Raw genomic sequence first — 57,671 nt, 5'->3', positions numbered from 1 at the left:
GGTGTTGAAAGTTTCTTTAATTCTTCTAAAGCCTTTTCTGCCTTTGCCTCCTGAGTGACACCAATAACCGCATTTAACACAACGACGAGCAAAATGATAACCGTGTCTGCTATCTCACCTACAAAAGCCGAAATGAAAGCGGCAATGATTAAAATATAAATGAGCATACTGTTCATCTGACGCCATAATAACGTCAGAATGGATTCTTTCTCTTGTTCATCAAATCGGTTTGGACCATTTTTTATGAACCGTCTCTTCGCTTCTTCAGTTGACAATCCAGTTTCTAAATGGTTCCATTCATTCGTTTCCACGAGAACATCCACCTACTTTTTATCGTAAATTCATGACATCTTCCTACTTCTATTTTAACAGGAATCCCCATATATTGACAAAACGAACCCATTCGTTAAGATGAAAGAAATACCATTTGAGGTGATCCTGATGAATATCTTAGTTGATGCAGATGCTTGTCCAGTCGTTGACACCATTGTAGAGACTGCCAAAACATGTGATACGCCTGTTATTCTCGTAAAAAGCCATGACCATTATTCAAAGGACATTTTCCCTTCTCATGTGAAAACCATTTATGTTGACCCTGGTTTTGATGCGAGTGATTATAAAATCATTAAATTAGCAGATGCCAATGATATTGTCGTCACCCAAGACTATGGTTTAGCAGCGCTTCTACTGACCAAAAAATGCCATGTCATCCATCATAATGGTTTTTTGTTTACTGAAGATAATATCGACCGTTTTTTATTAACGCGTCATCTTAGTGCACAAATGAGAAGAGCGGGACAACGGACAAAAGGCCCTAAGCCGTATACGAATGAAAATCGTAACAAATTCAAAGCCTTGTTATTTAAAATCATCTGTTCGCAAAAATAATAAGGCTGGGACAAAACCTAGCTAAATAGGAAAAGACGTTCAGATAGTGATGAAATTGGAATTTATTGAAATATTCATTTAAAACGATGTGTCCTTTCACTAAAGAAAGTTGCTATTCCCAGACACAGCTTCAACCTCTGTAGTTTCTCTGTCTAGTCGCTACAAGAGTTTCTACATGTGATTTGTTTTCACAGGAATGAATTGTCTTTTATTTTCTAATCGAATCCATTTATTCATCATTTACAGCTGTTATGTCCCAACCACTTTTTAATTTAGCTTCTTTTTAACAACACGGAAATGATTTTGTAAGACGGGCCAATTTTGAGGAAATGGTTGACCAAGAACCCAATAACTAATGCCACGCAACTTATAATCCTTAACTACCCTGTATTTCGCTTGCACGCTCCGCGCATCTTCAAACCACACCTCATGCCTTTGACCTGTATCATCAACATAACGAAAAAATGGAGCCTCATATGTTTCATTGTATTGGATATTCACTTTATGTTCTTCTGCCAATTGCAATGCCCCTTGTGGACTGATTGTTCGAGCAAAAGTCCCTTCTTGCCAAGGGATTTTCCAATCCCTCCCATATAATGGTGTTCCTAAAAGGATTTTCTCAGGTGGAATATCTGTTACGGCGTAATCTAATACATCTTTCACCTTATTAATTGGTGCAATCGCCCATGGTGGTCCTCCTGCCCACCCCCATTCATAAGTCATCAAGACAACAAAATCAACTATATCACCATGTGCTTTATAATCATGTGCTTCATAAAGGAGGCCTGGCTGATCAGCCCTTTCTTTAGGGGCTAAAGCAGTTGAAACTAAATAATTCTCCGGATGGAGGCGAGCGACAACTCTTCTCAGAAATGCATTATAATTTTCCCTATCCTGTGGGTACACATATTCGAAATCAATATTCACTCCTTGATAACCTTTTTCACGCATCGTTTGTAAAATATTCGTAATCAATGTTTCTTGTAATGTTGGATTTCTAAGAATGCTTGCCGCTAAATCGGAATCGAAGCGGGAATTTCTAAAGTTTGTAATGACTAATAAGGGGAGTGTATTTGTTTCTTCTGCTGCTTCTAATAATAAAGTGTCTTGCATAGTATCTAGTGTACCGTTTGCTTGAACAGCGTACATAAATGGAGATAAATATGTGAAATGTCTCCCTAATACGAGCACCTCCTCTTTTCCTCCGTCTGTTGTATCAGTACTATAGGCATTTACCTCAGTTGTTGGTCGATCATCAAGTGGAATGGTTAAGATTTCTCCGACTGCTACTTTTGAAGGATTATCCATTTGATTTGCTGCAACAATCTGTTCTACCGATACACCATAACGCTTTGCAATAGCCCAAACTGTCTCACCACTTCTTACCGTATGACGGACTTGTGGAATAACGAGTAAATCACCTACAAAAATAAGATCTGAATTCGTGATATTGTTCGCCTCACGTAATTGTTGTACCGTTATGCCATATTTTGTCGCAATAATAGATAAACTGTCTCCAGGCTTCACAACGTATTCCCTATTCATCTGAGGTATAACGAGTGTTTGCCCAACAACTAAAACATCCGGATCATCAATGTCATTGACAAGAACAATATCGTCTAGACTAACACCATATCGTTGTGCAAGTGCCGATAATGTATCACCACGGTTTACGACGTGAATTTGCATCATTCATTCCTCCAAATTTATTCTCTCCCACCTATGATATTCACCTATTGTTCGTCCACGTGACAATCATTTTAAGTCTGTCATCTACTGTTCATACTGCGTTCATATTCCATTCATTTTGTATTCATAATGTCATTTTAATATGTACATAACGATTGAATGTAGGAGATGGTGTTATCCATAAAACATTAGATGATATTTCTAATGAAATAAAGGCGATGGATTTTAAAAACATCCAATTTGAAATAACAGGACCTGCAGGCATATCAGCGGATACGATTACACTATTTAAAAATGGTGATTTCGTATTAATGATTGCCACGGTGATTCTTATTTTCTTTATTCTTATTCTCATCTACCGTTCACCGCTTCTTGCGATTACACCACTCATTATAGCGGGAATCGTTTATATCGTTGTGGATGGGATACTAGGACTATCAGGTCAGTACGAACTCTTTGTCATAGATGGACAAGCTACTTCGATTATGCTCGTTCTACTGTTCGCGGTAGTAACTGATTATAGCTTATTTATTTTCTCTAGATATCGCGAAGAATTACAAAAGCACACATCAAAATATACAGCAATGTCCGAAGCGATGTATCACGTTTCAGAACCAATCTTCTTTAGCGGTGGTACGATTCTATTAGCGATGTTAGCTTTGTTTGCAACTATTTTTGAGCCATATCATCATTTTGCGCCTGTATTTTCAATTGCTGTTTTCATCATAGCTATTGCTGGATTAACGTTAATCCCAAGTATCTTTGCTATTATGGGACGCCGTGCATTTTGGCCATTTATACCAGCAATAAACAAACAAAAAAAGAAGAAAAAAACATTTTGGCATACTGTCGGACAGTTTGTTAAGAAACACCCGGCAACAATCGCCGTTTCATTACTTGTCGTATTATTTATCGGTGCAAGTCAAGTACCAACAATAAATTATTCATACAATTTATTAAAGACATTTCCTGAAGATATGTCATCACGTAAAGGATTTGAACTATTAGAAGAGAGATATCCAGCTGGACTTCTAGCACCTGTGACAATGATATTAGAATCTGAAACAGAAATTGAAAAAGATGAATTGTTTCTACAACATATTCAGACATTGACAGAGCAATTAAGCTCTTATGACAATGTAAGTGATGTAACAAACATCACTGATGAAATGGTAACTGTGAAAGAACCACTTCCTACAAATATGTTTTCTGAGACAGATCAGGCGATAAAATTAACACTTACATTAGAAAGTAATCCTTATGATATGGAATCATTAAATGTCATACAAACATTACGAGAAGACTCGGATAAACTATTATCTAAAAGCGGTCTATCTAGTAGCCACTATGCATTACATTTTAGTGGACAAACAGCTGAACAACTTGATATAAAGCAGATGAATCAACGTGATATGATGGTATTATTTCCACTTGTTATTGTGTTGATTACGATTGTACTTGCATTCCAAACACGTAAACTCTCATTATCCATTCTAATGGTTGGTACCATCCTATTATCATATGTTGCTTCTTTAGGTTTTGGTTGGACGATCTTCCATTATTTATTAGATTATGATGCGATTGGATATCGTTTGCCAGTCTACACGTTCGTCTTTATGGTTGCACTTGGCATAGACTACAATATTATGCTTGTATCAAGAGTAAGAGAATTAGCTAAAGAAAAACCGTGGCAAGAAGCAGTTGCATCTGGTGTCGCTATGACAGGTGGCGTCATCTCGTCAGCGGGATTAATCTTGGCGGCAACTTTTGCAGTCTTAATGACTCAACCTTTGGAAGAACTCTTCTTATTCGGCTTTACGATGGCATTTGGTATTTTGCTAGACACCTTTGTTATTCGTGGATTTCTCTTACCGGCTATTTTAATTTGGACCCGTAGAAACAAAACTCAACAACATAAACACGCTTAACATTTGATAAAGGTGCACTTTTATATTAAAGTGTACCTTTTCTTTAAACATGACTTTTATCATCTTTCTAGTAAAATATAATAGACGATAACTTATATAAATGAGGGAAAAAGATGGATAAGCGAAATCTTAGTTTAAAACCTTTCTTTTCATTAATTCTATCTACAAATATTCCAAAAGCGATGCTAATTGGCGGATTAATCGGGAGTATGATCACAACATTAACCGGCCTTATTATCCCCTTATTAACGAAAAACTTAATTGACAATTTCTCAATGGAGATGCTCAGTGTTCATATCATTATCGCGATTAGTGCCGTCTTTATTATTCAAGCATTGATTAATGGTATATCCATGTACTTATTAGCTGCTGTCGGACAGAAAATTGTCGCTCGCCTTAGGGAAAAAATGTGGAATAAGTTGATTCGACTCCCTGTTAAATACTTTGATACGACATCAAGTGGAAAGACAGTGAGCCGTGTCGTCAATGACACAGGTGTCGTTAAAGATTTAATCTCTGATCAATTCCCTCAGTTTATTTCAGGGATTATTTCAATTATTGGGGCCATTATTATTTTGTTTATCTTAGATTGGAAAATGACACTCATCATGTTTATTTCTGTCCCATTAATGATTGTGTTAATGATGCCGCTTGGACGTCGTATGGGGAAAATTTCACGCAAAATGCAAGATGAAACAGCAGCTTTTACTGGTGATATCCAACAAACACTTGGAGAAATTCGTTTAATGAAAGCATCAAACGCTGAACAGACCGAAAAGAAAAAAGGACGTCAAGGCATTGAACGATTATTAAAACTTGGATTAAGAGAGGCGAAGGTTTATGCTTTAATTGGTCCACTGATGTATTTAATTATGATGGTTGTTATCGTGACCATTATTTCTTATGGTGGCATGCGGGTTGCTAGCCAAACAATGACAACTGGAGAGCTCATTGCCTTTTTATTATATTTATTTCAAATCATTATGCCGATGACATCTTTTGCCATGTTCTTTACTCATCTACAAAAGGCTAAAGGAGCAACAGAACGCATTATTGAAATCTTAGACTTTCCTCTTGAGAATGGTCAACACGGACTTGATGTTGATTTAGGTCATAAGACGCTTTACGTTAAAAATGTATCGTTTGCATATAAAAAGGAAGAACCCGTATTACAGGACATATCTTTTAAAGCTCAGCCAGGAGAGATGATTGCTTTTGCTGGTCCAAGTGGCAGTGGAAAAACGACGATGTTCGCACTACTCGAACGCTTCTATGAGCCAGATTCGGGTGATATTTTTATCGGGGACATATCAATTAAAGACATTTCTTTATTATCGTGGCGTAGTCAAATTGGTTATGTGTCTCAAGATAGCCCCATGATGGCAGGAACTATTCGAGAAAACTTATGCTATGGTTTAGAAGATCAATCTATTTCTGATGAAATACTATGGAAAGTGACGAAAATGGCCTATGCCGATGAATTTATTCAATCATTTCCAGATGGCTTAGACACAGAAGTTGGTGAACGTGGTGTTAAGCTATCAGGTGGACAAAGACAACGCATCGCCATAGCTCGTGCTTTCTTAAGAGATCCAAAAATTTTAATGATGGATGAAGCGACAGCTAGTCTTGATAGTCAATCAGAAGGCATTGTCCAACAAGCTTTGTCACGCTTAATGGAAGGTCGTACAACATTTGTGATCGCTCACCGTTTATCAACCATTGTCGATGCGGATCAAATTATCTTTATTGACCAAGGTAAAATCACTGGTATTGGAACACACCATGAACTTTTGGAAACCCATCCATTATATCGAGAGTTTGCTGAACAGCAGTTAACATAATCTTTAGGACTCCCCAGAATTTCCATAAACCAAACTAAATAGAGAGACAAGTACTTGTTTCTCTGCTTAGTTGATTTATTAAAGGATGCAAGAATCATTTTGGTGTTTATTAATTGCAAGTGTGGAGTGAGAATTCAAGTTATAGCACATTGAAGATTCAATGTGAGACCAGTATTGGGAAAATGACTGAGTTACTAAACATTGAATGTCCTTTGAGAGAAATACAAGTAAGTGGAACGCAAAAAAGAGCGCCTATATGACGCCCAAACGGTGAATTATTTAAGTATTTTCGTTATTTACCAATCCTTCCATCATTTTGAGAACCTTTTTAGCACGCTGTTATGACCATAAATGTGGCCATAGATGCCATGGATACACATTTGGTGGTGTCGATGTAAATTTGCGCGTATCTTTTTTTGTTGGATGTTGGAAGGCTATCGCCGAAGACCATAAAGCAATTTGTTCCCCTGGTTGATTGACATGCTGACCATATTTCTGATCGCCGTATAATGGACAACCAATATTTGCAAATTGCACACGAATTTGATGTGACCGTCCCGTATGAAGCTGAATTTGAACGAGACTTAAGTCATTTTTTGTACCTATTACACGGTAATCCAATACCGCTTTCTTCGCCTCTTTATGATTTGATTGCGTGACATAGACGATATTTTTCTGGCGATTTTTTACTAAATAGTCAGTTAATCTACCTTCTGCTTTAGCAGGTCTTCCACGAACAATCGCCAAATAGCTTTTTTCAAATACGCGTCTTCGTACCATATCTGATAGACGTGATGCAGCTTTAGATGTTTTGGCAAAGACCATGACCCCACCGACTGGTCGGTCCAAACGGTGCACTAGTCCTAGATAAACATTCCCTGGCTTTTGATAACGAATCTTGATATCTTGTTTTAATAAAGATAGCAAATCTTTATCTTGAGACCGGTCTTCTTGAACAGGTATATTAACTGGTTTCTCAACGACTAATAAATGATTATCTTCATATATGATTGGTATATCCATAAAACTAAAACTCCTTATTCATGATATACACATCATAACATACCTTGTCAACTTGATTTTCTTTTGGCATAAATATCCTTGACGAAAGCCTCTTTATGATTGGTATATTGAGTGATACCTGTTGAAGATTGCGCCGTATAGTCGCATTTTAATTTTTCATAAGCTGCTTTTACATGAGGATGTTGATTCAAATAATCTCTAAAGAAAATCAGGTCTTCCCATAATTCTCCTTTATAATTGGTCAAATGAATAAAATGTGTCTTCACTTCGTACGTATCATCTGTGAACTTAGCTAAAACGATTTCCTCTGGGCGTTCTACACGTAATCGCAAAAAGCCAATGTTCCGAAAAGCAGTGAACAATTCTTCTGTCACTCGTCTAAAATCATCTACCCCGACAACGATATCAATAATTGGTTTAGCTTTTATACCAACGATTGATGTACTGCCAATATGTTCGATTCGATTGGCACCCAAACCCGTTTCAGACAAAATTTCTTCTTTTACTCTTGCGAATTCCGCCCGCCACTCTGGAAGATACTGAACAAGTCGTACTTCATCACGTTTTAAACCAAGCTTCATCTCATCAGCTCCCCTTAATCGATGTACAGACTATCATAGCACCGTCCAAAATAAAGAAACAGTCTATTATTTATGTGAATATTGTGATATAATAGATATAAGAAAAAGGCGGATATTCGCCTTATTTTTATGATTTTATATAAACAGGAACCCATTTTCTTACGCTATTAATGAGCCACATACGACTACAACGCTCAAGATCTTCTTTATGAATGACTTTTTCTTTAATTTCCTTTTCCTTTAATAATGAAGAGCGAAATGTGCCTGGTAATAATCCACATTCAACAGGCGGCGTATATCGTACACCACCCCATTCTACGACCAGATTTCCATTCGTAAATTCCGTTAGTTCACCCGCTTCATTCCAAAGTAATGTATCATACACTCCACTTACTTGATGTTCTTCATAAACTGCTCGATTCGTCGTTTTATGATATAGGAAAATATTATCTTTATGAATCGGTGAAGACGCAACAGCAATTTGCTTGCTTTCTTCTATATCTTTAATCTGCTGTCCTTCAACATGAATATCACCCGTTTGTGAAACGAGTAATCGAACTTTTTGAATGCCCATCGGATGCTTTTTCGCATATGTAGACAAGGCTTTTTTAACATCATCTATCTCAAATTTAAAGTGGAAATATGCACTCGATTGTTGAATCCTTTCAAGATGCTCTCTTAAAAGAAAATACGTACCATTTTCTAAACGGAGGCTCTCTAACAGTTGGAATGTAGTTTGACTCCGAGTTAAAACAGCTGCTTTCGTTACAATTTCATCATATTCGTCATCAGCTGTAGAATTAATCGTAATGCCACCACCTACACCGTATTTTGCGATTCCGGTATCTTTATCTATAACAACCGTTCGAATCGGCACATTAAAGATGGCTTCACCGTCTGGTGTCATATAACCAATCGCACCACTATATACACCACGCGGACTATCTTCTATTTCAGAAATAATCGCCATCGTTCTCTCTTTCGGATCCCCTGTCATTGAAGCAGGAGGAAATAATGCTTTAAATACATCAGTCATTGATTTATCTGCTCGTAATTTAGCCGTTACGGTTGATGTCATTTGAAAAACAGTCGGATATTTCTCTATATCATATAAACTAGTTATCTCAACTGTGCCAGGATTACTGATAGATTTTAAATCTTTACAGAGAAGGTCAACAATCATTTTATTCTCTAGTTTGTTTTTATCGGATTGCTTTAAAGCTTCCAGCTGATATCGATCTTCCTCTCGTGACTTTCCTCTCCTTGCTGTTCCCGCCATCGGTCGAGTCATAATGGTGCCATTTTTAACACGGAAAAACATTTCAGGTGAAGCAGATAATATCTGTTGCTCTTCTGTTTCGATAAAACAAGTATAATGAGCTGATTGTGCCTTCGTTAATTCACGATAAAAAGCAAGAGCATTCCCTTGAAACGGCGCACGCATGCGCACCGTATAATTCACCTGATTTGTTTCACCCGCAGCTATAGAGCGCTGAATATGCATAAATTTTTTAGCATAATCGTCACGTGTCAAATCAATTTCCCATTGACTACAAGAATATGGTTGTGTCGAGTCCTCTACTTCATTCATCTGTTCCTTTTTTTCGAACACACCGAACCAAACGAATGGCTTATGATTCGTCGCTTCAACAACTTTGTACTGTTTATTGAAAGCTGGCGCTGCTTCATACGAAACATAACCTGCCGCATAATAACCTGCTTTAAGTGCAGCCTCTACTTGCCTCATAGCTAAAAGCACATCTTCTAATTGTTCCGCTATAATCACTTGTTTCGGATGTTCGAATAAAATTGGTTCAACGGTATGTTGTTTCATAAATTCAAAGTAAGCAAACGGTTCTCGCTTGTTCTTTGTCATCGGACCACCTTCTACTTATGTATTTTAAATGAGCTACAAAAAACGTACCACATCTCATAAGCATTGTCGATAACAGAAATAAAAAAACTGGTCGATATGACCAGTTTTCTTAATTGGACGTTGTTTGTGCAGAAGGCGCAGATACACGCGCAATGACTCCCGTAATAACTAATACAGTTAATGCTGGAACGAGCCATCCTAGTCCATCACTATAAAGAGGTAAGATGCTTTTATAAAAGTTAAGAATTGGTTTCATCCAAGCAAATGGCTCCATGTCTAACTGAACACATAATGCTGACAATCCATCAAAAATACTGATTAAAAACGTAACCGCAATCGTTGAAACATATACATAGCGAGCGTGATGAAATAACGGTGATGCAAATGCTAAAATCATAATAACAATTGCTAACGGATATAAGAACATTAAAACTGGAATTGAATATTTAATAATATTCGCTAAACCAAAATTAGCAATGACAAAAGATAGCGTCGTAAAGAAAGTAACGAATACTTTATAACTAATTTTCGGAATTAAACGATTAAAATATTCTCCTACTGCCGTCATTAATCCGATGCTTGTCGTTAAACAAGCTAATGTAATTAGTGCAGCTAATAGAAGCATCCCTGTTTTACCGAAATAATAAGATGCACCATTACTTAGAACAGCACCACCTGTATCAAATAAACCGAATTCACCTGTACTTGTTGCACCTAGGTAGGCAATTCCTGTATAAATAACCCCTAAAAGAATAATCGCAAATAAACCAGACTTAGCTGTTGCAGCTAATATCCCACGTGTTGATGTAACACCCATTCTTCTTACTGCATCAATAATGATAATCGCAAACACAAGAGAAGCAAGTGCATCCATCGTATTATATCCTTCTTTAAAACCCGTTACGAATGGATTACTAGCATAATCACCTTGTGGCTCACCAAAACCACCAATCGGATTGATCGCTGCCATCGTTAATAAAACCAACAATAAAATAATGAGCGCCGGTGCTAAAACCTTTCCAACTCTCTCAACTAATTTGGCAGGATTTAAAGATAGCCATAATGTGACACCAAAGAAAACTAGTGAGAACAAGAAAAGTCCCAATCGAGCATGCTCCTCACCGATAAATGGCGCAAAACCGATATCATAGGCGACAGCTCCAGTACGAGGTGCAGCGAAAAATGGCCCAATTGTCAAATAAAGCAAAGATGTAAACAAAATGCCATAGACTGGATGTACACGACTTGATAAATCCTGTAAGTCACGACTACTGGAATAGCCAATGGCTAAGACACCTAATAGCGGTAATCCGACACCTGTAATTGCAAATCCAATTACTGCCGGCCACAAATTCACACCGGCGTCCTGACCCAATTCTGCAGGGAAAATTAAGTTACCAGCTCCAAAAAAGAGTGCGAATAATGTTGTACCTAAAGCTAGATAAGAAGAAAACGACAGTTTCGAATCCATTATGAGTCCCCCCAAGATGTGTAATTGTTTTTTAGATCGAAATATTCAGTCTATTTCCTCAAAAGTATGTTTATGACAATTAATATTACTACCTTTTTCGACAAAATACAACGTTTTTGGCATGAAATATTTAATTAATTTAGAAATACTTAAATTTTTGTTATATGTAAAAAATATCCAAGTAGTTAAATAAATTGGTATAACAACATTGTTAAGGCTTACATTTTTCGTTGCGTTTTGTCACAATTTAGACACAAATAATCTTTTAAAAAAAGAGAGCGTTCTAAGACTCGCCTAAATAGATTATAATTAAAAAGTTTAAATAAACATTCGTGAGGAGATTTTCCTCATTCAACTATAAACTTTGAATTCTTAAGCTCCGTTTATCTAATTTTATTTTTGCTGTATATGCTCCTTTATACAACGCATTAGAGACTCAACTTAGACTCTCATGACTTATGAACATCACGAGAGTACTATTTAGAAGACTCAACATGGACTCTCATGACTTATGAACATCACGAGAGTACTATTTGAAGACTCAACTTAGACTCTCATGACTTATGAACATCACGAGAGTACTATTTAGAAGACTCAACTTAGACTCTCATAACTTATGAACATCACGAGAGTACTATTTAGAAGACTCAACTTAGACTCTCATAACTTATGAACATCACGAGAGTACTATTTGAAGACTCAACATGGACTCTCATGACTTATGAACATCACGAGAGTACTATTTAGAAGACTCAACTTAGACTCTCATGACTTATGAACATCACGAGACAGTGTATTAAAGTCCAACTCTAACGATAAAAAGAGGTTGCACATTGAAACGCCAGTGCAACCTCTTGACAATGAGACTCTCATCTATTCTTCATTAACTGTTGGATTTACTTGGTACAGTGAATCTTTTTCTATAATGTAACCGTTGCTTTTTAATTCACGTAAGCGACTGCGAACTTTAAATAAAGGGAGACCCACTTCTTCAGCAATTTTCTCAGTCGAAAGTGCTTTATTCTTAATAACGGCTAGGATTTTTTTATCCGTTCCACTAAGTTGTGTATCATTTACACAAGCCATTGTTATCGCCTCTTCTTATAGTTCTTTTTTACAGAAATACCAATCGACACATTCTAAGCTATCATCATTTACTCTTTCTTCTGCTAACTCTGTTGTTGCAGCTGGTGGTACAATGACTTTATCACCTTTTCTCCAATCAGCTGGTGTAGCGATTTGATGTTCGTCTGTTGCTTGTAATGCTGTAACGAGTCTAATCATTTCATCCATATTCCGTCCAGTTGATAGTGGGTAATAAATAATAGCACGTACAACTTGGTCTGGATCTATGACGAATACAGCACGTGAAGCTTCAGTTGAACTTTCTTCAGGCATAATCATTCCATATTTTTCAGCAACATCTTTGTTTAAATCTGCGATAACAGGGAATTCAATATCGACGCCGAAATTTTCTTTAATATTACGTACCCAAGCAATATGCGAGTGTACACTATCGATACTTAAGCCTAGTAACTCAGTATTCATTTTACGTAATTCTGGATAGATTTTTTGAAAACCGACGAATTCTGTCGTACATACAGGTGTAAAGTCAGCAGGATGAGAGAATAAAATTAACCAGCTTCCTTTATAATCTGATAGTTTAAGTGTGCCATGAGTTGTTAAAGCCTCAAATTGCGGTGCCTTTGAACCGATACGTGGTAATGATCTAACTTCCGTTGTTTCTTCTACTAAATGATTGCGCTCTTCCATTTATAACGCCTCCTAATTAATGATTAATATTAATTGATTGTAACTCTAAGTACATACCCATATCCGTATGCAATCAATTAATATGCTTGCAATACATCATTACCCTATATGGAGACGAAAAAAACATCCCTCTTTTATGTTATCTTTCCTTGCTTTCTCTTGAAGGAACTGACAATCAATACAACAACAGGTAAACATACAGCAAATAATGCTGCATAAAATGGCCAAAGATTTTCTATAATAGCCCAATAGCTCATATTTGGCATGACCATCATTGACAAAGGAATAATAAGTAAAGCAAGGGGTAACACATAAATACGATAATTAGAAGAATTAAACAATTGTTGAATGCCCATGACGGTTGTAAGGAAGAGAATACAAATTTTTATAAAAATAGATACAATCCATATGCTTGCAATAATGACCTCAATGCGTTGAATCACATTCGCAATATTGATTTCTGCTCCTAATAAATAAGGAACGTATATTTTTGCAGATGAATACTCTACACCGAATACAAGAAGAGAAAATGTAACGGCTATGACTATCATAAAACCACCAATAGCGACTCCCAAAAACATTGACTTATCCAACTTCTCTCTTGGCTTCACATAAGAAAATAAAATGAGCAATACAAAGGCTTCTAAAAAAGGAAATCCTATATTAGGTATCGTAGCTCGAATGACAGGTTTCCATCCATCATCTAAGAGAGGGAGTAAATTATTCTTATCACTGTTTTCTAACAATAGTACACAAGATAATAGGAAAAGAAAAATAACAATGGGAACGAGAATCTGCCCTACTCTTGCAATAACCTCAAGCCCTTCTTTAGTGGCATAAGTGACAACAATAACGAGAAGAATTAAAATAACATGTAGCGGAGTTTCTGGTAATAAGTGGATGAAAACAAAGTCACCAAAATCACGAAAAGTCATGACAGTTAAATATAAGTGAAATCCAGTAATTGTTATGAACCCTACAATCTTTCCACCAATTTTTCCAAATGTTGCTTCTAAAATTTGAATAAATGTGTTATTAGGGAACCGTTGATTCATTTTAAAATACAAGCATAAAGGAAGTAAACCAATAGCTAAGGCCAATAACGAAGCAATCCACGCATTTTGCTGGGCATGTTTAATAACAATATGTGGAATAAAAATAATAGCACTTCCTAATGTGTAAAGAAGTGAAACAATAAAAAATTGACTTGAATCAATCTTTTCTGTTCCCAAAGAAATCATCCTTTACTTTCTAAAAATGAATAAACACTTTTCATAACAGGAATTTTATTGTACATCCATTCAACCAGTACAAAATGATCAACATATAACTTATTTTGTTCAATCGTATTAAATATTATAAAAAACAGTACGAGCGTTAAATATACTTTTCTTTCTTTTGCATTTATGTGTCTTATTGTATTTTTATCAATATATAATACGAATACAACAATCAGTAATGTCAAGATGTAAAGCATCTCTTATTATTTTCCCTTCCTTAAACGTTTTAAATAGGAGTCATCAGTCGTACTTGTACCTGTAATACGAACTTTAACATTGATATCGACTTCTAACTGGCTGAATGTTTCTGACCAGTTGTTTTTAAGTTGTTTCCAGATTTGTGGTTTTTTTCGAAAAAACTCACGGCCAAAGCCAAATATATCTACACCGATGTCTTCTTGTACTTTTTTTATGTTGCTCGTGTGCATCTCTTCTAAATATTTAGAAATAATATTCTCTAACTCTCGAATCTTTTGAGGTGTTGTCGTAAATTGTTCACAATCTAACTCATTTATCTTTCCAGTTAATTTAATGTCGATATTCATTTTTGGAGTCACTTGATACTCTGGTTTTAATGTCGCCTTGACATTCGTAGACTCTATCGCTCCATATTGATCTTCATCACAAAGAAACTGACTCACTGCATGTTTAATATTATTCGTCACTGTATTATAAGTATCTGCTTGCGTTTCATTTAACCAACCGACTAATTGATCTCGTTCAAGTACCGCTATATTGCCTGTTGGAAGAGGGGGTTCTGGGACAGGGCCACTCCCTATTTGCTGAACGGGTTCAACATCAGATTTTTTGTATAATAAACTTTGAACGACTGGCTCTATCCCTTCTGCAGATGTATTCGTTAATAATTCTCTAATACCCGTCGCCTTCGTCGGATTATAGTGACGGTTTGAATAGTGTAGTCGATCATATATTTCTTGTGCTGGAGATACAGAAAAAGGGGTGGCCGTTGCCAGTATGTCTTTGGCGGTACTCCCTTTTGCGATAAACACATAGAAGTCCGTACGAAATTCTTGATCACGAACGATTAAGTCCAATGCATCACCGATTCCTGCTTTAGCGAATTCCTCACCAAATACTAATATATATAAATGAGCAACATATATTTTCCTTGATGCAGTCCGAGAAAGTTTGCGAATAGCACCTAAAACCGTTTTATCTCTTTCTTCATGTAAGATAACCGGAGAACGCGTTCCACTAGCTTCTCCACCTTTCTGACCTGAAACTTGTTCAGGGTTAATCACTTGCGCCGTTACAACAAAATCATCGCCATCCTTATCAATCCCAAGACCATATGTGATCGCAATTTCATTTAATTCTCTTCTATTCCAACAGCCCGTTAATAGTAATATAATAAACAATCCGATCAACAAGCGTTTCATACGCAATAACCCCTTATTGACTTACTTTCTACTTTTTTCTAGTGTTTCCCCTTTTGATGAAAAGTATGATTTAATCGTTCTAATAAACGTGTCACGTTGATCGCGTAAGTGAAAAGGAGAAAGCGGAGCCATATATGAGATGCCAAATGATTTCAAACTACAAAGATGAATCGTTAAAGCGAATAAAGCGAGCATCACACCAAAGAAACCAAAACTACCAGCGAAAATCATCATCGGAAAACGGAGAAGTCGAATGGAGTTTGCAATACTATAACTCGGTATTACAAAGCTAGAGATAGCTGTAATAGATACGACAATGACCATTGCTGCTGAGACAATTCCAGCTTCAACAGCTGCTTGCCCAATGACAATAGCACCAACAACTGATACAGCTTGACCAACAGCCCTCGGCATCCGTATGCCAGCTTCTCTTAAGATTTCAAAAGTCACTTCCATCATTACGGCTTCGACAAATGCAGGAAACGGAACGCCTTCTCTTTGTGCAGCTAAATTCGTTAATAACCTTGTCGGAAGCATTTCTTGATGGAAAGTCGTTAAAGCAATATAAATAGACGGGGCTAATAAGGTGATCATGACAGATAATACACGTAAGAAACGAATGGCACTAGCTAAATAAAACCGAGCATAATAATCTTCCGCTGTTTGAAAAAAATGCATAAACACAACAGGGGCTATTAAGACAAAAGGTGTCCCGTTAACTAAAATAATAACTTTACCCTCTAATAGTGAAGCCGCTGTAATATCTGGTCGCTCTGTATTATCTATAGTAGGAAACGGAGAAAATTTGCCATCCTGAATTAATTCTTCTATTTGATTACTTCCACTAATCCCATCGAGTTGAATCTTATCAATTCTCTTCTCCACTTCCTTTACAACATCATCATCCGCAACTCCTTTTAAATAAATAATGCTTATCTCTGTTTGCGTATACTTACCTAAACGTCTCGATTTTATTTGTAAATCTTGACTCCTTATTCGCTTACGAATCAATGCTTTATTTGTATTGATATTTTCAGTAAAACTTTCACGTGGACCTCTGACGACTGTCTGTGCAGAAGGTTGTTCGACTTGTCTTCCTTTCCAATCATCAACAGCTATAGAAAATGCTTGCTTTTGTCCTTCGATAAATAATAGAGCTTTCCCCATTAATAAATCATCAAAAAGCGTCGTAAAATCACTTGAAACTAAAATATCGCCTGTACTAAGGATGGTATCTTTTAAATAATCAATAGGAGACGTACCATCCGCTGGCTGAGAAAATGACTTTAACGGTTTAATAATCTGTTCAGAAATATAGTCTTGATTCGTAATATCTTGAATAAAAACGAGCAAACCTTTATATTTATTATCATTTCCGATACCAACATTGCGAAAAATCATGTCCGATGGCTCGCCAAAATACTTGTTAATCCATTGTTGTACTTCATCTAATGATTGAGGCGATTTTAACGTCACCGGTTTCGATGGTTGTTGTTTCTGTTCAATACGTCTTCTCCTACGAAAAAAACTCACTTCCGCACCACCAATGAAAATATTTGCACCTTAGTTTTTGTATTAGAGAAAAAGTTATACATGCCTATTAAAAAAGCCCTATAAAGTAGAATGTGAAAGTTCTACTCTATAGGGGGTTTATGCTTAACTTTATTAACCTTGATGTTTCTCTAAAAATTGTAGCATATGTTTATATACTTTTATTTCATTTTCCTTCTTTGAAAATCCATGTCCTTCATCTTCCAACACAAGATATTCTACTTCACGTTTCTTTTCTCTTAACTTCTTTACAATCTGATCCGATTCTGCTTTCACAACACGTGGATCATTCGCTCCTTGAATGACAAGCATCGGCTTTGTCATTGTATCTAAGTACGTATCTGGGGAATCTTTAATAAATCTTTCTTTATCACGTTCTGGATCACCTATCCAACGCTCCATAATTGGCTTCCAATGTTCAGGTACAGAATTTACAAAGCTGAATAAATTCGACGGACCAAAAATATCAACAACTGCTTTAAAATATTCAGGATGTCGCCCGTGTAATAAAAGGGCCATATAACCGCCAAAGCTACCACCTATTAAGAACAATTTATCTTTTGAAGTTAAATTATTAGCAATTAACCATTCAATGCCTGCTACACAGTCACGACGTGGACCGTCACCCCAATCACGTTCGACAAGTTTGACAAATGTTGTTCCATAACCGGTACTTCCACGGAAATTAGGCGCAAAAATGGAATAACCACGATTTAAAAAACATTGAAACATCGCTCTGAACTGCTTTCTCTCTGCAGCTTGTGGTCCACCATGTGGCCAAAAAATCATACACCCATTGTCATGTTCAGGTTTTGCCCGATAAAGAAGTGCTTCAATTTCCATCTGATCGAAAGATTGATACGTTATAACTTCTGGTTCTACCATATCATCACTTGTTATACCTAATACACGGTTATCGGTTAATTGTTTCCATTCTAATCCATCATTTGATTGAAAAATATTGAACGGTACAGTCGCACTTCTACCTAAAACATACAGATGACCTGATTTCGTCACTTGTAACTGTTCAATAATATCAATCGGCATACTTAGCTTTTCAACTTTTTCAGTATCAAGTGAGAAGCGATAAAGTTGATCAATGACCCCTTTCTCTGTCACCATGTATAATGTGTTGCTTTCTTTATGCCATTCTAAATCACCAATACTTTCTTCTTCCATTTCATAGACTTTTGAAAATTGTTGTGTATCAATCGAAAATTTCGCCAAATAATGGTAATCACTTTCATAATTCGTGATAAAATAAATCGTATTCTCATCAACAAATATAGGTGAAAGCACAACATGTACCTTTGAAGGATCTGGCGTTAAATGATAACGTGCATTGCCAACTTGAACAAATGATGTGATATACGTATTTGCGAACATTTGTGAATAAACAAAAGCGGCCTCTGCTTCCGACACAGCCATTAAATAAGTCGGTGTTGTTTCACCAACGTTAATTATTTTATCGGTACCTTTTTCCAAATCACGTACAACGGTATTGAAATAATGAGGATTATCTTTTGATGTCATATAATAAATGCGATTCCCATCATTCGTTAAATGAGCGAGATAATATTTTTCCGTTTCGTCTCCTGTGATGAGTGGTTGTGGTAAACCGCCTCCAAACGGTAATGCATAAATTTGAAAGTTCTCATCACCATCACGATCAAATCCAGTAAGAATATAACGATTTTCTGGATCGAAATGAATATCATTACACGCTTCATCATGATGAGCAAATAAATACGGAAAAGTATTCGGTAAATCCATTGCCCATAGATTCATTTTTCCGTTTAAATTTGAACTAAATATGAGTTTCTTCTCATCTTCACTTACTTTAAAATTCGTAATCACATATGTACGAAAAAATTGCTCTACTGTAGGACGTGGAAACTTTATCATAAACAAACACTCCTTTTTAATATTGTGTTAAAAAGCCTATGACATCGCTCTCATCTTGGTTATAAATTGTGATGACTGGACCTTTTAAAAACAAATTCTTTTCAGATTTTCTATCTCGTAAACGCACAAAATGCTCATGTAAAATAAATGTATTCATTTTATACATATTCATCGGATCATATCCGATGATTTTGTATAAACCAGTCTGTTTTCTTGTCTTATTTTGGTTAAATTCAGTAAATTTTTCCCTTAACATCTCTATGTTGTTATAAAGCTCACACTCTATTTCTTTATCTGTTATAAGTTTATCTACCGTCACACGCTCTTGAATGGACTCTAAAAGAGATTCAAATATCGTTCTCTCTTCATTTCTAATTCGTTGATTAAAAGGTATATTGAGTTGATTCAATAAAATTAATAATAAAGAACCATAATAATAGGCATATCTTCTCGGATCAAATAATAGTTGTTTATCGGTTAAATTATTTTTATATTGATTAAGCCGTTGTTCATATGTTGATTCATTTAATTGTTTTAGTGACATCAGGCCAACATACTCCGCTGTTCCCTCAACCGTTTCAATAGCCAATTCGTATGTCGTTGCGGACTTAAATTGAAGCAACCGCCTTTCGCGTAATGCTAAAATATGGAGTAACTGCTTATACTTCTTTTCAGAATCTGCCATCTCTAGAGCTTCTTTTAAGTGTTGACCTTCTTGATATTTCATATAATAATATGAAACTTTCTTTGGTTTATTTAACCCTTTTAAATCATTTGGAAATCGCTTTTCTTGCTGCTCTTGTTGAAATGCATGAAACATTTCATGAACGATATTGGAAGCGAGTACATCCAGCGATTTCATATCTTCGGAAGTGATATGCCAAATGGCTATTTTTTCACCTTCATAATCAATCACTGTATGAGCGACAAATTGATGATTGATTGGACTGATTTGATTATTTATAACAACATGTTCATCATCATAAAGTGCAAAAGGACAACTACGAAAGCCTTTCCATATATCGTCAAAGTTAACTTTTGTTAATAGCTGATCAATCTTTTCCCAGACATTTTCAAGCTGCATCCACACACCTCCTCGCTTCTATATGAATTAATCCATATATTAACACATTGTTTCCAATATTGACACAGTCTATCGGTCGACAGGATGTCCGTCTTGAGATGGAGAAAAAACTTTTGGAATCGTTACTTGGAAGATGGTTCCTTCTCCACGTTCACTTTCAACCATAATCGTTCCTTCGTGTAATTCGATAATTTCTTTCACAATGGCAAGTCCTAATCCAGTGCTATTATCTGTACGGGTCCTTGCTTTATCTACTTTATAAAATCGTTCAAATAAATGTGGCAGATGTTCCTTACTTATACCGATTCCTGTATCTTCAACGGTCACAATGACAGTTGTCTGATTTTGCTTTGTCGTCAATGTAATGATTCCCTGACTATCCGTATAGCGGATAGCATTCGTCACTAAGTTCATCCATACGAGTTCCATTAATTGCGGATAACCAGTAACGGTAGAAGATGAAATATCCAATTCAATCGTGATTTCCTTTTGACGCCATTGATATTCAGTAGAAGAGACAACTTCTCGTAATTGCTTAGCAATATCGAATGGTTGTATTGCTTCGTCATCCAAACCTTTATTCAAAAACGATAAAGTCAATAATTGTTTACTTAATGATGAAAGACGTTTGCTTTCTTTTTCAATAATTGACAAATAATGTTGACGCATGTCTTCAGGTATATCATGTTCTCGTAACGCTTGGGAAAATCCTTGAATCGAAGTGAGAGGTGATTGAATTTCATGTGATACATTCGAAACGAATTCCTGACGACTCTGTTCAGTCTCGGCTAGACTTTGACTCATTTTAGAAAAGTGATTCGCCAACCTGCCAATCTCATCACGACGATGGACATCCAATTTCAAATGATAGTTCCCAGCTGCAATCTTTTTCGTTGCTTCTGTTAATTTCTTGATTGGGCGTACGATAAAAGATGTACTAATAACAATAAACAAGAAACTAACAACGAGCATGACCACTATAGAAACAGCTAGGAAAATACGCATCTCACCAAACTGTTGAACTGTATTTGGACGAACGAATAAAGCAAGCTTTTCCCCGTTTCTTTCCACAGGTATACCGATTGTATTTAACAATTCATTATCAAAGAAGCCCGTCACAAATAATTTTCTCGGATTATCCCTTATGCCATGATACGTATTGCCTGCTAAAACGCTTTCTACTGTTCCGTGGTCAATATTATACTTTCTAAAGGAAGCACCAAATAGCTCACTATTACCACGCTGGTCAACTAAATAAAACTGATACCCTAGCACGGTTAACGTCGATAAATAATCACCTATATCTGTAAAGTCACTTTCTTCATAAATTTCAACGACATTTTTTGCAATCTCAGTGATTTTCTCATCATTTTCTTGTTTTAAGAAATGATGATAATACGTATTTGCCACTATAAATGAAATGAGCGCACTCATAATCATAATCATCATCGTCGTCATCATAATCCGAACATATAATGTACGCATGCTTTACTATCCTCCATACAGCTACTTCATTTCTTCCAACTTATAACCAAGTCCTCTTACAGTTTTAATGACAAATCCGTGCTCTTTACTAGAAAAACGTTCTCTTAATCTTTTTATATGGACGTCTACTGTTCGATCACTACCTGTAAAATCATGACCCCATACGAGATCAATCAATTGCTCTCTAGTAAATACGCGATTTGGGTAGTTTGCCAACTGAGCAAGGAGCTCAAATTCTTTCAATGGGAGAACCATTGTTTTCTCCCCTATTTCGACTTCATAGTTGTTACGGTTAATCATAATATGTCCGATATGTATCTTATCCTCATTAATCATTTGAAAACGTCGTAATAAAGCCTTTATGCGAAATAAGACTTCCTTTGGTTCAAATGGTTTAACAAGATAATCATCCGTTCCAGCATCATAAGCGCTTTCCTTATCCGCAATTTCTCCCTTTGCTGTTATCATCATAACGGGAATATCATAGTACGATCGAATATGACGACATAATTCATAACCATTCATATTTGGCATCATAACATCTACTAAGGCTAAATGAATATTTTCCTTTTCCAATCTATCTAATGCTTCTTGTCCATCACCAGCTTCAATTGTTCGATAACCATCTTTTTGCAAATAAAATCGAAGTAGCTCTCGAATATGTGGATCGTCATCAACAATTAATATCGTTAACATACAGACCAACTCCTTTGCATTAATAAGAGATAAAAAAACTGCTCCCAGTCATAAAAGACTAAAAGCAGTTTTACCATTTATGCGTTATTTGAACCGTACAACTTCTCAACAACTGAAGCGATTTCTGCCGTCATTTGTTCGCATTGTTCTTCTGTTTTCGCTTCAACCATGACCCTTAATAACGGTTCTGTACCTGATGGTCTCACAAGCACTCGTCCTTCATCACCGAGCTGTTCTTCTACCTTTTTTATCACTTCTTGGACTTGTGGATGATTCGTCACTTCCTGTTTATTAGTCACTTTTATATTTTTTAAAACTTGTGGATAGACGGTTAGCTCATCAGCTAATTGTGATAATGGTTTACCTGTTTCTTTCATTACATTTACTAACTGGATAGCCGATAAAAGTCCGTCACCTGTTGTATTATGATCTAGAAAAATAATATGACCTGATTGTTCTCCACCTAGGTTAAAGCCGCCTTTTCTCATTTCTTCCATTACATAGCGGTCACCTACTGAAGTCTTCACACTGCGCATACCATGCTCTTCTAATGCTTTATAAAAGCCGACATTACTCATGACTGTTGAAACAATCGTATGATGATTTAGGAAGCCTTTTTCATTCATATATTTGCCACAAATGAACATGATTTGGTCACCATTTACAATATTTCCTTTTTCATCTACAGCGATTAAGCGATCACCATCACCATCAAAAGCAAGCCCAACATCGGCTTCTTTTTCTAATACAAACTGTTGCAATGTCTCAGGATGAGTTGAACCACATTGATCATTTATGTTTAATCCATTTGGTGAAGAGCCGATTGTAAATGTATCAGCTTCTAAATCAGCAAATAAATGTGTTGCTAAGCTTGATGCTGCTCCGTTCGCACAATCTAAAGCGATTTTCATACCAGCAAAGTCGTGGTCAATCGTATCTTTTAAATAAGAGATATATTTTTGACCACCTTCAAAGTAATTACTAACGACGCCAACATCACCACCAATTGGTCGTGGTAAATGATCTTCTTCACGCATTAAGTTTTCAATTTCTTTTTCTTGTTCATCAAGTAATTTAAAACCATCTGGACCGAAAAATTTGATGCCATTATCTTCAACAGGATTATGTGAAGCAGAAATCATAATGCCCCCTTGTGAACTCGTTGCTTTTGTTAAATAAGCAACTCCTGGTGTCGTAATAACGCCTAGACGCATCACTTCTGCTCCTATCGATAATAAGCCAGCAGTAAGAGCTGCTTCTAACATATGACCAGAGATACGCGTATCTCTACCAACAAGAAACTTTGGTTTCGTTGTATCTCTTGTTAAGACATATCCACCAATACGTCCTAATTTAAAAGCTAGCTCTGGTGTAAGCTCCTCGTTCGCAATACCTCTTACACCGTCTGTTCCAAATAAATTAACCATTCTATTACCTCTCCTTTTTCCTTTCCTATTAAACGATTTGAGAGCATCTTTTACATTGTCTTTTAATTAATTTTAATCGTAAAATGATCAAGTTCTGGTTTAATTGCTAATTGTTCCGGACCTTCAATGATAGGCTTCACTTGATGTGTTCCATCAACTAATCCTTCAACATCAATTGAGATACGTAAATCATCCACTTTTACATTTCTTACATCAGCTTCATTACCCGTAATTGTCACATTAACTTTTTTACCTTCTGGTTTCTTAAACTCAATCGTTCGGTCATTTTCGAGATGTCTTACTTGGATTGGTACCTCTTCAAGTAACTTTGTCTGTTCCAATTCGATTGACACATCAATTTGTTCATGTTCTGGAGCAGTTATGCCCTTTGGCAAATCAAGTGTTGCTTGTATTTGATCAGATTTTTTAATTTTAGATAGATTAACCTTTGCTTTTACTTCATCAATATCTGCTAAAGCATGTGATGTTCCAAAAATCTCTACTTCCTCTACATCAGAGGTCATTGACGTCAACTTAAATCCTTTTGGAAGTTTACCAGTTGTTTCAAGTGTTACTGGGACGACCTTACTCGGATTATTAATTTCCGCCGAAACGAGTGCATTTTCCGGTTCCATACGGACACGCAACTCATTTCCTTGGCTATCATATACCTTGATCGGTACTTCGCGGTTTTTAATCGGTTCATCCTGACCAGCTACATTCACAAACACCTTAACAATAGAAACCTTTTCAATAACACTTTTAGAGCTTGTAATCATCACTTCTTTTGGCTCGACTTGATAATCACCTACCTCAAATCCCTCTGGTAATTGATGTTGATTAATGAAATCAACAGTTATTGGGAATTTCTGGGTTGAGCGTTCTTCAATCACGATATCAATTGTTTTCGGTTCTATAAAGACAGCAACATCTTCTGGAAAGCGCTCATATTGCATTTCTACTGTATGTTCGCCTTCACCCAATTTAGTTAAATCAACATATATATCAAAATTTCTCTGTTTAACAACCCTTGTAACAGCACTATTCGTTCCTTCGACAGTTACAGCAACAGATTCAGGAATACCACTGACAACGTATTTATCAGCATCAATTCTTACACTTACAGGTATATCCTCCATTGTTTGTGTTTCAGATGTATTTCCGAAGAAGTCAATATCTTTTCTCTCTTTATCATCTTCTGTATACACAACAAAATATAAAGAAACAGCTAACACGAGAGCTATCGCACGTACAAACCATTTACTTTGGAACCAACTATCCATTCTTTTTCCCCCTCCATTTCCATGATTTCTTCTCAGGGGACTTTAGATGTAATGATAAATTTTCCCGTAAAATTAGTTTTAACTGTTCCTCTGTTAACTCACGATGAAGTTCACCATTTTTTGCACATGATATTTGTCCAGTCTCTTCTGATACAATGATTGTTAAAGCATCTGTTACTTCACTGATTCCCATTGCTGCTCGATGTCTTGTTCCTAACTCTTTCGAAATAAGAGGGCTTTCTGATAACGGTAAATAACATGCTGCCGCGACAATGCTTTCTCCTCTTATTATGACAGCCCCATCATGTAATGGGGTATTTGGTGTAAAGATATTCGTCAATAATTGATGAGTTAGTTTCCCATTAATTGGAATACCCGTTTCTATATATTCACCTATCCCTGTTTCTCTTTCAATTGTAATGAGTGCTCCAATCCGCCGTTTAGCCATATAGCTACACGCTTCTCCAATATCTTTAATAATTTGATTTAATATTTCTTCCTCGGTACGCGTACTTCTTACAAAAATATTCCCTCTACCTATTTGTTCCAATGCTCTTCTCAATTCTGGCTGGAACAAGATAACGATTAGGAGAAATCCCCAATCAATCGCTTGCTTTGTTAACCACTGAATCGTTTGTAAACCAAAAATAATACTTATAAAACGAACGACTATGACAACGACAATACCTTTTAATAACTGGATTGCCTTTGTGCCTCGGATGAGCATGATTAGTTTATATAAAACATACCAGACGAGGCCGATGTCAACGACAATATTCAATAGGTCTATAAAAGTAAATTCCCCATCGAGCATGTTTGCACTTCCTTTTTAAATAAACGCTATTTTCTATAATAGTCATTATACCACAAAACACTTCTCTGACACATAGGATAGGGTCGTTTGTTATTAGGAGCTGCATCATCTTAAAGACAAAAAAGCCCGAAGAAATCTCCCAGGCTTTTATTCAGAACCGAATGAAAAAATACCTTTAACGATCCGTTTCATACTGTACCAAATCCATTCAAAGATTTCATTAACACTTTCAAACTCACCACTTACTTCTCCTGCAGAGGCCATCAAGCCTTCCCCATCATGGAATTCATCATCGTGGATCAGTTTCCCTTTAATTAATGTTACTTTCCCATCCACTTTTCCATCTATTTTTAAATTACCATTTTTAACAACTAAGTCACCTTCAACTGTTACATCCTCTGGAACGATAACTGTATCGCCTTCAATGATTAAACCTTCCTGTTTAGAAACGACAAGTCGGTTATCTTGATGCCACGTTGATAATATACTACCAAACATAAAGATAAAGAATATAGCAGCAGCAGTTAGAACAGGATGTGCTCTAAACCAGCGCATATATTTCACACGCTTTTTCTCTGTTGGTAAGTTTTGCATCACTCTATCTGTAAAACCTTCTGGGGCCTCTTTTGGTTCAGCAGCACTTTTTATCAAAGTAATTGTCCGCTTTAACTCATGAAAATGCTTTTGGCAATCCGGGCATTGTTCCAGATGCTGGCTTAGCTTCTTTTCGTCTTCTTTAGAAATATCACCGTCTAGATAGATATGCATTAAGTGTATAGCTTCATGTTTACAGTCCAAAGTGGATCACTCCTTTACACATAACGAAGCTTCTTCCGTAAAGCTTCTCTTCCCCGATGAATTCTCGTTTTAACAGTCCCGAGGGGGAGATCCATTATCTCGCTAATTTCCTTTAGAGAAAACTCCTCTAAATATCGCAGAGTAATAATACTGCGATAAATTGGCGGTAGATTAGCAATCTCCTGATAAATCATCTTTTCAAGTTCCATTCCTTGAACTTCTTCCTCAGGTAATCGGGCATCTGTAGCTAATTGCGAATACATATCTAATCCATCTGTCCCCTTTATTTCTGCATCCAAGAAATAATCTGGCTTACGCTTTCGCAATCGATCTATTGATAAATTTGTTGCAATACGATAGAGCCATGTGGAGAATTTCCTACTATCATCATAAGAGTGGATGTTTACATATGCGCGAATAAATGCTTCTTGAGCAACATCCTCCGCCTCGTGTGCATTACCTAACATTCGATAACAATGTTGGTATATTTTGCTTTGAAATAAGACAACAATATCTTCAAACGCAGATTGATCTCCTTTTTTCACTTTTTTTATTTTCTCTCTAATGATATTATCCATAAACAGTACCTCCGCTATTCATTGCGGCATTATAAATACGTATTGCCTCTATAAAAGGTTTCACTATAAACTATTCCACTGTAAATTAAAATCTATTTTTAATTTTAACATTAAATTATCATCTCGCATAATTTAATAGATATGCTTTAACATTTGATATGTTCTCTCTTGAAAAAATATGAATTATCACATATTATATGATAATGGATAGGAGGACATATTGATGAGTCAAAATTTAGTAGAAAAAATTGAGTATTATCGTAGCATGATGATGAACTTAACGACCAATCATTCATTTACATCAAATGCCGTCATACAAGCGAGCCAAAAGTTAGATGAATACTTAAATCAATTACAAAAAAGCAAGCTTAAATATTAAGCTTAAATATTTTTTGGATAAATTAAAAACATCCGTTTACGAACAGATGTTTTTAAAATAACATAAATGATTTATTTTAAGGTTTCCCCGAATAACGAACCAATTAGTCCAACCGCTAATGTGGCGGTTTTATTTTTTTCATCTAAGATAGGATTTACTTCAACAAATTCCGCAGATGTTATAAGCTCTGCCTCAGCTAACATTTCCATTGCTAAATGACTTTCGCGATAAGTCAAACCGCCAATGACCGGTGTACCTACTCCTGGTGCTTCTGTTGGATCTAATCCATCCAAATCTAAGCTTAAATGAACACCATCTGTACGCTCCTTTAAGTATGCAATCGTTTCTTCAATAACTTGTGGCATACCTAACCGATCGATTTCATGCATGGTGAAAACCTTTATATTGTGCTTTCGGATAAAGTCCTTCTCTCCTGGATCAAGGTCTCTTGCACCGATAATAACAACATGTTCCGTCTTCACTTTCGGTGCATAACCATAAAGATTAGTTAATTTATGATGACCAAATCCGAGTGTAGCTGCTAGAGGCATACCATGTATATTTCCAGATGGTGATGTTTGATCTGTATTCAAATCTCCATGTGCATCATACCATATAACGCCGAGACGCTGATAGTGCTTAGCAATGCCTGCAATCGTTCCTATCGATAGACTATGATCCCCTCCGAAAATAAGGGGAAACGACCCTTTTTCAATTTCATGATCAACTTTCTTGGCAACGCTTTCATTTATCTCAATGACTTGTGATAAATTTTTCAATTTACTTGTCATTTGCTCTTGTTTTTTATGCCGATTTGGTATAGATACATTTCCAAGATCTGTTACTGTGTAAGATAGTTTCTCTAGACGTTCTTTCACTCCCGCATAACGAATCGCACTAGGTCCCATATCTACCCCACGTCGACTTTGACCATAATCAATTGGGACACCTATTATTGATATTTGTTTTTCTTTCATATGTATAACCCCCTTGTATGTTTAGACATGTTTTGACTTATGCGTTCATAAAATGAGCCTGTTTATGTAATCATTGCTTTCCACTTCAGAAGAATGCTTTTCAAAGAGATGCTATTCTCTTACTTAAAAACACTCGTTCTGGATGCTCTAAACTCATTTTATTCTCAGAAGAGTCACCATTTCGTTTTAAGTAACCTGATTTTTAAACTCATTTCTTTTATTTTAGCCGAAACAATCGATATGACTCAACTGGACATTTTTCTGTATATATATACAACGTCATTGTCGTTATAATATGGCATTTAACATAGGGGCAAATTGATTTTTTTATTTTATTGAATGTGTCTTACTCCCAAATGATAGCTATAAAAAAGACTGGAACAAAAGATGCTCTATCAAAGAAATTCTGAACGAAGAGCATCTCATTTTTGTTCCAGTCTTTGTCTAGTTACTTTTTATGAATGATTAAATCTAATGGTTTAATACCTGCTTGTTTCCAGGCATCTTTTAATTTCTGTACACTTTCTTCCGTAGGCATAAAAGCAATTCCACTATCTCCACCACCAGCACCAGACGGCTTACCTGCTCCACCATATGTTTCAGCTAAGTCACATAATGTTGTCAATTGTGGTGTTTCAATCATGACATGAGCGTCTTCTCCTACCTGGCGTAAAGCCTGTCTATTTTCCTTTATTCCTTCTAAGATAAGGTCTATGTTTTCTTCTTCCATTCCGTTCATAAATTTACTAACAGCACGTTCACTAGCCTCGAGAAACGCATCGAAACGATCGCGCTTGTCATGCTTTAGTTGTAGAACTTGATCAACTAGCTTCGGAGTAGAAGCAGGCTTTCCAGTCCAGCCAATACAAATATAAATATCCTCTGGAACATTCAACGGGCGAAGAGAAAGATAAGGCCACTTCCTATCAACGAGATCGACGAGCCGATCAGCTTTCTTATACTGTTCATTTAACCAATATGCTTGGAATGAAGCGTATTGCAAAACACCTCCGAAACTTGAGGCTGCCACATCCGCTCCTGAACCGTTTCCTTGAGTTTTGGCATGTGATAATGCACTTAAGCGAAACACAAGATCTTTTGTTACATCATGTGGCATGAACATCGTTAATATCGCTTCAACCACAGAAACAGTTACAGCTGCACTTGACCCGAGTCCATATTTAATACCTGATTCATCGTCTAGCTCACTTTTCACCGTTAATTTGAACGGTTCCCACGGGATGCAACTCTCTTCCAAATACAATAGAGCAACTGACATCGCACTTTTAACAAAATGTACACGTTTGTCTTGTGTATCTATATAGACTTCATGATCATGAAATTTCCATGATAAATCCATTAAGTTAAAATTAACTAAAGAAACAGTTAAGTCCTCTTGCTTTTCAATGGTCGTTGATACAAAGCGGTTCACTGCCATAACGGCTAATTTCTTACGTGGTTCTAATACAGCAAACTCACCTGCAATCATTAATTTTCCAGGGGTTTTTATCGTTAATATAGATTTAGACAACTATCTCATCCTCTATAAATAGGTTATACCTTGTCCAGCTTTACTTAATATGACGTCCCTAACACCAGGAATGGATTCCAATTCTCGCTTAATGTCTGCTTCATTTTCAGGCAAGTAAAGGACTTTTACATTAGGACCCGCATCTATCGTAAAGTAAGCAGGGATTTTTTTATCCCTTAACTTTTGTACATGTTGCATCACAGTAAATGTCGTATCATACCAATATGTGAATGGTGGGTTTGCCCCTAATGTGGTCGCATGCATTTTTAAACAGTTTGCTTCAGCTACCGAGCCTACTTTTTCAAAGTCACGTTCTGAAATACCTGCTTTTATTTGTTCAAGATCTTGTGGAATACTATCGACCCAACCTTTAAAGAAGGGAGATGTATCTACTGTTCGTTTCATACCGACCCGACTCGATACTTTCTTCTCATCTGCATGTAATACGACAGCAGCGACCCGAATATCCCAATAATCTTGTGGTTTAATCGGAACAGCGAAAGAATCAGATCCATCTTTTTTTTCACCTTTTTGCCATTCAGCAAAACCACCATATATAGAACGACATGCCGAACCTGAACCACGTCTTGTTAAACGGGATAACGCTTTATCATTCAACGATAACCCAATCGCTTTTGAACCTGCCGCTGCAAGGGCGGCAAAGCCAGAAGCAGATGAGGCAAATCCTGCTGCTGTTGGTACATGATTCGTTGATCGTACTTCAGCAAAGATATGTTTCCCAGCTAATTGTCTAATCAAATCTAGAAACTGTGTGACACGTTGGTATGGAATACCACTTATACACTGGTTATCTAAATAAAAAATATCATTTGTTAAATCGTTACGAAATTCGACAGTCGTCGTCGTGTAAAAACCATCCAGTGTTAAAGAAAGACTGTTGTTTGTTGGCAAAATTAATTCCTCATCCCGTTTGCCCCAATACTTAATTAAAGCGATATTCGTATGTGCCCTAGCGGTCGCTTTCATCGTATTATCCCCTTTACACCTTTTATTCGTGGAAAAAGCAGGGATAAATTCACCTGCTTTTAACATCATTAATCTTTTTTCTTTAAGACAAATGGCCATACAGCTGCTGCTCCGAACTTCTTAAGCTTATCGGCAAGCTGTCTTGAATGGACTTCGTTTTGTGCTAATGCGATGATACATCCTCCAAATCCTGCACCTGTTAATTTTGCACCTAAAGCACCTTCTTGACGCGCAAAATTAATCAATTTATTTAATGTCTCATCGCTGACACCTAATGCTTCGAGTTCTTTTTGTGCTTCATTTAGTAATTGCCCTAAAAATTGCTTTCCTGCCTTTTCTAGCGCTTCTTTCGCTTGATATGTTAATTCACCTAAACGTTCAATTTTATTTGTAATAATTTTTGGTGCAGCTTTTAATAAGTTTGTTACCGATTCAACAGCCGATCGGGTGTCACCGATACTTCCAGAATCCGCAACGATAAAATGAAAGTCGTCATTTGGTTTAATATAGTCGACAGGGTTTTCTTTTTCAAACCATACAGGACATTCAGAAGTAATCGTTAATGTATCAATTCCACTTGGCGCTCCGTGCGCATGTTCTTCTGCGATATTAGCTAAATGTAGTAATTCTTCTTTCGTATATGCTTGCTCTTTATAAGCAAATAATGATTTAACGACAGCTATAGCTACAGATGCACTTGAACCTAATCCTTTTCCAGGTGGTATGGACGAATGAATTTGGATGAGTAAATCACGTTCAGGCAAATTTAAATGGGCTAATGTCGCTCGAATACTTTTAACAATCCCTTTTAATTCATTCGGGGCAGAATCAATAGGTCCGTGATAAAACGTACTGTCTAATTTAACTGAACCAGGAACATGTTCAACGATTGATTCAACACCAATTAATGGAAAGGGAAGAGCAATAGCAGGTTGTCCGTGTACAACTGCATGTTCTCCAATTAATATTAACTTACTATGTGCAAGGCCTACAGCCATTCGTTCAGCGGTTGCTACTCTTTCTGCACTCATTTTTTATATTGTCCTACCAATTCTTTCGCTCGACCAACACGGATTTGTTTTTCTTCAATCATTTGCTGAGCTATCATATCGATCATCTCCCCAGTTGCTCCCGCTGCAACCGCTACTGAGCGAGAGTGTAATGCCATATGTCCCTTTTGGATACCATCCGTTACTAATGCTTTTAACGCTCCTAGATTTTGCGCCAAACCAACAGCTACAATCACTTGGGCTAATTCTTCTGCTGATTCCGTTCCGAGAATGCGTAAAGCTAATTTAGCCATCGGATGAACACGGGTTGCACCACCTACAGTCCCTATAGCCATTGGAAGCTCTAATTCCCCAACAAGGTTACCATCATCATCGACGGACCATGTAGTCATTGAACTATATTTACCAAAACGCGCTGCATATGCGTGTGCACCCGCTTCAACAGCACGCCAATCATTACCTGTTGCAATTACAACAGGGTCAATCCCATTCATAATACCTTTATTATGTGTAACTGCACGGTATGGATCTGATGCTGCAAATTCATAGGCATGTACAATTCCATCACGCACTTCTTCACCTGAAAAACCTTCACTTGCTAATAATTGTGGTGGAATGACACATGTTGCTTTTGCTAAACAACGATCAGCATAATTTGATAAAATACGTAAGTAAACTTTTCCATCCGTTAATTCTTCTACAGTAGGAGCTAATGCTTCTAGCATCGTATTAATCATATTTGCTCCCATCGCATCACGTGTATCGATATACATATGGACTATGAGCATCTTCTCGTATTTAGATTTTGATGATTCGTTTAAAATCCGCACATCCATATCTTGTGCGCCGCCACCACGTTTAACAATGCTTGGATAAGCTGTATTACAAGCTTCAATAAGCTGTTCTTTATGTTCTAACAATGTTTTTTTCGCTAATTGAAAGTCTTGACAACCAATAACTTGTATTTGACCGATCATGACTCTACCTGTGGACTCAGTTTTGAACCCACCAGCATCACGTATGATCTTAGCCATATAACTGGCCGATGCAACGACAGAAGCCTCTTCAATCGCCATCGGAATGACATAATCTTTCCCATTAATCAAAAAATTCAATCCCAATCCTAATGGAAGCGAATATGATCCAACGACATTTTCAATCATTTTATCAGCTATTTCTAGTGGTAATGATTGTTCTGAAACAAGAACATCCATTTCATCTTCAGAAAGATTGTGCAGACTTTGTAAAATCTCCCTCCGTTCATCAACGGTCTTATTATAGAAACCGGGAATTCTGGAAGATTTCATATCTTTTCATCCTTTTTTCGCCTTTGTCATGCCGTCCAAGTAACTTAGATCGAGCATCAGGCCAATTTTATTTATTATGTTACCTGTTTAACAGTATTTATTTTTTACATTTACACTTTAAATTATAATATAAAATCAGTGATTGTGCAGTATAGAGGTACTCAAATTCTTGCAATCACTCTTCTATTATGTAAAAAAACCGTATAAAATGCAAATAAACAAGGTAAAACACCTTGTTTATTTGCTACACGTATCCTATTTATTCTTTTAATATCGATGAGCCATACAGGATTCGAACCTGTGACCCCCTGATTAAAAGTCAGGTGCTCTACCGACTGAGCTAATGGCTCGCTTATAAGTTTCTATTCTTTAATCTCTTTAAAAAGAGACGAAAGAATAAAGTGAAAATAAAAAAAGCTGGGCTACTAGGATTCGAACCTAGGCTCACGGGACCAAAACCCGTTGCCTTACCGCTTGGCTATAGCCCAATGTTAAATATGGTGGAGGGGGGCAGATTCGAACTGCCGAACCCAGAGGGAGCGGATTTACAGTCCGCCGCGTTTAGCCACTTCGCTACCCCTCCACTATTGTTTAACAATCTATTTTTTATATACATCATAAAATGGTGCCGGCCAGAGGACTTGAACCCCCAACCTACTGATTACAAGTCAGTTGCTCTACCAATTGAGCTAGGCCGGCATGGTGACCCGTAGGGGATTCGAACCCCTGATACCGCCGTGAAAGGGCGATGTCTTAACCACTTGACCAACGGGCCGTGAAAATGTTTTTGTAAAGTCAACGATTTATATTATATACAGGATTTTTCATTTTGTAAAGGGTTTTTTATACTTTTTTTAAAAAAAATGATGATTTTTTATTTTTATTGGCAAAAAACCATTTATTCGATACTTATGAATGTATCATTTATGTATTTACGCTTATAAAATGAAAGATAAAAACATCATTATTATATACTTTTTATTACCTTGATACTAAGATTAGGTTATAATTAAATGAGAGATTATTTTGGAGGTGCTCATCATTGGTTAAATTACTAGAAGGAAAAAACATTGTCATTATGGGAGTAGCGAATGAACGTAGTATTGCTTGGGGAATTGCAAAGTCACTTCACCGCGCAGGTGCTCAGCTTATTTTTACTAATCGGCAAGAACGCTCTTATAAAAAATTAAGTAAATTATTAGAAAAACATAATATAAAAGCAAAATTAATGGTGAATTGTGACGTTGCAAGTGATGAAAGTATCCAACAAGCTTTTGGACAAATTAAAGAAGAAGTCGGTGTCATCCATGGAGTCGTACATTCTATCGCTTTTGCTAATCGGGAAGATTTAAAAGGCGCTTTCTATGATACAACACGTGACGGTTTTCTCTTAGCGCATGACATTAGTGCTTATTCACTTGTCGCTGTTACAAAGGCAGCAAGGGAACTTATGACAGAAGGCGGAAGCATTGTAACGCAAACCTACTTAGGGTCTGAGCGAGTGATGAGAAACTATAATGTCATGGGAGTTGCTAAAGCAGCACTTGAGGCAAGCGTTAGATACTTAGCAGAAGATGTTGGAAAAGAGGGCATCCGTGTAAACGCCGTCTCTTCTGGACCTATCCGTACACTATCGGCAAAAGGGGTTTCTGGATTCAACGACATTAATTCTATTATAGAAGAAAAAGCCCCTCTTCGTCGTAGTGTTGATCAAGATCAAGTCGGAGATGCAACACTATTCTTCTTAAGTGATTTATCGCGTGGTGTTACAGGAGAAGTCCTTCACGTCGATTCAGGGTACCATATTATCGGTTAAACATCATTTAAAATCTATTCATTAAATAAGCGGGGAAACATATCAAAACCATCATCTCCGCTTATTCTATTCATTAGTTTTTCACCCAAAATACTATACTTATTGCTTAAACGTCACATTAAACATACTTAAAAACATTCATTTATCTAGTCGACAGAAAGCACTAAAAGGTATGATGTAAATAAACAGAAATGCTATAGTGACAATTCATGCAACCATCATTATGGGATAAAATAAGGAAAGCGACCCTAGCTCTATTTAAACGAGCTAAAGCCGCTTAAGTCATTTTCTCAATCTACATGACAAAGACAAATTTATTTCACACCTGCTTATACTTATTCCACCTTTATAATTTAAACTGTTGCACTAATCCATTAAGTTGTTCTGCTAGTTTAGCCAGTTCTTGTGAGCTTTGTGCGACTTCTTCCATTGATGCACTTGCTTGTTCAGAAGAAGCTGACGTCTCTTCAATACCCGCTGCGGATTCTTCAGCTACAGCGGCTATATCTTCAATTGCCCCATTCATTCGCTGACTTTTACCTGTAATTCCAGTTAATTTATCACGCACGGACGATATAATATGAGCCATCTTATTAATGGAATGATTAATACCTTCAAATTTTTTACCTGTTTCTTCAATTTGGTTCGATCCAGCTTCCACTTCTTTATAGCCACTTTGTAAAGCTTGTGTGACTGTATTAGATTCATGCTGAATACTTTTTACGATAGTTGTAATTTCCACTATAGACTCGGACACTTGTTCTGCAAGTTCACGTACCTCATCAGCAACAACGGCAAAACCATGACCATGCTCACCAGCTCTTGCTGCTTCAATAGCTGCATTTAAAGCAAGTAAATTCGTCTGGTCAGCAACATCTTGAATCACTGCAACGAGTTTAGAAATCTCTTGAGAATGAACGTTAAAACGTTGCACTTTTAAAACAGCATCGTGGACAACATGATCTATTTTTTCCATTTGTTCTTTCGAAGCACGCATAAGCTCACTTCCCTCGTCTGTTGCTACTGTAATACCTTTCGAAAACTGATGAAGTCCATCACCATTGTTATGCAACTCATCAATATCCGCCGTAAACGATTGCATCATCGATGATAAATCGGCCGTACTATGAGCTTGTGTTTCTGAACCTGAAGCTAACTCTTGCATGGTCGAAGATATTTGTTCTGAACCTGCTTTCACTTCGCCAGCAGACTGCGTTAATTCTTCACTCTGACTAGATACGGTAGAAGCAACCATATCAATTTCATGTAATATCTGACGCATTTTCTCATTCATATCATTCGTTGATTGTACGAGCTCTCCTATTTCATCTCGAGATTGATTTTCTAATGGTGGTTGACTTAAATCTCCTGATGCAATCAATTTCATACGATCCATAACCGTTCGGATTGAACGCGTGATCTTTCTCGTCGTAAATAAAGAAATCGATACAGCTATTGTGATAATAACAACTAAAGAAATAATAATTGGAACGAAGATTTTTTGGGCCTGTTTCTTAAAGTCTACTTTATTTACCGCACCAGCTAAAATCCAATTTAATGTAGGATTTTTCACAAAACCTATGACAAATTCTTTTTGATCGATATTATATTCCACTATCCCTTGTTCACCAAGTTTCATCATTTCTTTGTAATAGCTCGTTTGTGACTCATCTCGGCCTATCTTTTCTTCTTCCACATGTGTAATCCATTTACCTTCTGTATCATAGATAACTGCGTAACCTGTTTCACCTATTTGAATATCTTTAACAAGGTCAACTAACGTATCAATGAATATATCTGCTGCCATAACACCGACTAATTGATTTTCATTATAATATGCTTTGGAAGCTGTCACTACTAAGCGGCCTGTCTCTATGTCTTTATACGCATCAGACCAAACAATCGCTCCTTCTGCTTCAACGGCTTCCTTATACCACGGTCTTTCTCTTGGATTATAGTCGTCATCTAAATCGCCTTGTGGGATAATATCGCCCGTTTCTGTTCCCGTATACAATGCACCTATCTCGTCATGAGATTCTTCTGTTTCTAAAAAATAGTTTATGATGTCTTCTTTAGCATCAGCTTTATATTCAATTAACAAGTTATGTTCTGAAAAGCGGTTTAATATATTTTCAACATTCGTTAAAAACAGCTCAAATGTGTCATTTAAACTTTTCATTTGAACCTCTACGTTTTTAGATAGTTCTTCTGTTGTATTATCAACACTAAAATAATAACTAACAAGTGTTATCGCACTTCCTGTAAACAAAATCGACAAAATAAACGGAATTATGATTTGGTTCTGTAGAGACTTCTTATAAAAAGCCAATAATCTATTTGTTTTTTTCTTTTCTTTCCCCATCATGCATTTCCTTTCTGTAGCAATAAACGATTTTTTGATCAATATGATTGTTTATGACGAATATTTCTTACATTTTTTCCACCATCCTACAATAAAAAAAGACTACCTCACTTTATCGTGACATAGCCAAAAACATCAAAAAGTTTGGTAGTCTGGCAATCATTGTACGAGTTGTACATTAGACCCATAACTTTGCGTCCTATCCTTTCGAATAGTTTGCCTTTTTCAAATGAATATATATAGTTCATAAGACCTATTCTATCTTTATTTGGATAAATATGTCAATTATATTATTTCAACATCTAATATACTATCTAAAGCAATCTTAAACGATTCTTCCCGATGATGAATATAAACATATCCCACTTGAACCGCCGTTATTTCTCCGATTACCTTTTTCTTCATAAATTGACTATAGACGATCATCTTAACATCTGCCCCAGAAGATACTGCCTCTGTTAATTTTCGATCCATTCTATTAAATGTTGTTCATCTAATAACGGTTTCTGTTCTTTCCTTTCATCAGCTAACAATTGCTTTAATGCCTTAACATGCTCTGGTAACATGATGGAAGTCCATTTTTTTGTGCCGCGATCTTTGATATGCTCATTCATTTACACAACTTCCCTTCTCGTATCGTAAACAGGTATAAGTGCTAATATATTTTTTATTTTGAACAGTTGCGTTGCGTTTCTTAAATAGCAATAAGCTTGAACACAATCTCCTTTAATTTGTAGGAATTTGATGCGACGCTTTGTCGGGATCCCTTGATCCGATAAATACAATATATCCGCCAACTGATGATAAATCATACACTTTAGCACATACGTTCCCCTGAATATCATTTTAACGAACGTACGTTTGTTTTTCAAGTGGTAAAAGATACTAAAAATCATGACAAAAGTCTACTATTCATATAAAATCAAAGTAAATAAGGAAGGAGGGCATATAAAAAAGACATAACAACACGAAACATCACTTATTTGGAGAGCATTTATAATAAAGATTAAATAAAGAAACGGAGAGATGACTAATGAAATTCAGAATAATTATGATTGCAATCGCAGCTTCCTTTATATTAGTTGCGTGTAATAACACAAGTACGAATGAAGAAAGTAAAAACGAAAGCCAAGGAACCGTGGATATTAAGCAATTAGTACATGACTATAGTGTTGGAAATAAAGAAGCCGATTCCGCGTCGATTACATCAAAACACTTAATCATTACTGACGGTGATCAGGAGGAAACCGTTCTTGATTTACCTAAAGATGAATTTTTTGTTTCCATTGCGCCTTTTGTTAATGAAACACATCCATGTACGAATCATAGTTTAACAGGCTGTCAGGGAGAAATGGTCGAACAAACATTTGATGTCTATATTGAAGATTTAGATGGCAAAGTCGTCATTGACGAAACGATGCAATCCCTAAAAAATGGATTTATTGATTTATGGCTACCACGCGATCAAACATTTCGTGTCAAAATAACACATGAAGGAAAAGAAGTTGAGTCGGAAATTTCCACTTTTGAAAACGACGGAACATGTGTTACAACCATGCAGCTATCGTAGATTCACTTATTTGTATATGTTCGACCATCTGGCAACCATCTTGTCAGAGCATCCAAAAATCCACTAGAATTAGCAAATGCGGAGAAATACGTTTCAGTTTCTCCGTATTTTGCTTTATAAAAAGATAATTATATGGCATTTGCACAATTCTAATTGTTTGCGAAACTGTTAGAAATAACGAGCGTCGTTCAAGGTTATATAAGTCCGCTCTGGAACATCTAATTATAGCTCTTTGAACACCCAAAGCGATGTAACTTTACTCTGAAACAGCTAGTTACATCACTTTGAATGACTCAACGTCATATAAGTTGAGTAATGATGCCTCAATTGCATACTTGAAATCTTTCATGCTAGTCAAGTCGTCAAGTCCTGTACCCCCCAAATTCCATCGTATTAACCATTCAATACCACATCCCACACCTGAATTACATATTTCTGTACCGTTCATGTGGAAGTTAAGACAGATTGAATTATTATTATTAAAACAACAAAGACTAAGTGATAAATCAATTAGAAAGATGGTGTTACAAATGGATATCGAAATGAACTATGGTACTGATTATAAATATATACCTGCACTCTCAATTAGAAGCGGGACAGGAATAGAGGTATTGCCTGATTTATACCAGCACACCATTCAAATAGTAAATATCTTCTTATATGGTCATCCTAAAACAGATGATTTTGTCTTAATAGATGCCGGTATGCCCCATTCAGCTCAAAAAATCATATCTGTAATTCAGGAACGTTTTGGAGAAAACAAGAATCCAAAGGCAATTATTTTAACACATGGTCATTTTGATCATGTCGGGGCGATTATTGAGTTAGTAAACCATTGGAATATTCCTGTCTATGCACATCCATTAGAATTACCATTCTTAACCGGTAAAGAAAGCTATCCTGAACCAGATGCGACAGTAGAAGGCGGACTGATCGCAAAAATGTCGCCCATGTTTCCGGTTGAGCCGATTCAATTAGGAAATCATGTACACCCTCTTCCAGCGGATGGTCAAATACCGTATATGCCTGATTTTCGTTGGATTCATACACCTGGCCACTCTCCTGGCCATATTTCCCTCTTTAGGGAAAACGATGGTCTCTTAATCGCTGGGGATGCATTTGTAACCGTCAGACAAGACGCACTATTTAATGTGCTTATCCAACAGAAGGAAATTAATGGACCACCAAGATATTTAACAACAGATTGGCAACAGGCTTGGGATTCTGTCAAAAAATTAGAAGCTTTAAATCCACAAATAGCTGTAACAGGGCATGGTCTTCCAATCAGCGGGGACGAACTAACGACAGATTTGGCAAAACTCGTGCTTCATTTCAGTGAAATGGCCATACCTGAGTATGGGAAGTATTTGAACTAACAATGTTTTGAAAATGTGGATTCAGTCTAAAAAAGAGCCTGCATGTGAAAATCTCATCATGCGGGCTCTTTTATCATGACAACCATTTACTAATTAAAAAAACAGTAGAAAAAACTTATAAAAAAGTTAAATAACTCATTAAAATGATATAAAATAATAAAGAGCCAAGATTAAATATAAGTGGATTTGGCTTTATCTTTGATAATAAAGCAACTCCATTAACTAAAGTATGTTCCAAAATAATAAATAAAAAATAAAATATGAATAAGGAAAATAGTGCCATTAAAGATGACATTAAAGGCTGTCCGTGATGCCAAAAGGCTATAGCTAAAAAGAAAGCCCATAGTGACTTCAGTATACCGGCAAACGCTTCAAGCGGATTAGACAATGTTGCCATCATATATTGTCCCTGTTCATCTGAAATGATTTGGTTATCATTGTGTTTAACGATAAATGTAATATGTCCTGTTTGTAAGATTAACGAAAAAATTAACATAACTAAATAGCATGTACCGAAAACTGTTCCGATTACAAGGAGATCAACACGCAATAAATTATTTAGTGCCAGTGGTAATGGAAGCCACATCACATGCATAAAAGCCATTAATAAATGAATAAAAGCATACTCATTAAGTTGCATTAACTTCTTATATGTAAGAATAAGAATGAAATATAGTAAGATACCAATCCATCCTAAAACAATAATAGTATTTAGCATCTAAGCACCTCTTCTTCTTCTTAGAAAATTTACTTTTCACGTCATCTCATTTTTAATAAACAAAATATTTAGTTTATTTATCCTTTAGAATGATTATATTATAAGTGATCGATTCGTTTCAATTGTTTCTCTAATTTAGTACATCCCTATGCGTTTTCCAAAATCATTTTCTATAAAAAAACCCATTGACTCTTGTCATACTCGAGCCAATGGATTTTGTTCACATTATGCTTTCTTCATCCACGTTCTTTCATTCCCTATTCTTTTTGTATATCCTAACGTATCGAATAGTTCCAGTAGTGGAACTAAATTTTTACGAGTGAGTGGCAAAACTTCTCTTGCAGTTTGTAAGTTGAAATTTTGATAACGTGTATGTGCCATTAATTTATTTAATGCTTCATCAGTCGCTATTTTAGATATAAGTCGCTCGTCATCAAACACATATGCTCGATTTGTTTGCGTAAGAAACAGATAAAATTCCTTTTGTATCTGTACTGGTATATGGTGCTTGTTAAGCAGTTCATCCCATCTATCTACTTCAACACCTTGGGCAATCAAGTCCTTCTCAACTTGCTTCAATCGCTTCTCCCATTCAGGTGGTAATGACGGAGACATATGAAACAATGACACATATTGATTCGTTGTTTTAATCTTTTTCGCTTCAATTAACTTGTTGAAAACAAAGTCAACAAGCTTAAGCGGATATGTTTTTAATTCAGATACAATCTCCGCCTTATTCATACCAATACGCATCGGAAATTGCTTATGATATGTTTGTATAATCGTCGTTATTTGCTCTTGAATATATTGAACTGTTGAAGATAGCGTATAAAGGTCACTTTCCACTTCCAATAAATACGCTTTGACATCATTAAATTCCTTTTCCGATATCGCCACTTGTTTTAGAATGTCATCACGTGTTAACATTTTTTCTTTTTCTAATAGCGAGAAGATCCTGTCCTTGGCTGTTCCTTCCTTTTTATGTTTTAACGCCTCGATTGTCATTTCTCCGAAGCGATGTTTTGTTGCGTTCGGCTCAATAACCCAGCCACCACCCATTGTCTCTTTAGGTGTTGGTCTTCTTATAATAAAGCGGTCTCCTCTCGTGGTAACAACCGGCTCATTCAATTGCAATTGGCAAAGTATGTCTTCAGATTCATTCACATTGACTTCATTCCGGTCAAAAAAGATAATTTTCCCCATCACTTCTGCCGTTCCGATATGCAATTTAATCAGTTGACGCTGTTTAATTTTATACCGAATATCTTTTAATGGATGAAAGACTATATCAATTCGGTCGGAAACTGAGAAGAAGTCATCGCGAACAAGGACATCTCCTCTAGCGATGTCTTCATAAGAAACACCACCGAGATTAATCGCTGTACGCTGGCCTTTTGAAGCGGTTGTCTTTTCTTGATGATGTCTTTGAATTTGGCGGACACGTACTTCTTGACGACTTGGTAAGACGACTAATTTATCACCCTGTCTAACCGTGCCATCGTAAACCGTACCACGGACGACAACACCCTGACCTTTAACTGTAAACACTTGATCAATAGGCAGACGAAAAGAAGGCTTTGTTTTCCTTTTTTTAATATCTGTCAACTGCTCTCGTAACGCAGCTTTCAAATCTGGAATGCCCTTCATAGAAATGCTGTCGACAAAATGTATCGGCGCACTTTCTAAAAATGTGTCATTCACATGTTCCCTTATATCATCTACGACTAAATCAAGTAATTCTTGTTCAACGACATCAATTTTTGTAATGACAATACAGCCATTCTCAATACCTAATAATGTTAAAATATCTAAGTGCTCTTTTGTTTGAGGCATCACACCTTCATCGGCCGCAATCACAAGAAGAACGAGATCAATACCTGCTACACCGGCTATCATTTGCCTAATAAAGTCTTCATGTCCTGGCACATCGATAAGTGATACTTCTAATTCTTCTTCTTGAATAAACGGTGCGAAACCAGGTTCAATCGAGATATTTCTTTCTTTTTCCTCTTTTAAGCGATCTGTTTGTACACCTGTTAACGCTTCTGTTAAAGCAGTCTTCCCATGATCAATATGTCCAGCCATGCCTATTGTAAAATAATTGCTCACAAAGCCCACCTCTTGCTAAAAAAGTTAATATAGTTGTATAATAGATTCTAGTATTCATTCACGGGGTCGGATGAGGTACTGGTGTTCTCCTTGGTCTTCAAAACCAATTGGGAGGCGCGTGTCGCCTTCGGTGGGTTCGATTCCCACACGATCCCGCCAATTAAATACCTCTTATACTTCTTCTTCCATCTGTAAAAAGGCTTCAATCACGATATCTAATTCATCCCGATGTACCGTTCTAAAGTCTAAAATAACATCATCATGTTTGACGCGAACGATAATAGGAATATGATTAAATCGTAATTTCTCTGCTAGCTCTTTACTCGTATACTGCTGGTGATTGACCTTCACGACAAACGTATCAATATCCACATCAGGCATTGTCCCACCGCCTACTTTAGACTTACCACGTTCAATATGAAATGTAAATGCTGTTTCTCTTGACGATACTTTTTCTATAAATGTTTGAGCTTTTTCTAACACAGAATGATCTGGCTCTAATATATCACGAACGGTTGGAATTTCATTTTCGGCCCGTCCTTTTATATAAGACTTTAATGTGCCTTCTATTCCAGCTAATGTAAATTTATCAACCCGCAGCACCCTTGCTAGTTGATGCTTCTTCATTTTTTCAATCAGATGTTTTTTTCCTACTATAACACCTGCTTGCGGACCACCGAGTAATTTATCACCACTAAAAGAAATCACGTCGATTCCTAAATTGACCTTTTCTTGCACGGTCGGCTCTGTACCAATCTGCTGTTTCTTAAAATCAAACAATGTGCCGCTACCAAGATCCTCATATATTGGGATGTTCTTCTCCCTTGATATATTTACAAGTTCAGTTGTATCGACATCTTTTGTAAAACCAATTAACGAGAAATTACTCTTATGGACTTTCATAAGTAGGGCTGTTTCTTCTGTAATCGCACGTTCATAATCACTTGCATACGTTTTATTCGTCGTCCCTACTTCTACTAATTCGGCTCCGCTTTCCTCCATAATCTCAGAAATTCTAAATGAACCACCAATTTCAACAAGTTCCCCGCGAGAAACAATGACCTCACGACTTGAAGCGAGCGCTTTTAACACGAGATAAACAGCTGCCGCATTATTATTCACGACCATTGCCGCTTCAGCACCGGTTATTTGTTTTAAATAATCTTCAACGATATCATGCCTTGAACCACGTTTACCGGTTGATAATTGATATTCGAGAGTAGAGTAAGATGAAGCCGTATTCGAAATATGCTCAATCGCTCGTTTACTCAAACGCGCTCTTCCTAAATTTGTATGTAAAACAACACCTGTCGCATTCACGACTTTTTGTAAATTGTTCTTTTCGAACGCCTTTACCTTCTGTTCGAGCGCAGCAAAAATAAGCTCAGCTATCTTTTCTCTATTTAATGTTTGGTCTGTTATTTTATTGCTTCTTATTTTATTTCTCATGAGATCTACTTGTTCATCCAGCCATTCCGTCAGCACATCTTCTGCTATGTCTATGTTTAAAACCATTTCTGTAAAACGCGAATGTGCTTTTAATTCATGAATTGCTGGCAAATGGCGAAGAATATTCATTATGTACACCATCCAAATTCGTTTATTCGCTTTTTTCTGTTAGACAAACTATACTTTTATTATGACATATATATTTTTATTGTACAAAAAGGGGGTATCAATATGAGCGATCAAGTAAAATTAACAACACTATCTACAAAAGCAGGATGAGGCTGCAAAATCGGTCCAAGTGACCTAGCGCAAGTTTTGCGTTACTTACCTCAAGATCAAAGTGATCCAAACGTTATTGTCGGGTTAGATCATGCCGATGACGGTAGTGTGTATAAACTAACAGATGATATCGCACTTATTCAGACGGTTGACTTTTTTACCCCTGTCGTCAATGACCCTTATAAGTACGGGCAAATTGCGGCTGCCAACTCATTAAGTGATGTATATGCAATGGGAGGTACACCGAAGACGGTGTTAAATATCGTTGCCTATCCAATGCCTGATATCGGTCCTGAAATATTAGCTAAAATATTACAAGGTTCTAGTGATAAAGTGAAAGAAGCTGGCGCACAAGTTGTCGGTGGACACTCTGTTATTGATAATGAACCGAAATTCGGACTATCTGTGACAGGTATCGTTCATCCAGATAAATTTTATAGAAATACTGGTGCAAAGCCAGGAGACGTTCTTATATTAACGAAACCAATCGGCATTGGGATTCTAACAACTGCTATTAAACGCGGTGTTCTATCTGAAGATAAAACCGAACTCGTAACTGAAGTGATGTGCACATTAAATAAATATGCAGCTGAGACGTTAAAAGATTTTCACCCACATGCTGTTACAGATGTGACTGGCTTTGGGCTACTCGGACACGCTTATGAAATGGCAAAAGGTAGTCATGTCAGTTTAGTTATTGAAAATGAAAAGGTACCCGTCTTACCTGGAACGAAAGAACTCGCTGAAGAACACGTCATTCCGGGAGGCTCTTGGGAAAACCATCGTTGGCTCATTGATGTCGTTCAATACCCTGAAAACATGTCAGAAGTTGAACAAGTTATTTTATGTGATGCGATTACATCTGGTGGTTTACTCATCAGTCTACCAATAGAAGAAGCACAGCCATATATCCAACAACTGAAAAACAATCATGACATCGAAGCGAAAGTGATTGGAGAAGTCATCGAACAAAAAGAAAAAGCTATTTACGTCAAGTAAGCACTCCCTCTACACCCTTTTCATCATGCTTGATACGGATGTAGAGGGAGTCATTTATTGACCATTATTTTTTTACACCTTATAATACACATAGCCCTATATGTATTGTTTTATTGTTTTATCATATGAATATATTAGGAGCGTGATGATTATGGAAGAGAAAAAACAAGATTGTCAGCTTAATGGAGGATGAGGAATTAACAAAAAGAACCCCACACAAAGAACATTCCCTCCGATATGACCTGGGGTACTTGCTTGGCTCCTGGTAGGAGTCGTCATTTTAATTTCAAAGATTTTTTTCTAATGATGAATTGAAACATCTATCATCCATACACTGAAACATACGATGCTCTTAATATGAAAAATCATGTCATTAAGGAAAATAGAAAGGTGGCATTTACTGTGATTAAAGTGACAGATGCTGCAATGAAGCAGATTAAAGAAGAATTACAAGACTTTGAACCAGAAATGAAGGAATCTTACCTCCGCATTCATATGGGCTATGGCTGAGGTGGTCCAAGATTACAATTGGCTCTGGTAGAGTCAGTAAACCCGAATGATTCTGTTACGGAAATTGATGGTATTAAATTTGTTGTTGATAAAGGTCAAGCCGCATATTTCGAAAATACTAAATTAGATTTTGTAAAAAGTATGTTCGGTTTTGGCGAATTTCGACTCGTCAATCGTTAATTAAAGAAAAAACAGCTGCACCATTCCTTTTGGTGTGGCTCTTTTTGTATAAGTGGGACGCATAGAACGAAGATTGTTAGGGGGAATCGGTATGCAAGAGATGTATCTAAAATATATTCACTCAACAGCTATGCAAGAAAAACTATACAAACGGACACTAACAGTCGTTGTCATGTCACAAATTTTCGGCGGGGCAGGACTTGCTGCTGGAATTACCGTCGGAGCATTAATTGCTCAAGATATGCTCGGGACAACGAGTTACGCCGGACTTCCAGCTGCTTTATTTACACTCGGATCTGCTTTATCTGCTTTTCTAGTCGGTCGACTATCACAGCGTTTCGGACGGAGACAAGGGTTATCTTTAGGCTTTATTACAGGTGGAGTTGGAGCGATTGGTGTTATTCTTGCAGCTGTTATAAACAATATTTGGCTGCTCTTTTTTGCATTATTTATCTACGGAGCCGGTACATCGACGAATTTACAAGCACGATACGCCGGAGCAGATTTAGCAAGTGAAAAAAAACGTGCCACAGCAGTTAGTATTGCTATGATTTCAACAACACTCGGTGCAGTAGCAGGTCCAAACATGGTCACACCGATGGGAAAAGTTGCATCTTTAATGGGCATTCCCCCATTAGCTGGACCTTTTATATTAGCTGCAGTAGCTTATATTCTTGCAGGACTGACATTATTTATCTACTTACGCCCTGATCCATTTTTAGTTGCGAAAGCCATTGCTGAAAAACGAGAAAAACAGGCACATGACTCAGAGCATGATGTTGGCAAATTGCATGAAACGACGATTAATCGTGTAGGCATTATCACCGGTGCCCTCGTACTCGTCTTGTCACATGTCGTGATGGTTGCGATTATGACGATGACCCCTATCCATATGCAAGATCATGGAACAGGTTTGACAGCAGTCGGTATTGTCATCGGTCTACATATCGCCGCCATGTACTTACCTTCTGTTTTGACCGGTCGGTTAGTCGATAAACTTGGACGCCATGTGATGGTCTTTGCATCCGGTATAACACTTGCCATTTCCGGATTAATGGCCGCCTTCGCCCCCGGTGAATCCCTCTTTTGGATGGCATTTGCCCTGATTTTATTAGGTATCGGTTGGAACTTCGGACTCATTAGTGGAACAGCAATTATTGTTGATTCCACAAATATGCAGATTCGCGCCAAAACACAAGGTTCTGTAGATGTCTGGGTCGCCTTAGGTGGAACCGCTGGTAGTCTTCTATCAGGTGTAATCGTTTCTTACTCTAGTTATGCGATGCTCGGCTTTCTCGGTACGTATTTATCAGTTTTATTAATTGCTATTATTATTTGGGAGCGAATGAAAGATAAACGACATGTAAATGGTTAACAACTAATGAAGAGAGTCGGACATAACCCAATTAAAAAAGTGCATGAAATCAAGATTTGTAAATTTGATTTCATGCACTTTTACTTTTTAGAAATAAGCATGTATAATAGTTTTTTCCTTATGCGTGCGCCAGCCTCTCTTTTTACCAGTGTTAAAGTGACGGGGTCAGTTGAGTTACCTATCGTTTTCGGAGCCAATGTGAGGTGACTCGAGCAACCAACACAGACTTACCTATCATTGACGGCTTCAATGCGATATGATAGAAAAAAGACACGATATAAACGAACCAATCAAAAGGCGCCATTTTTAAATATTTCCCCAAAGTTATTGATCCATATACCTTTATAACAGGTATAATAAAACGGCTTTAGCTCTAAATACAGAGCAAAAGCCGTTTTTATTATTTCTACTATCATCTTAATAGTGGGTAGTTCACATTTTGTTCTAGTTTTCATTAACATCATCGATTATTTGAATAGATCTAATAGTTTTGCCCAAAACCCTTTCTCTTCCGTCTCCTTTTCTTCAACCGACTCTACTTCCTCAATTTCAATACGTTCAGTTTGTAACACGAATTGGACAACACCGATGTTCTTATTTTTGTCTGACATAAATGATACGGGTTCAAAATCAGAGAAATCATACGCTTCTAATTGCTGCTTGATTTCTGATTCCATTTGACCTGGTAAATCAGCGGTAGACTCTTGTAATGCCTTCGTACCATTATACAGTTCACCTGTCCCTTTACTTAAAGTAGAAACGCCATCTGATAATTGTTGAATGCCATCATCAAGCTTATGATAAGATGTCGTTAACGTACTTACGCCCCCTGTATAACGGACTAAGCCGTCATGGAAAGCTTGATATTCGGTTGCTAGAGTCGATAAGCCGTTCTGTAACTCTTCTAGTAAAGTCAGTTGCTCGGTGTTTTTCATAGCCTGATCTATCGCATCGGACATTGTCTTTAGTTGCTTTTCCATTTCATATATTGGATGAGATAGGTGTTTCAACGTTTCGGATACAGCATCAAACCCGTCCTTAACAGCAAGATATGTTTTTTTAGCTGTTTGAGCGGCGATATATGTTTTAACTAATTGATCTACAACTTGAGCATCTGCATCACTTTCATATAATGCCTGAATTTGCTCCTCACTAATAGACCCCTCTGGAATTTGCAACATAACCCAATCTAATTGGTTATATACTTTTCCGTAGTTTTCTTGTAGCATATCGAGTCCATTAGCTGTCTCTTTTAAACCACTAGCGATTTTTCGTAGACCTTTCGGAAGGGCTTTCATCTCACTTATGTCTGGTACATCCATATTTTCATGCATAGAGCCATTTACCATTTGTAAAATATCACGAATTTCTTTGGAACCATCAACTAATTGTTGTGAAGATTGATCGAGCTTATTAAGTCCATTCCGATAATCTTTAGACCCCTTACTTAATTCTGAAGCACCAGCATTAAGGTCAGTAATCCCTTTATTTAATTCATAAACACCATCATTCACATCTTTAATCGCATCAGATAAGGACTGCATATCACCTGTCATAGTTCCTAAATCCGGATCATCAATCGCTAAATTAGCAGGCAGTGCAGAAATATTAATCGGATCCATTTCAAAATTTGTTACATGAGTCGTTATAATAAATTCTTCTTCCTGTTCAGGTATCACTGTAAACGTGATTTGTTTATCCTTTCCGACATTTGCTTCTGTTCCCTCTGGAGCTTGGATATTGTTACATATTGATGGATCCAATGTAAGCGATATTTGCATTAAATAATTTTCAAAGAACAGAGGATTTACTTTCTTATTAGCAGATGTGGCGATTTGAATCTCAAGAAAACCACTTTGTCCTGCTAGATCTTCCGCCTCCACCTTTTTACCATCTAATAAATAGTTAATTGAAATATTCCATGGAAGTGATTGATGTTGTAATTCGCCTTGATAATAAAATTCCCCTTCATCCGCGTGAAATTGAATTTTTTCATCTTCGGTTTGCTTGATGTCCGTTAAGTCGGTCAAGTTCCGAATATCCGTATATGCCCCGTAATCATCAATCATCCCTGGTTTCGTCATATGGAACGTATTGACAACATATAGATGCTTTGTTTTACCATTTACATCTAAGTTTCCATAAATGACTTCATCTTTTGTATCGTATTCGCCGCGTTCTATTTTTCTATCCGTTTGTTCCTTCGATAAAACAGTTAACGGGAACATCGTAAATAATAAAAGGACAATTATTAAAACAGACAACCCTCGTTTTCTTCGCAAATCATCACTTCCCTTTATAAAAATTTGCTTTTCGTGTTGTTTTTTCGATCAATCGGTCAAATATGACGAGTAATGCTGGTAAAAAGAGAATCACAAGCAGAAACGCTAATAATGTTCCCCGTCCAAGTAAAAGACCAATTGACGATATAATTGGGTCGGTTGATGTTAACCATAAAATAAAGCCAACACTTGAAAGAATGGACGCAGAAACGCCAATTGAAAAAATCTTTTCGTTGATTGTTTTTATAATTGCTGCTTTAGCACTCATCTCTTTTCGGTTATTCGTATAATCCTCTGTAAATAAAATCGCATAATCAACTGTCGCAGCTAGCTGAACGATACTAATAATTAAATAACCAATATAAACAAGCGGGTCATCCGTAAAGTACGGAACAGCTAAATTAATCCATACGGAAGTTTGGATGGTTAGTATTAAAACAATTGGAATAGACAAAGAGCGAAATGTCATGAGTAAGACGAGCGCAATCATCACAACGGTTAGTCCATTCACTAGCACATTGTCTTTTTCAACGATCTTTTTCATATCATATAATGTGACACTTTCTCCCGTAGCATGGTAATCATCTTCATAAAATTTCTCCGTCATAGATTGCACATCTTCAACTAAAGCAAATGCTTCTTTTCCCTCTGCATCTGTTGTTGTATTTAAAATGAGTCGACTATAATGTTCAGAGAAAAACTGCTCTTTCACCGAATTATCCAGATATTCTGGTGGGATTGTAGCACCAATCATGTTCGTATAAGAAATCGTACTTTTCACTTGTTTGAGATTACTCAGTTCATCAACAAGCTCTGCTTCTCTAGCAAGATCACCCGTTGGTACTAATAAAACGATCGGCGTAAATTTGCCAAATGCTTCTTCAATTTCCACCACATCTTTCCCTGCTCGTGTATCCTCTGGTAACTCTCCCATTCCATATATAAAATTCGTCTTACTTTGGGCAAGAAAGGCAGGAACAACGAGGATAGCTATCATTAAAAGAACAGGCAAACGTAATTTTATAATATGTTTCCCCATTTTGTATTTACTTGGCAACCATTGTCTATGTTGTGTTTTATCAATATAGCGATAGAACATTAATGTCAATGCTGGTAAAAAGATCATCACACTTAAAAAGCTAAGTAAAATACCTTTGACGAGATTCAGACCTAAATCAGCACCAATTTCAAAATCCATTAAGGTAAGCGCCATAAATCCAAAAAATGTCGTTGAAGCACTTGCTGCAATCGCTGGGAAAGATCTTTTCATTGCCAATTGCATCGCTTTTTCTGGACTTTCAAGCCTTTTCCTATAATCATCAAAACTATGTAGTAAAAAGATAGCATAATCAAGAGAGACTGCTAACTGCAAAATAGGTGCGACCGCTTGTGATATGAAGGAAATTTCGCCGATAAAAATATTCGTTCCCATATTAATTAAAACGGAAATACCGATTGCCATTAAGAAAAATACTGGCTCAATCCAGGATCTCGTAGATAACAAAAGGATGATAATAATAATCGGTACGAGAATCGCTGCTGCATTGAACGTTTCTTGCCCAGTCGCTTTTTGGGAAATGGCTGTATTTAACGCATCCCCCGCCATCGCATTTTTCTCTCCAATAACATCATAAATCGCATCTGTCGCTTCTACTTCTTTACCTTCGTCAACATGGAAAGTAAACAAGGCATGCCCATCTTTATAATATGTTTCCACCAGATCTGTATCCATCATTTCAATCGGTATCTTTATATCCATGGCGTCATCAAGCCAAGTCAACTTAGACACGCCATCAATCGCTTCAATGCTTTCCTTATATTTAAGCGCCTCTTGGATACTAACATCTTTTATCATGACACGGGTATTGTCCACATCCCAGGCAAACTCTTCTTCCATCACATCAATAGCAATCGTTGATGGGGCGTTCTTCGGTAAATAATCAAACATACTATAATTTACTGAAACCCCGAACTGCACGACAACACTAACAAGCGCAAAAACGATAAAGACAATCACAATAGATTTTTTATATTTTAAAATTCGCGTCGTTAAATCGATGACGGCCACCCTCTCTATACAGAAACTAAATCATCATATATATTTTGTCGTATGAAAAATATTTGTTTATCATGTTTATTTTACTGTCATCAACTATGAAATTCAAAGAACCTCGCTTTTATTATTTATATGCAAAAAAATAACGCTCAAGACGAGAGCATTATTTTACAATAAGTATTTTATTAAGGAGCTAACATTGTTGCTACCTACACGCATACTAGCATAGCTTTTATACTTTATGTTGCAAGAATAAAGAATAACAATAACTGCCATTCTTTATTTTAAACTCAACATCATATCCTAACTGTTTTTCTTGCCTTTGGCTTGGTAAAGTAGGATGAGCCGCTAATAATCCTCTATATTTATTAAAAATTCTGTATTAAAACAAAATTCGTAAGTTCGTTCACTAAAAGCACAAACTGCCATTTTTATTATCACTCCTTATAAAAAGAACCCTAGCATTATCATAGCTAGAGTTCCTTTTAAATAATTCAATATTAACGTAATAGCTGTAATACTCCCTGTGGTGTTTGGTTAGCTTGAGCTAACATTGCTTGTGCCGCTTGAGTTAAGATGTTGTTCTTAGTGAACTCCATCATTTCTTTCGCCATCGTGCGAACATTTACTTTCATAAATGACTAGACTATATCTTCACCCTCTAGATTTCTAGTAGGGGTCGGGCACTTCGGATTCCAAGGAAATTAGCGGCTTCCTTGTTCACCTATGGATTTCATCATCATAAGCTTTGCTTTTAGATGGTCTATCCTAGTCGTTGAACCTTCGCCAGGCTTTCGCCCCAGGCGCTTGGCTGCTGATCGCCCAATCTCGTCTTTTTTCAAACCGTCACGTTTGTCGTTTCCGACTCCGTTGTGGTAAGACAAGCTCTAAGGGGTTTCCAGCAATTCACCCGATGATCATCACTAACCGTTACCAGTTAGGACGACTATACCTCACTCTGCTTTAAGCAGCTTCGGTATGATCAACGTCACGAATACGTGATTCTGCAGCTGTTAAGTTCTCAGCTGAAGTACCTAGATTGTTAATTGTGTGCTCTAAACGGTTTTGAGTAGCACCTAATTTAGCACGTTCTGAAGATACTTTATCAATTGCTGTTTGAATTGTTGTAATAGCTGCATCCGCATCTGTTTGATTTGAAATATCTAGACCATCGACACCTAATTCGGTAGCGGACATATCACCAATAGTTAATGTAATGTTTTGTCCTTCATTTGATCCAATATGAAATGTAAATCCTTCTGTAATAGAACCATCAAGTAATTTTTGAGTATTAAACTCTGTGTCTGATGAAATTCGATCTATTTCAGTAATCAACTCAGCAAGCTCCTTTTGAAGCTCTGCACGATCTGTATCAGTATTAGTATCGTTTGCTGACTGAACAGCCAATTCACGCATTCTTTGTAATATAGCGTGCGTTTCATTTAATGCGCCTTCTGCTGTTTGAATTAAAGAAATTCCATCTTGAGCGTTTTTAGACGCCATTTCTAATCCACGAATTTGTCCTCTCATTTTTTCAGAAATGGCAAGACCTGCTGCGTCATCTCCTGCACGGTTAATCTTTAGTCCTGAAGACAGTTTTTCAAGTGATTTTTGCACCGCAACCGTATTAGTGTTCAATTGACGATGTGTGTTTAGTGCTGAAATGTTGTGATTAATTCTCATCTAAATGACCTCCATGTTATATTGTTTTGGGTCACGTCCTTGTGTCCCATTTTGAACATGATTTCCCATGTTCATTATTTATATCGGCTGCTTTAGAAAATGTTTAAGCTTTTTTTATCGATTTTTTATTTTTATTATATATATATACGCATCACTTGATAACTAAGAAAAAGTTATCATATTTATAAAAGAGATTGTACAACCTTTTCATGCTCATTGACGACTATTATTAATAATCAACGAGAGATTAACTAATATTTTTTCATAGTTTCACATTATCTTAATATAAAACATCCTAACCGGTTTTGTGATAAGAGGCTTCATATCTATCTCAATTAATATCCACTGTGTTATTAGGTAAGAATCTGGCCATAAGGGATTCTTAACTCATATTAAATAACCCCTTGTTGTCATTATCTAAGCAAGAAGGGGTTATTGGATAATTTTTAAACATAAATTAAAATCCCTTTATCCGGTGGGGGGGAAAGCCTACCGCTAGGCAAGACGACTGTGTGCTTTGATTTTTTACAATAGTTCTCCTTGGATTATTTGTTAAAAGTGGGAGTAGGCACCTATCCAAGGACTACTCCCTATTATGCTGATAAATACCCTTTATATTATAGGAGGGTAAATTACGAAATTTTAATCTACTATTGAATTTATTAATTTCACTGATAACAAAATGGAAATAAAGATTAAAATAGGAATGACTAACAGTAAAATTAAAATATCTGTTAATATGTTCCAAGGAATTACATTTATATTGATTAATAATCTTAACAAACTGAAAAGCAAAGTGAAAATTACTATGAAGCTTAATATTTTCGCAATATTCCTTTTCATATTATATCTCCCGACGATGAATTTTGTAAAAAGCAGCTATTGACAAAGCTGTATTGCCCAAGCATCGAGCGCATTTATGCAGGATAAATATTTTATCTGTATATTTACTTTAATTTTTTATCCATTCAATAATAATATTCTGTTACCCGAACTAACCAAAGATTGATTATTTTTTATTTTAAAAATTTATCAATTTTAGGAGCCTTACCATTATTATCTAGACCATATTTAATATAATCTAAAGTTTCAAATGGACCATCTGAATGTTCTTTGACAATTTCAAATTTAAACGCTACTTTTTCTCCTACTGTAAATTCAGATGTCAAGTCTCCATTGAATGGCCATTCTGTGATAGTACCACCGAACTCTTCAAAACCAAAAAAAGTTTCATCTAGGTCCTTATCATACCTAATTAATTTTATTTCATCTTCTAGAGTAATTTTATCTCCAATAGAAAGTCCCTTAAAGTTTCGTACTAATACTCCAAGTTCAGTATCAAATGCACGATTCTGTAATGAGCTTAGCGTAAAAGTTTTTTCATCTTTGAAAGCAGTATTATTAGCTAGATGTGACTTTGAAGGCAATACATAAAAACCGCCCTCTATCTGCATTGCTTTATATTCTTTATTTGTCTCTAAGTTAGTAATAGTGGTGACATCTCCATCTTTTAGCTCAGCGGCTGTTTCTGCTCCTGTTGGAATAGGGCATGGTGGTATACTGCACGATCCAGTCCAATGAAATAATCTTAACCAAATATCCCACGATTGTTTACTGCGTTGCGCGTACTTTACAGTGTATGTTCCATTACGACCGCCTTTATAGTATGTGTGCTGATTATGTGTAACAGACCGTGATCGAACGTCTGTGTTTGAGGGATTAGTAATAATTACTGATATTTTAGAAGCCCAGTTAACCACTGAAGTTTGAGGCCATGTATCTATCTCATGATCACGGTGTTGAACGCTAACTGTATGCCTAGTTGAAGTTCCATAATTTCCCGAATTAAAACTAATAGTACCAGAGCTTATTGTGTCCCAATTTGGCCCAACTTGTCTCGTAGGTTGCCTCTGATAAATAAAGTTTCCAACTTTGTTAGATATCCACCATACAAGTTTTGTCCAATTCCGTTAGTAATTAATATCATAACCATCATCAGAATACTCTTCGTCTGTTTGCAGTGATAGTACCTTTTGAGGGATATTACTCGCATTTATTGTATCTACATTAAATAATAGTTGAATAAATAACATGATGCCCATTAAAAATAAAATCGTTACTTTTTTCATAGTTTTCTCTCCTATTATAAATTGAATATCTTTAAACTGAATTTTGTCTAAAGATTTTCTAAGTATGAGTCTTTCTTCCCTTAAACCTCCTTTTATGATAAAATTATCTTTACTTCTCCTAAAAGTCAATTTATATTGAAAATTAATTCAATAGGGAAAACTTAGTTGTAAATTTGAACAACAAAATTATAGTTTTTCTTTTTTCCAAAAGGGAGGGTATCTTCAATATAATTTTACCTTAAACTGCTGAAAGACAAAGATGAAATATTAGACACTGTATTTTCTAGCAATTACAGGGATCTATTACATATCGCAAAAATATACCTTGTGCATTAAATTGTCATTAAAAATACATAAGAATTGCACCTCAAAATGCAGTACTTATTATACTCAAATAAAACAGCATAGTTCACAAAAGACTATGCTGTTTCGTATTATTTTTACCTTGTGTACCAACCAAAGCACCCATTGTAACCGTCAAGTAAAATTGAACACTTGGAGGTGTGGATGTTTTCTTGGACCATTCATTTGATTACATTATTTCACAAGAATACCCTAACTTTTACTGGTCATTAATAACTAGCATATTAAATTCATCAAATCCCCAATCTTCTCCATAAATTTTATAATAATTTAGGTTGGGAGGAAACAGACCACGGATATGTAGGGACAGATAATTTTTGGGGAATAACATCACCATTGTCTTTATTGGTTTTGTTTCAAATCCTTCGAATAGCCTATAATTCGCGATGTGAAATCAGAGGCAATCCAGATAACAACCACACTTTCCTTTATTGATTCAAGAAGACGTTTAATCTCTGTGAAGGGTTCATTATTCAAATGTTTGGTATGGGAAAATATTTCCTTAAAGGATACATGAAATAGACATGGATGTTCACATATATTCGACCGCTTAATTATGTAGATTGTGAATTTATAATGAGCTCTACAAAAGGAAAAAGTGTTGAAAGTAAGTTTGAAGGAAAGAAATGAAAAGAAAAAGAGAACGCCTATTGGGCAACAATGGCTCTACAATAAATAGTGTTGGTGAAGGAAAAAACACATTCGTTAAATGAATCATTTATTTAACGAATGTGTCAAAATTCACTCACACTATATTTTATCTAAAAAATAGAAAACAAGTGAGTTTCCCTGTAGAATTAAAGTCGACGAAAACCAAATTCAGGAGGGAATTCACTTGTCTATTCTTAAT

The 57,671-nt window shown here is 36.4% G+C and carries 49 protein-coding genes, 6 tRNA genes, 1 pseudogene and 1 riboswitch (1 of these 57 running past the window's edge); of the genes and pseudogenes, 12 read left to right on the top strand and 44 right to left on the bottom strand.

The features are described from left to right. Window positions 1-311, bottom strand: the beginning of a protein-coding gene (locus HNQ35_RS10220) for a cation-translocating P-type ATPase (RefSeq protein WP_246118083.1). It extends 2,314 nt beyond the left edge of the window; the window shows 311 of its 2,625 coding nt (coding positions 1-311); it begins with the start codon at window positions 309-311; its stop codon lies off the left edge, out of view. 130 nt (window positions 312-441) lie between these two features. Here HNQ35_RS10220 and HNQ35_RS10215 point away from each other — a divergent pair, with 130 nt between their 5' ends. Next, window positions 442-888: a YaiI/YqxD family protein gene (locus HNQ35_RS10215; protein ID WP_146938024.1), complete on the top strand. Its 447-nt coding sequence runs from the start codon at window positions 442-444 to the stop codon at window positions 886-888. A 267-nt stretch (window positions 889-1,155) separates the two neighbouring features. On the opposite strand, the gene HNQ35_RS10210 is transcribed toward HNQ35_RS10215, so the two are convergent. Then, window positions 1,156-2,577, bottom strand: coding sequence for a LysM peptidoglycan-binding domain-containing protein (locus HNQ35_RS10210; protein WP_146938074.1), 1,422 nt, complete (start codon window positions 2,575-2,577; stop codon window positions 1,156-1,158). Between the two features lie 155 nt (window positions 2,578-2,732). On the opposite strand from HNQ35_RS10210, the gene HNQ35_RS10205 reads away from it, so the two are divergent. Further along, window positions 2,733-4,505, top strand: coding sequence for an MMPL family transporter (locus HNQ35_RS10205; RefSeq protein WP_146938026.1), 1,773 nt, complete (start codon window positions 2,733-2,735; stop codon window positions 4,503-4,505). Between the two features lie 113 nt (window positions 4,506-4,618). After that, a complete protein-coding gene (locus HNQ35_RS10200) occupies window positions 4,619-6,349 on the top strand; it encodes an ABC transporter ATP-binding protein (protein WP_146938028.1) in 1,731 nt (576 codons plus the stop codon). 339 nt (window positions 6,350-6,688) lie between these two features. Here the strand turns inward: HNQ35_RS10200 and HNQ35_RS10195 are convergent, their stop codons facing one another. The 19 genes from HNQ35_RS10195 to sigW form a co-directional block, all read right to left on the bottom strand. After that, entirely contained in the window at window positions 6,689-7,372 is a 684-nt protein-coding gene (locus HNQ35_RS10195; RefSeq protein ID WP_146938030.1) for an RluA family pseudouridine synthase, read from the bottom strand. 47 nt (window positions 7,373-7,419) lie between these two features. Then, window positions 7,420-7,953 (bottom strand): GrpB family protein, encoded by a 534-nt coding sequence (locus HNQ35_RS10190; protein ID WP_146938032.1) that lies wholly within the window; start codon window positions 7,951-7,953, stop codon window positions 7,420-7,422. A 127-nt stretch (window positions 7,954-8,080) separates the two neighbouring features. Next, window positions 8,081-9,829, bottom strand: coding sequence for an aminodeoxychorismate synthase component I (pabB, locus tag HNQ35_RS10185; protein WP_146938034.1), 1,749 nt, complete (start codon window positions 9,827-9,829; stop codon window positions 8,081-8,083). Window positions 9,830-9,938: 109 nt separating this feature from the next. Continuing rightward, the gene (gene brnQ, locus HNQ35_RS10180) at window positions 9,939-11,300 is read right to left on the bottom strand and encodes a branched-chain amino acid transport system II carrier protein (protein WP_146938036.1); all 1,362 of its coding nucleotides are present in this window, start codon (window positions 11,298-11,300) and stop codon (window positions 9,939-9,941) included. Between the two features lie 873 nt (window positions 11,301-12,173). After that, window positions 12,174-12,386 (bottom strand): winged helix-turn-helix domain-containing protein, encoded by a 213-nt coding sequence (locus tag HNQ35_RS10175; protein ID WP_146938039.1) that lies wholly within the window; start codon window positions 12,384-12,386, stop codon window positions 12,174-12,176. 15 nt (window positions 12,387-12,401) lie between these two features. Beyond that, window positions 12,402-13,073, bottom strand: coding sequence for a peroxiredoxin (locus HNQ35_RS10170; RefSeq protein ID WP_146938041.1), 672 nt, complete (start codon window positions 13,071-13,073; stop codon window positions 12,402-12,404). A 134-nt stretch (window positions 13,074-13,207) separates the two neighbouring features. Continuing rightward, a complete protein-coding gene (locus HNQ35_RS10165) occupies window positions 13,208-14,305 on the bottom strand; it encodes a GerAB/ArcD/ProY family transporter (RefSeq protein ID WP_170226679.1) in 1,098 nt (365 codons plus the stop codon). 5 nt (window positions 14,306-14,310) lie between these two features. Then, complete coding sequence (locus tag HNQ35_RS10160; protein WP_183330150.1) at window positions 14,311-14,538, bottom strand: hypothetical protein; 228 nt, start codon at window positions 14,536-14,538, stop codon at window positions 14,311-14,313. Between the two features lie 18 nt (window positions 14,539-14,556). Further along, a complete protein-coding gene (locus HNQ35_RS10155) occupies window positions 14,557-15,753 on the bottom strand; it encodes a Ger(x)C family spore germination protein (RefSeq protein WP_146938045.1) in 1,197 nt (398 codons plus the stop codon). A gap of 21 nt (window positions 15,754-15,774) precedes the next feature. Further along, window positions 15,775-17,286: a spore germination protein gene (locus tag HNQ35_RS10150; protein WP_146938046.1), complete on the bottom strand. Its 1,512-nt coding sequence runs from the start codon at window positions 17,284-17,286 to the stop codon at window positions 15,775-15,777. 132 nt (window positions 17,287-17,418) lie between these two features. Next, window positions 17,419-19,209 (bottom strand): S9 family peptidase, encoded by a 1,791-nt coding sequence (locus HNQ35_RS10145; RefSeq protein WP_146938047.1) that lies wholly within the window; start codon window positions 19,207-19,209, stop codon window positions 17,419-17,421. 16 nt (window positions 19,210-19,225) lie between these two features. After that, window positions 19,226-20,293 (bottom strand): hypothetical protein, encoded by a 1,068-nt coding sequence (locus HNQ35_RS10140; protein ID WP_146938048.1) that lies wholly within the window; start codon window positions 20,291-20,293, stop codon window positions 19,226-19,228. Between the two features lie 69 nt (window positions 20,294-20,362). Next, window positions 20,363-21,778: a sensor histidine kinase gene (locus HNQ35_RS10135; RefSeq protein WP_146938049.1), complete on the bottom strand. Its 1,416-nt coding sequence runs from the start codon at window positions 21,776-21,778 to the stop codon at window positions 20,363-20,365. A 21-nt stretch (window positions 21,779-21,799) separates the two neighbouring features. Beyond that, entirely contained in the window at window positions 21,800-22,474 is a 675-nt protein-coding gene (locus tag HNQ35_RS10130) for a response regulator transcription factor (RefSeq protein WP_146938050.1), read from the bottom strand. A gap of 77 nt (window positions 22,475-22,551) precedes the next feature. Further along, on the bottom strand, window positions 22,552-23,901 hold the full coding sequence (gene glmM / locus HNQ35_RS10125) for a phosphoglucosamine mutase (RefSeq protein ID WP_146938051.1): 1,350 nt from the start codon (window positions 23,899-23,901) through the stop codon (window positions 22,552-22,554). Between the two features lie 62 nt (window positions 23,902-23,963). Beyond that, window positions 23,964-25,184 (bottom strand): CdaR family protein, encoded by a 1,221-nt coding sequence (locus HNQ35_RS10120; protein WP_146938052.1) that lies wholly within the window; start codon window positions 25,182-25,184, stop codon window positions 23,964-23,966. Next, window positions 25,177-25,998: a diadenylate cyclase CdaA gene (gene cdaA, locus HNQ35_RS10115; protein ID WP_146938053.1), complete on the bottom strand. Its 822-nt coding sequence runs from the start codon at window positions 25,996-25,998 to the stop codon at window positions 25,177-25,179. The genes HNQ35_RS10120 and cdaA overlap by 8 nt, the downstream gene beginning before the upstream one ends. A gap of 147 nt (window positions 25,999-26,145) precedes the next feature. Beyond that, window positions 26,146-26,796, bottom strand: coding sequence for an anti-sigma-W factor RsiW (gene rsiW / locus HNQ35_RS10110; protein ID WP_146938054.1), 651 nt, complete (start codon window positions 26,794-26,796; stop codon window positions 26,146-26,148). 14 nt (window positions 26,797-26,810) lie between these two features. Further along, window positions 26,811-27,374 carry an RNA polymerase sigma factor SigW gene (gene sigW, locus HNQ35_RS10105; protein ID WP_146938055.1) on the bottom strand — a complete coding sequence of 188 codons (564 nt, stop codon included), beginning with the start codon at window positions 27,372-27,374 and terminating at the stop codon, window positions 26,811-26,813. A 223-nt stretch (window positions 27,375-27,597) separates the two neighbouring features. Between sigW and HNQ35_RS10100 the strand changes: the two genes are divergently transcribed. Then, window positions 27,598-27,753, top strand: coding sequence for an aspartyl-phosphate phosphatase Spo0E family protein (locus HNQ35_RS10100; RefSeq protein WP_146938056.1), 156 nt, complete (start codon window positions 27,598-27,600; stop codon window positions 27,751-27,753). A 71-nt stretch (window positions 27,754-27,824) separates the two neighbouring features. Here HNQ35_RS10100 and rocF read toward each other — a convergent pair whose 3' ends face one another. From rocF to HNQ35_RS10050, 10 genes are all read right to left on the bottom strand, one after another. Then, a complete protein-coding gene (gene rocF / locus HNQ35_RS10095; RefSeq protein ID WP_146938057.1) occupies window positions 27,825-28,730 on the bottom strand; it encodes an arginase in 906 nt (301 codons plus the stop codon). Between the two features lie 448 nt (window positions 28,731-29,178). Next, a complete protein-coding gene (locus HNQ35_RS10090) occupies window positions 29,179-30,261 on the bottom strand; it encodes a phosphomevalonate kinase (RefSeq protein WP_146938058.1) in 1,083 nt (360 codons plus the stop codon). A 12-nt stretch (window positions 30,262-30,273) separates the two neighbouring features. Beyond that, window positions 30,274-31,248 (bottom strand): diphosphomevalonate decarboxylase, encoded by a 975-nt coding sequence (mvaD, locus tag HNQ35_RS10085; RefSeq protein ID WP_146938075.1) that lies wholly within the window; start codon window positions 31,246-31,248, stop codon window positions 30,274-30,276. Between the two features lie 68 nt (window positions 31,249-31,316). Then, the gene (mvk, locus tag HNQ35_RS10080) at window positions 31,317-32,279 is read right to left on the bottom strand and encodes a mevalonate kinase (RefSeq protein WP_146938059.1); all 963 of its coding nucleotides are present in this window, start codon (window positions 32,277-32,279) and stop codon (window positions 31,317-31,319) included. Beyond that, a complete protein-coding gene (locus HNQ35_RS10075; RefSeq protein ID WP_146938060.1) occupies window positions 32,276-33,565 on the bottom strand; it encodes a hydroxymethylglutaryl-CoA reductase, degradative in 1,290 nt (429 codons plus the stop codon). Before HNQ35_RS10075 ends, mvk begins: the two co-directional genes overlap by 4 nt. A gap of 277 nt (window positions 33,566-33,842) precedes the next feature. Next, window positions 33,843-33,915, bottom strand: a tRNA-Lys gene (locus HNQ35_RS10070). 67 nt (window positions 33,916-33,982) lie between these two features. Next, window positions 33,983-34,053, bottom strand: a tRNA-Gln gene (locus HNQ35_RS10065). Between the two features lie 10 nt (window positions 34,054-34,063). After that, a tRNA-Tyr gene (locus HNQ35_RS10060) sits at window positions 34,064-34,148 on the bottom strand. Between the two features lie 40 nt (window positions 34,149-34,188). After that, window positions 34,189-34,264, bottom strand: a tRNA-Thr gene (locus HNQ35_RS10055). 1 nt (window position 34,265) lies between these two features. Then, window positions 34,266-34,340: transfer RNA gene (locus HNQ35_RS10050), tRNA-Glu, on the bottom strand. Window positions 34,341-34,607: 267 nt separating this feature from the next. Between HNQ35_RS10050 and fabI the strand changes: the two genes are divergently transcribed. Then, window positions 34,608-35,381, top strand: coding sequence for an enoyl-ACP reductase FabI (gene fabI, locus HNQ35_RS10045; RefSeq protein WP_146938061.1), 774 nt, complete (start codon window positions 34,608-34,610; stop codon window positions 35,379-35,381). Window positions 35,382-35,727: 346 nt separating this feature from the next. Here fabI and HNQ35_RS10040 read toward each other — a convergent pair whose 3' ends face one another. The 4 genes from HNQ35_RS10040 to HNQ35_RS10025 all read right to left on the bottom strand — a co-directional run bounded on the left by HNQ35_RS10040 (window position 35,728) and on the right by HNQ35_RS10025 (window position 38,567). Beyond that, entirely contained in the window at window positions 35,728-37,743 is a 2,016-nt protein-coding gene (locus tag HNQ35_RS10040) for a methyl-accepting chemotaxis protein (RefSeq protein ID WP_170226681.1), read from the bottom strand. A 143-nt stretch (window positions 37,744-37,886) separates the two neighbouring features. Beyond that, window positions 37,887-37,974, bottom strand: a riboswitch (cyclic di-GMP riboswitch). Between the two features lie 54 nt (window positions 37,975-38,028). Further along, window positions 38,029-38,217: a hypothetical protein gene (locus HNQ35_RS10035; protein ID WP_146938063.1), complete on the bottom strand. Its 189-nt coding sequence runs from the start codon at window positions 38,215-38,217 to the stop codon at window positions 38,029-38,031. Next, on the bottom strand, window positions 38,202-38,357 hold the full coding sequence (locus HNQ35_RS10030) for a YolD-like family protein (protein ID WP_146938064.1): 156 nt from the start codon (window positions 38,355-38,357) through the stop codon (window positions 38,202-38,204). The genes HNQ35_RS10035 and HNQ35_RS10030 overlap by 16 nt, the downstream gene beginning before the upstream one ends. After that, window positions 38,358-38,567 carry a transcriptional regulator gene (locus tag HNQ35_RS10025; RefSeq protein ID WP_246118084.1) on the bottom strand — a complete coding sequence of 70 codons (210 nt, stop codon included), beginning with the start codon at window positions 38,565-38,567 and terminating at the stop codon, window positions 38,358-38,360. Between the two features lie 209 nt (window positions 38,568-38,776). Between HNQ35_RS10025 and HNQ35_RS10020 the strand changes: the two genes are divergently transcribed. Both HNQ35_RS10020 and HNQ35_RS10015 read left to right on the top strand, forming a co-directional pair. Next, a complete protein-coding gene (locus HNQ35_RS10020) occupies window positions 38,777-39,313 on the top strand; it encodes a CueP family metal-binding protein (RefSeq protein ID WP_146938065.1) in 537 nt (178 codons plus the stop codon). A gap of 530 nt (window positions 39,314-39,843) precedes the next feature. Then, window positions 39,844-40,689: an MBL fold metallo-hydrolase gene (locus HNQ35_RS10015; RefSeq protein WP_146938077.1), complete on the top strand. Its 846-nt coding sequence runs from the start codon at window positions 39,844-39,846 to the stop codon at window positions 40,687-40,689. A gap of 115 nt (window positions 40,690-40,804) precedes the next feature. Here HNQ35_RS10015 and HNQ35_RS10010 read toward each other — a convergent pair whose 3' ends face one another. Together HNQ35_RS10010 and selB are read right to left on the bottom strand one after the other, a co-directional pair. Next, window positions 40,805-41,407: a hypothetical protein gene (locus tag HNQ35_RS10010; RefSeq protein WP_146938066.1), complete on the bottom strand. Its 603-nt coding sequence runs from the start codon at window positions 41,405-41,407 to the stop codon at window positions 40,805-40,807. A 225-nt stretch (window positions 41,408-41,632) separates the two neighbouring features. Beyond that, the gene (gene selB / locus HNQ35_RS10005) at window positions 41,633-43,516 is read right to left on the bottom strand and encodes a selenocysteine-specific translation elongation factor (protein WP_246118085.1); all 1,884 of its coding nucleotides are present in this window, start codon (window positions 43,514-43,516) and stop codon (window positions 41,633-41,635) included. Window positions 43,517-43,578: 62 nt separating this feature from the next. Between selB and HNQ35_RS10000 the strand changes: the two genes are divergently transcribed. Continuing rightward, a tRNA-Sec gene (locus HNQ35_RS10000) sits at window positions 43,579-43,675 on the top strand. Between the two features lie 12 nt (window positions 43,676-43,687). Here HNQ35_RS10000 and selA read toward each other — a convergent pair. Further along, complete coding sequence (gene selA, locus HNQ35_RS09995) at window positions 43,688-45,094, bottom strand: L-seryl-tRNA(Sec) selenium transferase (RefSeq protein ID WP_260173523.1); 1,407 nt, start codon at window positions 45,092-45,094, stop codon at window positions 43,688-43,690. Between the two features lie 102 nt (window positions 45,095-45,196). Here selA and selD point away from each other — a divergent pair, with 102 nt between their 5' ends. The 4 genes from selD to HNQ35_RS09975 all read left to right on the top strand — a co-directional run bounded on the left by selD (window position 45,197) and on the right by HNQ35_RS09975 (window position 48,308). Beyond that, on the top strand, window positions 45,197-46,243 hold the full coding sequence (gene selD, locus HNQ35_RS09990; RefSeq protein ID WP_174771673.1) for a selenide, water dikinase SelD: 1,047 nt from the start codon (window positions 45,197-45,199) through the stop codon (window positions 46,241-46,243). 357 nt (window positions 46,244-46,600) lie between these two features. After that, window positions 46,601-46,753, top strand: a complete 153-nt coding sequence (locus HNQ35_RS09985) for a hypothetical protein (protein ID WP_170226682.1) — start codon at window positions 46,601-46,603, stop codon at window positions 46,751-46,753. A gap of 18 nt (window positions 46,754-46,771) precedes the next feature. Further along, on the top strand, window positions 46,772-46,933 hold the full coding sequence (locus tag HNQ35_RS09980; protein ID WP_146938067.1) for a hypothetical protein: 162 nt from the start codon (window positions 46,772-46,774) through the stop codon (window positions 46,931-46,933). A 91-nt stretch (window positions 46,934-47,024) separates the two neighbouring features. Next, entirely contained in the window at window positions 47,025-48,308 is a 1,284-nt protein-coding gene (locus HNQ35_RS09975) for an MFS transporter (protein ID WP_146938068.1), read from the top strand. A 467-nt stretch (window positions 48,309-48,775) separates the two neighbouring features. Here HNQ35_RS09975 and HNQ35_RS09970 read toward each other — a convergent pair whose 3' ends face one another. The 6 genes and pseudogenes from HNQ35_RS09970 to HNQ35_RS09945 form a co-directional block, all read right to left on the bottom strand. Next, on the bottom strand, window positions 48,776-50,590 hold the full coding sequence (locus tag HNQ35_RS09970) for a YhgE/Pip domain-containing protein (RefSeq protein WP_146938069.1): 1,815 nt from the start codon (window positions 50,588-50,590) through the stop codon (window positions 48,776-48,778). Between the two features lie 4 nt (window positions 50,591-50,594). Then, window positions 50,595-52,538: an efflux RND transporter permease subunit gene (locus HNQ35_RS09965; protein ID WP_221261480.1), complete on the bottom strand. Its 1,944-nt coding sequence runs from the start codon at window positions 52,536-52,538 to the stop codon at window positions 50,595-50,597. Between the two features lie 608 nt (window positions 52,539-53,146). Then, a pseudogene (locus HNQ35_RS09960) lies at window positions 53,147-53,260 on the bottom strand (flagellin); the annotation flags it as partial. Window positions 53,261-53,609: 349 nt separating this feature from the next. Then, window positions 53,610-54,329, bottom strand: coding sequence for a flagellin N-terminal helical domain-containing protein (locus HNQ35_RS09955; protein WP_146938071.1), 720 nt, complete (start codon window positions 54,327-54,329; stop codon window positions 53,610-53,612). A gap of 1,016 nt (window positions 54,330-55,345) precedes the next feature. Beyond that, entirely contained in the window at window positions 55,346-56,089 is a 744-nt protein-coding gene (locus HNQ35_RS09950) for a hypothetical protein (protein WP_146938072.1), read from the bottom strand. A 210-nt stretch (window positions 56,090-56,299) separates the two neighbouring features. Continuing rightward, window positions 56,300-56,458 carry a hypothetical protein gene (locus HNQ35_RS09945; protein WP_170226684.1) on the bottom strand — a complete coding sequence of 53 codons (159 nt, stop codon included), beginning with the start codon at window positions 56,456-56,458 and terminating at the stop codon, window positions 56,300-56,302. Window positions 56,459-57,671 lie beyond the last annotated feature (1,213 nt).

The organism is Cerasibacillus quisquiliarum (assembly GCF_014202495.1).
GTDB classification, from domain to species: Bacteria; Bacillota; Bacilli; order Bacillales; family Amphibacillaceae; genus Cerasibacillus; species Cerasibacillus quisquiliarum.
Note: the sequence above shows the minus strand (reverse complement) of the source record. Positions and strands in the feature narration are given on the sequence as shown.

Excerpts from the sequence above, each read along its gene's own strand:
- HNQ35_RS09955 (WP_146938071.1), bottom strand. The coding sequence starts at position 54,329 with ATGAGAATTAATCACAACATTTCAGCACTAAACACACATCGTCAATTG.
- HNQ35_RS10075 (WP_146938060.1), bottom strand. The coding sequence starts at position 33,565 with ATGAAATCTTCCAGAATTCCCGGTTTCTATAATAAGACCGTTGATGAA.
- rocF (WP_146938057.1), bottom strand. The coding sequence starts at position 28,730 with ATGAAAGAAAAACAAATATCAATAATAGGTGTCCCAATTGATTATGGT.
- HNQ35_RS10015 (WP_146938077.1), top strand. The coding sequence starts at position 39,844 with ATGGATATCGAAATGAACTATGGTACTGATTATAAATATATACCTGCA.
- HNQ35_RS10100 (WP_146938056.1), top strand. The coding sequence starts at position 27,598 with ATGAGTCAAAATTTAGTAGAAAAAATTGAGTATTATCGTAGCATGATG.
- HNQ35_RS10140 (WP_146938048.1), bottom strand. The coding sequence starts at position 20,293 with ATGCAGCTTGAAAATGTCTGGGAAAAGATTGATCAGCTATTAACAAAA.
- HNQ35_RS10145 (WP_146938047.1), bottom strand. The coding sequence starts at position 19,209 with ATGATAAAGTTTCCACGTCCTACAGTAGAGCAATTTTTTCGTACATAT.
- HNQ35_RS10200 (WP_146938028.1), top strand. The coding sequence starts at position 4,619 with ATGGATAAGCGAAATCTTAGTTTAAAACCTTTCTTTTCATTAATTCTA.
- HNQ35_RS10175 (WP_146938039.1), bottom strand. The coding sequence starts at position 12,386 with ATGGCTTGTGTAAATGATACACAACTTAGTGGAACGGATAAAAAAATC.
- HNQ35_RS10155 (WP_146938045.1), bottom strand. The coding sequence starts at position 15,753 with ATGAAACGCTTGTTGATCGGATTGTTTATTATATTACTATTAACGGGC.
- HNQ35_RS09965 (WP_221261480.1), bottom strand. The coding sequence starts at position 52,538 with ATGTTTGATTATTTACCGAAGAACGCCCCATCAACGATTGCTATTGAT.
- HNQ35_RS10020 (WP_146938065.1), top strand. The coding sequence starts at position 38,777 with ATGAAATTCAGAATAATTATGATTGCAATCGCAGCTTCCTTTATATTA.
- HNQ35_RS10035 (WP_146938063.1), bottom strand. The coding sequence starts at position 38,217 with ATGGATCGAAAATTAACAGAGGCAGTATCTTCTGGGGCAGATGTTAAG.
- HNQ35_RS09945 (WP_170226684.1), bottom strand. The coding sequence starts at position 56,458 with ATGAAAAAAGTAACGATTTTATTTTTAATGGGCATCATGTTATTTATT.
- selA (WP_260173523.1), bottom strand. The coding sequence starts at position 45,094 with ATGAATATTCTTCGCCATTTGCCAGCAATTCATGAATTAAAAGCACAT.
- brnQ (WP_146938036.1), bottom strand. The coding sequence starts at position 11,300 with ATGGATTCGAAACTGTCGTTTTCTTCTTATCTAGCTTTAGGTACAACA.
- HNQ35_RS10120 (WP_146938052.1), bottom strand. The coding sequence starts at position 25,184 with ATGGATAGTTGGTTCCAAAGTAAATGGTTTGTACGTGCGATAGCTCTC.
- HNQ35_RS10190 (WP_146938032.1), bottom strand. The coding sequence starts at position 7,953 with ATGAAGCTTGGTTTAAAACGTGATGAAGTACGACTTGTTCAGTATCTT.
- mvaD (WP_146938075.1), bottom strand. The coding sequence starts at position 31,248 with ATGAAAGCGACCGCTAGGGCACATACGAATATCGCTTTAATTAAGTAT.
- pabB (WP_146938034.1), bottom strand. The coding sequence starts at position 9,829 with ATGACAAAGAACAAGCGAGAACCGTTTGCTTACTTTGAATTTATGAAA.
- HNQ35_RS10170 (WP_146938041.1), bottom strand. The coding sequence starts at position 13,073 with ATGGAAGAGCGCAATCATTTAGTAGAAGAAACAACGGAAGTTAGATCA.
- HNQ35_RS10195 (WP_146938030.1), bottom strand. The coding sequence starts at position 7,372 with ATGGATATACCAATCATATATGAAGATAATCATTTATTAGTCGTTGAG.
- sigW (WP_146938055.1), bottom strand. The coding sequence starts at position 27,374 with ATGGATAATATCATTAGAGAGAAAATAAAAAAAGTGAAAAAAGGAGAT.
- cdaA (WP_146938053.1), bottom strand. The coding sequence starts at position 25,998 with ATGCTCGATGGGGAATTTACTTTTATAGACCTATTGAATATTGTCGTT.
- HNQ35_RS09975 (WP_146938068.1), top strand. The coding sequence starts at position 47,025 with ATGCAAGAGATGTATCTAAAATATATTCACTCAACAGCTATGCAAGAA.
- HNQ35_RS10135 (WP_146938049.1), bottom strand. The coding sequence starts at position 21,778 with ATGCGTACATTATATGTTCGGATTATGATGACGACGATGATGATTATG.
- HNQ35_RS09985 (WP_170226682.1), top strand. The coding sequence starts at position 46,601 with ATGAAAAATCATGTCATTAAGGAAAATAGAAAGGTGGCATTTACTGTG.
- glmM (WP_146938051.1), bottom strand. The coding sequence starts at position 23,901 with ATGGTTAATTTATTTGGAACAGACGGTGTAAGAGGTATTGCGAACGAG.
- HNQ35_RS10010 (WP_146938066.1), bottom strand. The coding sequence starts at position 41,407 with ATGCTAAATACTATTATTGTTTTAGGATGGATTGGTATCTTACTATAT.
- HNQ35_RS10040 (WP_170226681.1), bottom strand. The coding sequence starts at position 37,743 with ATGGGGAAAGAAAAGAAAAAAACAAATAGATTATTGGCTTTTTATAAG.
- HNQ35_RS10210 (WP_146938074.1), bottom strand. The coding sequence starts at position 2,577 with ATGCAAATTCACGTCGTAAACCGTGGTGATACATTATCGGCACTTGCA.
- HNQ35_RS10130 (WP_146938050.1), bottom strand. The coding sequence starts at position 22,474 with ATGTTAACGATATTAATTGTTGATGACGATCCACATATTCGAGAGCTA.
- mvk (WP_146938059.1), bottom strand. The coding sequence starts at position 32,279 with ATGAGTGCAGAAAGAGTAGCAACCGCTGAACGAATGGCTGTAGGCCTT.
- HNQ35_RS10030 (WP_146938064.1), bottom strand. The coding sequence starts at position 38,357 with ATGAATGAGCATATCAAAGATCGCGGCACAAAAAAATGGACTTCCATC.
- HNQ35_RS10215 (WP_146938024.1), top strand. The coding sequence starts at position 442 with ATGAATATCTTAGTTGATGCAGATGCTTGTCCAGTCGTTGACACCATT.